General features: G+C 62.9%; 41 protein-coding genes, 1 tRNA gene and 1 pseudogene. 22 read left to right on the forward strand and 21 right to left on the reverse strand.

Features of this window, described 5'->3' with window-relative positions:
• Positions 1-67: 67 nt before the first annotated feature.
• Complete coding sequence (locus VA602_RS07595) at positions 68-787, reverse strand: lysophospholipid acyltransferase family protein (protein ID WP_323452900.1); 720 nt, start codon at positions 785-787, stop codon at positions 68-70.
• A gap of 130 nt (positions 788-917) precedes the next feature.
• Complete coding sequence (locus tag VA602_RS07600) at positions 918-1,607, reverse strand: crotonase/enoyl-CoA hydratase family protein (RefSeq protein ID WP_054891971.1); 690 nt, start codon at positions 1,605-1,607, stop codon at positions 918-920.
• 289 nt (positions 1,608-1,896) lie between these two features.
• Between VA602_RS07600 and VA602_RS07605 the strand changes: the two genes are divergently transcribed.
• Positions 1,897-1,986 (forward strand) — tRNA-Ser (locus VA602_RS07605).
• A gap of 120 nt (positions 1,987-2,106) precedes the next feature.
• Here VA602_RS07605 and VA602_RS07610 read toward each other — a convergent pair.
• On the reverse strand, positions 2,107-4,242 hold the full coding sequence (locus tag VA602_RS07610; protein ID WP_323452901.1) for a TonB-dependent siderophore receptor: 2,136 nt from the start codon (positions 4,240-4,242) through the stop codon (positions 2,107-2,109).
• 236 nt (positions 4,243-4,478) lie between these two features.
• Complete coding sequence (locus tag VA602_RS07615; RefSeq protein WP_054891968.1) at positions 4,479-4,853, reverse strand: hypothetical protein; 375 nt, start codon at positions 4,851-4,853, stop codon at positions 4,479-4,481.
• A gap of 442 nt (positions 4,854-5,295) precedes the next feature.
• Between VA602_RS07615 and VA602_RS07620 the strand changes: the two genes are divergently transcribed.
• From VA602_RS07620 to VA602_RS07640, 5 genes are all read left to right on the forward strand, one after another.
• Entirely contained in the window at positions 5,296-6,753 is a 1,458-nt protein-coding gene (locus VA602_RS07620; RefSeq protein WP_323452902.1) for a serralysin family metalloprotease, read from the forward strand.
• Positions 6,754-6,823: 70 nt separating this feature from the next.
• Complete coding sequence (locus tag VA602_RS07625; RefSeq protein WP_153774626.1) at positions 6,824-7,201, forward strand: AprI/Inh family metalloprotease inhibitor; 378 nt, start codon at positions 6,824-6,826, stop codon at positions 7,199-7,201.
• A gap of 37 nt (positions 7,202-7,238) precedes the next feature.
• A complete protein-coding gene (locus tag VA602_RS07630) occupies positions 7,239-8,960 on the forward strand; it encodes a type I secretion system permease/ATPase (protein ID WP_323452903.1) in 1,722 nt (573 codons plus the stop codon).
• Positions 8,957-10,249, forward strand: a complete 1,293-nt coding sequence (locus VA602_RS07635) for an HlyD family type I secretion periplasmic adaptor subunit (protein WP_323452904.1) — start codon at positions 8,957-8,959, stop codon at positions 10,247-10,249. The genes VA602_RS07630 and VA602_RS07635 overlap by 4 nt, the downstream gene beginning before the upstream one ends.
• A gap of 10 nt (positions 10,250-10,259) precedes the next feature.
• Complete coding sequence (locus tag VA602_RS07640; RefSeq protein ID WP_065862102.1) at positions 10,260-11,606, forward strand: TolC family outer membrane protein; 1,347 nt, start codon at positions 10,260-10,262, stop codon at positions 11,604-11,606.
• A gap of 34 nt (positions 11,607-11,640) precedes the next feature.
• Here VA602_RS07640 and VA602_RS07645 read toward each other — a convergent pair whose 3' ends face one another.
• Positions 11,641-12,390, reverse strand: coding sequence for a 3-oxoacyl-ACP reductase family protein (locus tag VA602_RS07645; protein ID WP_323452905.1), 750 nt, complete (start codon positions 12,388-12,390; stop codon positions 11,641-11,643).
• Between the two features lie 121 nt (positions 12,391-12,511).
• Here VA602_RS07645 and VA602_RS07650 point away from each other — a divergent pair, with 121 nt between their 5' ends.
• Positions 12,512-13,444, forward strand: coding sequence for a LysR family transcriptional regulator (locus tag VA602_RS07650; protein WP_323452906.1), 933 nt, complete (start codon positions 12,512-12,514; stop codon positions 13,442-13,444).
• 9 nt (positions 13,445-13,453) lie between these two features.
• On the opposite strand, the gene VA602_RS07655 is transcribed toward VA602_RS07650, so the two are convergent.
• On the reverse strand, positions 13,454-13,936 hold the full coding sequence (locus VA602_RS07655) for a GreA/GreB family elongation factor (RefSeq protein WP_054891960.1): 483 nt from the start codon (positions 13,934-13,936) through the stop codon (positions 13,454-13,456).
• Between the two features lie 2 nt (positions 13,937-13,938).
• A complete protein-coding gene (locus VA602_RS07660) occupies positions 13,939-14,325 on the reverse strand; it encodes a hypothetical protein (RefSeq protein ID WP_323452907.1) in 387 nt (128 codons plus the stop codon).
• Positions 14,326-14,469: 144 nt separating this feature from the next.
• Here VA602_RS07660 and earP point away from each other — a divergent pair, with 144 nt between their 5' ends.
• Both earP and efp read left to right on the forward strand, forming a co-directional pair.
• Positions 14,470-15,600, forward strand: a complete 1,131-nt coding sequence (gene earP / locus VA602_RS07665; protein WP_323452908.1) for an elongation factor P maturation arginine rhamnosyltransferase EarP — start codon at positions 14,470-14,472, stop codon at positions 15,598-15,600.
• Positions 15,601-15,648: 48 nt separating this feature from the next.
• Positions 15,649-16,218 carry an elongation factor P gene (efp, locus tag VA602_RS07670; RefSeq protein ID WP_054891957.1) on the forward strand — a complete coding sequence of 190 codons (570 nt, stop codon included), beginning with the start codon at positions 15,649-15,651 and terminating at the stop codon, positions 16,216-16,218.
• Between the two features lie 60 nt (positions 16,219-16,278).
• On the opposite strand, the gene VA602_RS07675 is transcribed toward efp, so the two are convergent.
• The 3 genes from VA602_RS07675 to VA602_RS07685 form a co-directional block, all read right to left on the reverse strand.
• On the reverse strand, positions 16,279-16,707 hold the full coding sequence (locus VA602_RS07675) for an organic hydroperoxide resistance protein (RefSeq protein WP_125931695.1): 429 nt from the start codon (positions 16,705-16,707) through the stop codon (positions 16,279-16,281).
• 127 nt (positions 16,708-16,834) lie between these two features.
• Entirely contained in the window at positions 16,835-17,290 is a 456-nt protein-coding gene (locus VA602_RS07680) for a MarR family winged helix-turn-helix transcriptional regulator (protein ID WP_065862097.1), read from the reverse strand.
• A gap of 57 nt (positions 17,291-17,347) precedes the next feature.
• Positions 17,348-18,301, reverse strand: coding sequence for a LysR family transcriptional regulator (locus tag VA602_RS07685; RefSeq protein ID WP_054891955.1), 954 nt, complete (start codon positions 18,299-18,301; stop codon positions 17,348-17,350).
• A gap of 116 nt (positions 18,302-18,417) precedes the next feature.
• On the opposite strand from VA602_RS07685, the gene VA602_RS07690 reads away from it, so the two are divergent.
• Entirely contained in the window at positions 18,418-19,167 is a 750-nt protein-coding gene (locus VA602_RS07690) for a sulfite exporter TauE/SafE family protein (RefSeq protein ID WP_323452916.1), read from the forward strand.
• A 6-nt stretch (positions 19,168-19,173) separates the two neighbouring features.
• Here VA602_RS07690 and VA602_RS07695 read toward each other — a convergent pair whose 3' ends face one another.
• The gene (locus VA602_RS07695; protein WP_323452909.1) at positions 19,174-20,025 is read right to left on the reverse strand and encodes a LysR substrate-binding domain-containing protein; all 852 of its coding nucleotides are present in this window, start codon (positions 20,023-20,025) and stop codon (positions 19,174-19,176) included.
• Positions 20,026-20,121: 96 nt separating this feature from the next.
• Here VA602_RS07695 and VA602_RS07700 point away from each other — a divergent pair, with 96 nt between their 5' ends.
• Positions 20,122-20,337: a DUF1127 domain-containing protein gene (locus VA602_RS07700; RefSeq protein ID WP_054891953.1), complete on the forward strand. Its 216-nt coding sequence runs from the start codon at positions 20,122-20,124 to the stop codon at positions 20,335-20,337.
• A 35-nt stretch (positions 20,338-20,372) separates the two neighbouring features.
• On the opposite strand, the gene VA602_RS07705 is transcribed toward VA602_RS07700, so the two are convergent.
• The 4 genes from VA602_RS07705 to VA602_RS07720 form a co-directional block, all read right to left on the reverse strand.
• Complete coding sequence (locus VA602_RS07705) at positions 20,373-21,050, reverse strand: response regulator transcription factor (RefSeq protein ID WP_054891952.1); 678 nt, start codon at positions 21,048-21,050, stop codon at positions 20,373-20,375.
• Between the two features lie 7 nt (positions 21,051-21,057).
• The gene (locus tag VA602_RS07710; protein WP_323452910.1) at positions 21,058-21,447 is read right to left on the reverse strand and encodes a translation initiation factor 2; all 390 of its coding nucleotides are present in this window, start codon (positions 21,445-21,447) and stop codon (positions 21,058-21,060) included.
• A 132-nt stretch (positions 21,448-21,579) separates the two neighbouring features.
• Entirely contained in the window at positions 21,580-21,879 is a 300-nt protein-coding gene (locus VA602_RS07715; protein ID WP_151925550.1) for a YciI family protein, read from the reverse strand.
• 1 nt (position 21,880) lies between these two features.
• Positions 21,881-22,477, reverse strand: a complete 597-nt coding sequence (locus VA602_RS07720) for a septation protein A (RefSeq protein ID WP_323452911.1) — start codon at positions 22,475-22,477, stop codon at positions 21,881-21,883.
• A 67-nt stretch (positions 22,478-22,544) separates the two neighbouring features.
• On the opposite strand from VA602_RS07720, the gene VA602_RS07725 reads away from it, so the two are divergent.
• The 6 genes from VA602_RS07725 (at position 22,545) to VA602_RS07750 (ending at position 28,957) form a co-directional block, all read left to right on the forward strand.
• Positions 22,545-23,405 (forward strand): PHP domain-containing protein, encoded by an 861-nt coding sequence (locus VA602_RS07725; RefSeq protein ID WP_054891949.1) that lies wholly within the window; start codon positions 22,545-22,547, stop codon positions 23,403-23,405.
• Between the two features lie 13 nt (positions 23,406-23,418).
• Complete coding sequence (locus VA602_RS07730; RefSeq protein ID WP_081255296.1) at positions 23,419-24,048, forward strand: L-threonylcarbamoyladenylate synthase; 630 nt, start codon at positions 23,419-23,421, stop codon at positions 24,046-24,048.
• A gap of 125 nt (positions 24,049-24,173) precedes the next feature.
• Positions 24,174-24,872 carry a segregation and condensation protein A gene (locus VA602_RS07735; RefSeq protein WP_162714451.1) on the forward strand — a complete coding sequence of 233 codons (699 nt, stop codon included), beginning with the start codon at positions 24,174-24,176 and terminating at the stop codon, positions 24,870-24,872.
• Positions 24,873-24,887: 15 nt separating this feature from the next.
• Positions 24,888-25,655, forward strand: a complete 768-nt coding sequence (gene scpB / locus VA602_RS07740) for an SMC-Scp complex subunit ScpB (protein WP_063545720.1) — start codon at positions 24,888-24,890, stop codon at positions 25,653-25,655.
• Between the two features lie 150 nt (positions 25,656-25,805).
• A complete protein-coding gene (rluB, locus tag VA602_RS07745; protein WP_065862088.1) occupies positions 25,806-26,888 on the forward strand; it encodes a 23S rRNA pseudouridine(2605) synthase RluB in 1,083 nt (360 codons plus the stop codon).
• Positions 26,889-27,535: 647 nt separating this feature from the next.
• Positions 27,536-28,957, forward strand: a complete 1,422-nt coding sequence (locus tag VA602_RS07750; protein WP_323452912.1) for an amino acid permease — start codon at positions 27,536-27,538, stop codon at positions 28,955-28,957.
• 114 nt (positions 28,958-29,071) lie between these two features.
• On the opposite strand, the gene VA602_RS07755 is transcribed toward VA602_RS07750, so the two are convergent.
• Positions 29,072-29,956 carry a LysR substrate-binding domain-containing protein gene (locus tag VA602_RS07755; RefSeq protein ID WP_054891943.1) on the reverse strand — a complete coding sequence of 295 codons (885 nt, stop codon included), beginning with the start codon at positions 29,954-29,956 and terminating at the stop codon, positions 29,072-29,074.
• Between the two features lie 173 nt (positions 29,957-30,129).
• Here VA602_RS07755 and ydiJ point away from each other — a divergent pair, with 173 nt between their 5' ends.
• Positions 30,130-33,150: a D-2-hydroxyglutarate dehydrogenase YdiJ gene (gene ydiJ, locus VA602_RS07760; protein ID WP_323452913.1), complete on the forward strand. Its 3,021-nt coding sequence runs from the start codon at positions 30,130-30,132 to the stop codon at positions 33,148-33,150.
• A gap of 48 nt (positions 33,151-33,198) precedes the next feature.
• Here the strand turns inward: ydiJ and VA602_RS07765 are convergent, their stop codons facing one another.
• From VA602_RS07765 to phhA, 4 genes are all read right to left on the reverse strand, one after another.
• On the reverse strand, positions 33,199-34,392 hold the full coding sequence (locus VA602_RS07765) for an MFS transporter (RefSeq protein WP_323452914.1): 1,194 nt from the start codon (positions 34,390-34,392) through the stop codon (positions 33,199-33,201).
• Between the two features lie 92 nt (positions 34,393-34,484).
• Complete coding sequence (locus tag VA602_RS07770; protein WP_256216352.1) at positions 34,485-34,613, reverse strand: hypothetical protein; 129 nt, start codon at positions 34,611-34,613, stop codon at positions 34,485-34,487.
• 292 nt (positions 34,614-34,905) lie between these two features.
• Complete coding sequence (locus VA602_RS07775) at positions 34,906-35,262, reverse strand: 4a-hydroxytetrahydrobiopterin dehydratase (RefSeq protein WP_054891940.1); 357 nt, start codon at positions 35,260-35,262, stop codon at positions 34,906-34,908.
• 39 nt (positions 35,263-35,301) lie between these two features.
• On the reverse strand, positions 35,302-36,087 hold the full coding sequence (gene phhA / locus VA602_RS07780; RefSeq protein ID WP_323452915.1) for a phenylalanine 4-monooxygenase: 786 nt from the start codon (positions 36,085-36,087) through the stop codon (positions 35,302-35,304).
• A gap of 254 nt (positions 36,088-36,341) precedes the next feature.
• On the opposite strand from phhA, the gene VA602_RS07785 reads away from it, so the two are divergent.
• Positions 36,342-37,901: a sigma-54-dependent transcriptional regulator gene (locus tag VA602_RS07785; RefSeq protein ID WP_151925555.1), complete on the forward strand. Its 1,560-nt coding sequence runs from the start codon at positions 36,342-36,344 to the stop codon at positions 37,899-37,901.
• A 118-nt stretch (positions 37,902-38,019) separates the two neighbouring features.
• Here VA602_RS07785 and VA602_RS07790 read toward each other — a convergent pair whose 3' ends face one another.
• The gene (locus VA602_RS07790; protein ID WP_054891937.1) at positions 38,020-38,277 is read right to left on the reverse strand and encodes a DUF2790 domain-containing protein; all 258 of its coding nucleotides are present in this window, start codon (positions 38,275-38,277) and stop codon (positions 38,020-38,022) included.
• Positions 38,278-38,692: 415 nt separating this feature from the next.
• Here VA602_RS07790 and acs point away from each other — a divergent pair, with 415 nt between their 5' ends.
• From acs to VA602_RS07805, 3 genes and pseudogenes are all read left to right on the forward strand, one after another.
• Complete coding sequence (gene acs, locus VA602_RS07795) at positions 38,693-40,654, forward strand: acetate--CoA ligase (RefSeq protein ID WP_054891936.1); 1,962 nt, start codon at positions 38,693-38,695, stop codon at positions 40,652-40,654.
• A gap of 507 nt (positions 40,655-41,161) precedes the next feature.
• A complete protein-coding gene (locus VA602_RS07800) occupies positions 41,162-41,947 on the forward strand; it encodes an ABC transporter substrate-binding protein (protein ID WP_054891935.1) in 786 nt (261 codons plus the stop codon).
• A gap of 92 nt (positions 41,948-42,039) precedes the next feature.
• A pseudogene (locus VA602_RS07805) lies at positions 42,040-42,217 on the forward strand (arginine ABC transporter permease ArtQ); the annotation flags it as partial.

The following is a 42,217-nucleotide window of genomic DNA, read 5'->3' on the forward strand; positions in this document are numbered from 1 at the left end:
TGCCTGCTTCTTCGGTTGGACACCCCGACAGCTTGGGCCGTGCTGCGGCGTAGAGCAAGCTGGCGGCTCAGGCCTGCGGCAACTCCCGCTCCATACGATCGATGCACTGCTGCATCTGCAGTCGGCATTGCTCCATCAGCGCCGGCACGTCCTGCTGCCCCAGGCCATGGGTGGCGATCGGTGGCAAGGAGCGGACGATCACCGTGCGCTGTCGCCAACTGTTGAGGCTCAGGCGTTTGGCGTAGCGGCTGACGCATACCGGCACGATCGGCACGCCGGCCTCGACCGCCATGTGGAACGCGCCTTTCTTGAACGCCAGCAGATGTTCAGTCGGATTGCGTGTGCCTTCGGGGAAGATCCAGATCGAGGTGTCGTCGCGCAGGATCCGCGTGGTCAGTCGCATCGCCTTGCGCGCCTGGTAGGCATTCTTGCGGTCCACCAGTACGTTGCCGCCTAGCCAGAACAATTGGCCGAACAACGGAATCCAGCCCAGGCTCTTCTTGCCGATGGCGACCGTACGCCGTGGAACCACCTGGCCGAGGATGAACAGGTCGTAGTTGGATTGATGATTGGCGACGATCACGCAGCCGGGCGGCTGGTCCCACAAGGGGCCGACTTCAGCCTTGACCCGGATGCGCATGAGCCAGGCTGCCGGCACGCTGTAGAGGCGGGCGAACAGGCGGCTGTTATCGGGGTTGAAGGGGCGGCACAGGCCGATGACCAGGCCGACGGCGCCGACCAGCAGGAAGTGCAGCGCCAGAAGGAGCATGCGAAGCATATAGAGCATGATACGGCTCACACCAGACAGTCGCGGCGCAGTGTACGACCGTGCACTGGTCAGGGCAAACCGGCGAGCAGAGACCGGTCGCGTCCTGGCTTTGCTGGAGCGGCACGCGGCAGCTCCAGCAAGCCTGGTTTCAGCCCATGTGGCCCTTGTCGGCCTCGATTGCCTTGTCGAGCGTTTCCAGCAGCGCCTTGCGCACTTTGCGCTTGGTGTTCTTGTGCGCCAGCATGTTCAGTTTCTTCAGTTCCCGCGCCGCGCTCAGCGCCGTTTCCTGGAGTTGCTCGGCGGGTACTACCTTGTCAAGGAACCCGGCCACCACTGCCCCGTGCGGGTCGAAGACCTCGGCATTGTTCACCGAGCGCTGGAAGGTCGAGCGGGTCAGGCGGTCGCGGGCCAGCTCGATCCCGGCATGGTGCATGGTCATGCCGATCTGGACCTCGTTCAGGCAGATCTTGTACGGGCCTTCGACACCGATACGGTAGTCGGCCGACAGCAGCAGGAACGCGCCCTTGGCCACGGCATTGCCAGGGCAGGCGACGATCACCGGGAACGGGTGCGAGAGCAGGCGGCGGGCCAGGGTGGAGCCGGCAGTGACCAGGTCGATCGCCTCTTTGGGGCCGGCGGTCATCACCTTGAGATCGTAACCGCCGGAAAGAATGCCTGGCTGGCCGGTGATGATCACCACGGCACGTTCTTCCTCGGCGCGGTCCAGTGCTGCGTTGAAGGCGGTGATGACGTCCGGCGAGATCGCGTTGACCTTGCCGTTGTTCAAGGTCAGGGTGGCGATGCCGTCTTCGGCGTGGTAGGTAATCAGCTCGCTCATGACAGAGTCCTTTGGGTGGCGTGGCGATGACGTTACCCAGCAGCGCAGGCCAGGTAAAGCGCCAAGGCTGACTGGCCGGTCAGCCTTGGCCAGCTACCCCGTGTGGCGTCGGGGCAGGTGTCCGGAATGCGGAAAAAGCGCAGGCCAGATTGGCAGCATCGCCCTGGCTGGCCAGGCTTTTCCGGGGCGAGGCTTAAGCGCATGAAAATTCTGAAAAAAATGCTTGCCAAAGGAAAGGTCTTCTACTAAATTAGCGCGCCTCGACAGGCTGAATGGCTTGAAGAGATCCGGTGAAGTGTCCGAGTGGTCGAAGGAGCACGCCTGGAAAGTGTGTATACGAGAAATCGTATCAAGGGTTCAAATCCCTTCTTCACCGCCACATTCCACAAGAAACCCCTGAATCGAAAGGTTCAGGGGTTTTTTGTTTGCGTGAAATCCGGCTTGGCGGGCTCGCCCGCGAACACCGACCAAGCCGGTGGCCGCGGGGGACGCGATATATTCAGAAACTGACCGACGCCGACAGTCTTGCCGTGCGCGGCGCGCCCTGGAACAGATAGTTGTCGCCCAGGTAATCCCCCACATCGCGCCAGTAGCGCTTGTCGAAGAGGTTATCGACCGTCAGGCGCAGCACGGTGTCGTAGTCACCGAAGCGGATGCGGTAGCGGCTGCCGATATCGAATACCGTGTAGCCGCCGACCTCGACGTTGCCTGCCTGGCTCGCGTACTTGCTGGCGCTGTAGCGTGCACCGCCGAGCAGTGCCAGGCCCGGCACCGGGAGGTTGTATTCGGCTTGCAGCGCCGCGCGCAGACGAGGCACGTTGATCGCCTGGTGGCCCTCGTAGGCGTCGGTGCCGCTGTTCTTCACCCGGGCGCGGATTGCGGCGGCGCTGGCGTGCAACTGCAGGTTGGATGTCACCCAGCCGCTGGCGCCGAGCTCCAGGCCGGTGTTCTTCTGCTGGCCTTGCTGCACATAGATTGGGTCCGTACCGTCCTGCGGGCGGGCGTACTGGTAGGCCTGGCGGATCTGGAACAGCGCTGCGCTCAGGCTCATGCCTTTCCAGTCGCGCTTGATGCCCACTTCCAGTTGGCGCGACAGGGTCGGGGCGAGGATCTCGGCAGCGTTGCTGGCGAACCAGGGCGCGGTGCCGCCCGCCGACAGGCCTTTGGACCAGCTGGCGTACAGCGTGGTGTCCGCTTGCGGCTTGTAGATCAGCGCGGCGTTGGGCAGCAACTGGTATTGGCGGGTATGGCGGCCAGCAGCACCGGTTTCGTCCCAGGTCTTTTCGTCCAGGCGCACTTCGCGGGCGCCGAGCACGGTCTGCCATTGCTCGTTGAAGCTGATGCGGTCGCTGACGAACAGGCCGTACTGGCGGCTGTCCAGACGACGTTCGCTCGGGCCGATGGGGCGGTCGGACGGTGACTGAGCGGGCGCTCCGGTGTAGATATTGCCGCCCTGTCCAAGAGGCTCGTTGTAGTAAGTGCGCTGATCGAGGGTCCGACGCTGCGCGCTGCTGCCGACAGTCAGTTCATGGCTAACGCCCAAAGCATCGAAACGCCCTTCGAGGGTGGCCTGCAGTTCGTCGATGCGCCGTGTGTCATCGGGGCTGCGGAAATCATAGATATCGTAGTCGCCATTACTGCCGAAGAACGCGCCCTCGCTGGAGCCCCAGGCGAAGGCGCTGTAGTCGTCGATCACCACCTTGCTGCGCGAAGCGCTGACCGTGCCGGTCCAGGTCTCGTTGAAGCGGTACTCGAAGCGTCCGCCCAGGTTCAACGAGTCGTTCGTCACAGGCTTGGCCCAATGCTGGTAGGCCAGGCGGTCGTCCGGGTCGATGCCGTGGGGCACCTGGGTGCCGCCCAGCAACTGGTAGCCGGGCACCGAGCGCTGTTCGCGGTGCTGATACTCGACATCGAGTTGCAGGGTGGCGTCGGGGTTGATCTGCCAGTCGAATGCCAGCGAGGCGAAGTCGCGCTTGCCGTCGGCATGGTCGACGTAGGAACGGATGTCTTCATGGGCGAGGTTGGCGCGCAGGCCGAACTGTTTCTCGCTGCCGAACCAGCCGCCGAGGTCGGTGGCCAGGTAGCGTTCGCCCTGCTCGTTGGTCGAGACGGTGACACTGCGCACATCCTCGGCGCGCTTGGTCACATAGTTGACCAGCCCGCCGGGTTCGGACACGCCGCTCTGCAGGCCCGATAATCCCTTGAGCAATTCGACCTGTTGCTTGTTCTCCAGCGCCACGTTCTGCTCGCCGGCGATGGTCTGGCCATTGATCCGATAGCTGCTGGCGGCATTCAGTTCGAAGCCGCGCACGTTGAAGTTCTCGTAGTAGCCGATCGGCGCGTAGCTTTCGCCGACCGAGGCATCGCTTTGCAGCACCTCGCTGAGCAGGCGTACCTGGCGATCATCGAGCAGTTGGCGGCTGAACACGCTGACCGAGGCCGGGGTGTCGAGCAGCGGTGCGGCATGCCAGCCGCCGACCTGGGCTTCGCGAGGTTGATAGCCGTCATCGCCGCTGCGTTCGGTGACCTGCAAGGGGGCGAGGGTCACGCGTTCATCGGCCAGACCCTGACCAGCATGCAGCGCAAGGCCCAGGCCAAGCAGGCCAAAGGGCAGGCGGGGGCGAAGCGGGATCATGCAAGGCTCCTTGGAAGGCGGACGCGCCGGTATGCTCCGGCGGCAGTCGGTGGGGCGGTTGGCAAAGGGGGCGCAATGGTAGCAGGGGTGTCAGGGGCTGTGCGGTGTTCTTTTCGCGGGCAAGCGCGCTCCCACGGGTATCACACTGCTCTTGCGTTCAGTGGGGTACCCGTGGGAGCGGGCTTGCCCGCGAAAGGAACACCTCGATCATGCAGACGAACTCGAACCCGATCGTTTTACCTGGCGCCCGAGCGCTGACGCTGGCGCCAGGTGTCGTCGATCTTCGACCAGGTCTTGCCATCGGTAATGGCCAGCAGCTTGCGGCCATCCTTGAAAGTGGCGAGAAAGGTGGCCTCCTCCTCTTTGCCGCCAAGCCACAATCCGGCGAGCATGCCGACCGGCCCGGCCACCAGGGCGCCGGCTACACCCCAGCCTAGGGTGGCGCCCAGGTTGCGGTTCGATTCCAGGCTGGCGAGCCGGAGGTCCTTGATACGGGCCAGAGAGATACGCTCACCGGCCTGGCTGCGTGGGGTCTTGAGTGTGAGCGATCCGTTGCGATACTCGCCTTCACCTTGCAAGAAATCGCCGGATTGCACCGTGAGTCTTGTCATTGTGTCGTCCTGTCAGTGGAGGGGCTGTGACCAGCACCTACTGAGCGCCGCGCCCCTCGGCAAGTCAACGAGCAGGCGACGGAGGGTCGTGCGACCGGTTGTCGCGAGGCCAGATGCCATTAACGAACAACGGTCTTGAATCATCAGCAGGACGTCGCTTTTTCATAATAAAACTTCCCGGCCTTGAATAATAAACCGGTCAGTCATTATCTGGAGTATGGGTACTCCTCAATACACCTGATGCATAACAGTTTGCGCAAATAACAGCGGCGCACCGCTTATTTCTCCGTTCGGAAGATTGGCGTCAAAAAACACTGGACAGAAAGTTTCTGAATGTGTCAGTTTTTTTGCGCCTCACAAGGGCGAGTGACAGGATGCTCTCGCCGAAAGTTTGAGCGTTCCTGTCGAACATCAACTTTTCCGCAAACAAGGAAGTGTCTGCATGTCGAAAGTCAAAGCAAATGCTGTTGTTTCTGCTGCCTCGGTGTTGCAACCGAACGGGCCGAGTTCGGCCTTCGGGCTGATCAACAGCTTCGCCCACCAGTACGATCGCGGTGGTGCGAACATCAATGGCAAACCTTCGTTCACCGTCGATCAGGCAGCCACCCAACTGCTGCGCGACGGGGCGTCCTGGAAGGACCTGAACAAGGACGGCACCATCAGCCTCACCTACACCTTCCTGACCAAAGCGCCGGCGGACTTCGCCAGCCGTGGCCTGGGCAGCTTCAGCCAGTTCAACAACCAGCAGAAAGCCCAGGCCAAGCTGGCCATGGAGTCGTGGGCCGACGTGGCCAAGCTGAGCTTCACCGAGGCAGCTTCGGGCGGCGACGGTCACATGACCTTCGGCAACTTCAGCGCCAGCAACGGTGGCGCGGCGTTCGCCTACCTGCCGTTCGACGGATGGGGTTCGCACAAAGGTGAGTCGTGGTACCTGATCAATAGCGGTTATCAGGTGAACATCAATCCCGACACTGGCAACTACGGTCGCCAGACCCTGACCCACGAGATCGGCCACGTGCTCGGCCTGTCCCACCCCGGTGACTACAACGCCGGCGAGGGCAACCCGAGCTACCGTGACGCTTCGTATGCACAGGACACCCGCGGCTACAGCGTCATGAGCTACTGGAGCGAAAGCAACACCGCGCAGAACTTCGTCAAGGGCGGCGGGCAGTACTACGCCTCGGCCCCGCTGATGGACGACATCGCGGCGATCCAGAAACTCTACGGCGCCAACTACGCCACGCGTTCGGGCGATACCGTGTACGGCTTCAACTCCACGGCTGATCGCGACTTCTACTCGGCCACCTCGGCTTCGTCGAAGGTGGTGTTCAGCGTGTGGGATGGCGGCGGCAACGATACTATGGACTTCTCCGGGTTCACCCAGAACCAGAAGATCAACCTCAACGAGGCTTCGTTCTCCGATGTTGGCGGCATGATCGGTAACGTCTCGATCGCCAAGGGCGTGACCTTGGAGAACGCCATTGGCGGTTCGGGCAACGACCTGTTGATCGGCAACGCGGTGGCCAACGTGCTCAAGGGTGGTGCCGGCAACGACATCATCTACGGCGGTGGCGGGGCTGACACCCTCTGGGGGGGAAGCGGTGCGGACACCTTCGTCTATGGGGCCATCAGCGATTCGACAGCCAAGGCGCCGGACCGGATCATGGATTTTGTCAGCGGTCAGGACAAGATTGATCTGTCAGCCATCTCGGCGTTTTCCCAGGGCAAGCTACCGCTAGAGTTCGTCAGTGCCTTCACCGGACATGCCGGCGAGGCCGTTCTCAGCTACGACCAGGCGACCAACCTGGGCAGCCTGTCCATCGACTTCACCGGCAATAGTCTGGCTGACTTCCTGGTGACCACCGTAGGTCAGGCCGTCGCCACGGACATCGTGGTCTGACGGGCCGGGAGCGGCCCGCGTAGCGCTGCGCGGGTCGCTCCCAGCCACATGGACCACGCGAGGTGGATGGATGCGAGCAATCAAACGAATGATCGCGCTGGGCGCGATTCCCTTGATGTCGATGACCGAGGTAGGTATGGCGAGCAGCCTGCTACTCCCCAACGCCGCGCAACTGGCCGGGCGCTGGGCGCTTTATCCGCAGCAGCAGCAGGCCAATGCCTGTACCCTGCGCCTGTCGGCCAGCGAGGGCGCGCTTGACGGCGACCTGGCCTGCGCCGAGCGCTTGCTCGGGATTCGTCCGGGCAGTTGGCTGGTGACACCCGACACCCTGGCACTGGTGGGCGGCGACGGCAGCACGGTGGTGCATTTCAGCCGACAGGGCGCCGGTCGCTATACCTGGACTTCAGCCGCCGGCAGTGCAGTGGTGCTGGAGCGTGTGGACAATTAATTACCCGGCCAAGTTATAACGGCAATAAGGGCGAAACATGAAACTTCCGAGCAACAGGCCCGGCGCACTTTTGTGGGCGGCACTTGGCGAATTCAAATCGACTTTGATCAGCGTCGGTTGTTTTACTGCGTTGATCAATATTCTCATGCTCGTGCCGTCGATTTATATGCTGCAAGTGTACGACCGTGTACTGACTTCGCAGAATGAAACCACCCTGTGGATGTTGACCCTGATGGTGGTGGGTTTCTTCGCATATATGGGCGTGCTGGAAGCGGTGCGCAGTTTCATTGTGATTCGCGTCGGCCATCGACTGGAACAGCGCTTCAACCTGAACATCTATCGCGCCGCGTTCGAACGTAACTTGCGCCAGGGTGATGGCGCCGCTGGCCAGGCCTTGAACGACATGACCCAGGTGCGCCAGTTCGTCACTGGCCCTGCGTTGTTCGCCTTCTTCGATGCCCCCTGGTTTCCGGTGTACCTGGCGGTGATTTTCCTGTTCAACGTCTGGCTGGGTGTGCTCGCCAGTGCCGGAGCCTTGCTGTTGGTACTGCTGGCCATGCTCAACGAGCGCCTGACCCAGCGCCCGCTGGCCGAAGCGAGCAACCTGCAGCAGCAGTCGAGCAGCCTGGCCGGCAGCCAACTGCTCAACGCCGAAAGCATCCAGGCCATGGGCATGCTCGGCGCGCTGCGCCAGCGCTGGTTCGCCTTGCACGGGCGCTTTCTCGAGTTGCAGAACCGGGCCAGCGACACGTCGGCAGTGATCACTGCCACCAGCAAGTCCCTGCGCCTGTGTTTGCAGTCGCTGGTGCTGGGCCTGGGTGCGCTGCTGGTGATCGAGGGCCAGATGACGCCGGGCATGATGATCGCCGGCTCCATTCTCATGGGCCGGGTGCTGGCGCCGATCGACCAGCTCATTGCGGTGTGGAAGCAGTGGAGCGGTGCGCAGTTGGCCTACAAGCGCCTGGAAACCTTGCTGCAGGAGCATCCTGAACCGCCAGTGCCAATGTCGCTGCCAGCGCCTGACGGGCAGCTGTCCATCGAGCAGGTCAGCGGCGGGCCACCGGGGCGCAGGTTCGCCACGGTGCAGCAGGTCAGTTTCGCCCTGGCGCCCGGTGAGGTGCTGGGGGTGCTGGGGGCTTCGGGCTCCGGCAAGTCGACCCTGGCCAGGTTGCTGGTGGGTGTCTGGCAACCGCTGGCGGGCCATGTGCGCCTGGATGGCGCCGAGCTTTCCCAGTGGGACCGCGATGCGCTCGGTCCGCATATCGGCTATCTGCCGCAAAGTATCGAGCTGCTGCGTGGCAGCATTGCCGAGAATATCGCCCGATTCGGCGAGCTCGATGGCCATAAGGTGGTGGAGGCTGCGCGTCTGGCGGGGGTGCATGAATTGATCCTGCGCTTGCCGCAGGGGTACGACACGCGCCTGGGCGAGGGCGGTGGCGACCTCTCTGGCGGCCAGAAACAACGTATTGCCCTGGCGCGCGCGCTCTATGGCAGCCCCTGTCTGATCGTGCTCGACGAACCCAACTCCAACCTCGACAGCCTTGGCGAGGCGGCGTTGGCCAATGCCATCGTCCAGTTGAAGGCTCTGGAGCGCACGGTGGTGCTGGTGACCCATCGCAGCGCGGCGCTGGCCCAGGCTGACAAGTTGCTGGTGATGAACGACGGGCGCGTGCAGGCGTTTGGCCCTGCGCGGGATATTCTCCAGGCGCTGGGCCAGGGCACCGCACAGCGGCCGCTGCAAGCCGGAGGTGGTGCATGAGCCGCGTGACGAGCGATGCACGCTTTTACGTGCGCCTTGGCTGGCTGCTGACCCTGCTGGGGTTTGGCGGATTCATGGCCTGGGCCAGCCTCGCGCCGCTGGATCAGGGCGTGGCGGTGCAGGGCACCGTGGTGGTGTCGGGCAAGCGCAAGGCAGTGCAGTCGATGGCTGCCGGGGTGGTCAGCCGGATTCTGGTCAGCGAAGGGCAGGTGGTGCGCCAGGGTGAGCCGCTGTTCCGCCTCGATCGTACCCAGGTCCAAGCAGATGTCGAGGCGCTGCAGGCCCAGTACCGCATGACCCAGGCCAGCCTTGCGCGTTGGCGCGGTGAACGGGACAACGCGGGGCAGGTGCAGTTTCCTGCCGAGCTGATGGATGAGTCCGATACGCAACTCGGCCTGGTTGTTGAAGGTCAGCGCCAGCTGTTCGATAGCCGTCGCCAGGCCCTCGCCCGTGAACAGGGCGCGGTGTCGGCCAGCATCGAAGGCTCCCAGGCCCAACTGGCCGGCATGCGCCGGGCACGGGGCGACCTGCAGGCCCAGGCTGATTCCCTGCGCGAGCAGTTGGACAATCTGCGCCCGCTGGCCGGCGAGGGCTACATCCCGCGCAATCGGGTACTCGAATACCAGCGGCAGTTGTCCCAGGTGCAACGTGACCTGGCGCAGAACGCAGGCGACAGCGCGCGCCTGGAGCAAGGCATCGTCGAGGCCCGGCTCAACCTGCAGCAGCGCCGCGAGGAATACCAGAAAGAGGTGCGCACCCAACTGGCCGAGGCCCAGGTCAAGGCCGCGACGCTGGAGCAGCAGCTCAACTCGGCACGCTTCGAGTTGCGTCACAGCGAGATCCTCGCACCCGCCGACGGCATCGCCGTCAACCTGGGCGTACACACCGAGGGTGCAGTGGTGCGGGCAGGCGACACGTTGCTGGAGATCGTGCCGCAAGGCACAGCGCTGGAGGTGGAGGGGCGCTTGCCGGTGAACCTGGTGGACAAGGTCGCGCCGCAGTTGCCGGTCGATATCCTGTTCACGGCCTTCAACCAGAACAGCACGCCACGGGTCACCGGCGAAGTGGCGCTGATATCGGCCGACCAGTTGCTCGACGAGCGAAGCGGCCAGCCGTACTACGTGCTGCGCAGCACCGTCAGCGAAGAGGCGCTGGCGCGTTTGCAGGGCTTGTCGATCCGTCCGGGCATGCCCGCCGAACTGTTCGTGCGCACTGGCGAGCGCTCGCTGCTCAACTACCTGTTCAAGCCCCTGCTCGACCGTGCAGGCAGCGCCTTGACCGAACAATAAGGACGCTGCGATGAAATCATCTGCCACCGGTCTGCTGGCCGCCTGCGTGCTGCTGCCGACACTGGCCCAGGCCGGCATGGGGCCGTTCCAGGTCTACGAACAGGCCTTGCGCCGCGATCCAACCTACCTCGCCGCCTTCAAGGCCCGCGAGGCAGGCCAGGAGTACCGCGCCATCGGACGTGCAGGCCTGCTGCCCAATCTTTCCTACAGCTACAACAAGGGTCGCAACGATTCGAAGGCCAGCTACCTCGGTGACTCGCGTCGCTCGAGCGAAGACCGGCGCTATGACAGCTATGGCTCGACCTTCATCCTCCAACAGCCACTGTTCGACTACGAAGCCTATGCCGCCTACCGCAAGGGGGTGGCCCAGGCGCTGTTCGCCGACGAGAGCTTCCGCGACCAGAGCCAGCAGTTGCTGGTGCGGGTGATGACCAGCTATACCCAGGCCTTGTATGCCCGGGACCAGATCGCTATCAGCGTGGCCAGCAAGCAGGCCTATCGCCAGCAGTTTCAGCAGAACCAGCGCCTGTTCCAGGCTGGCGAGGGGACGCGCACTGACATCCTCGAGGCCCAGGCGCGTTTCGAACTGGCCGATGCCGAAGAAATCCAGGCACGTAACGACGAGGATGCTGCATTGCGCGAGCTCGGTGCGCTGATCGGCGAGCCGGCGGTGCGCATCGATGAGCTGGCGCCGCTGCGCAGTGGCTTCGCCTTCCCGCAGGTTACGCCGACCAGCTATGAGGCCTGGCAATCGCTGGCGCTGGCCAGCAACCCGCAACTCGGCTCGCAGCGCCATGCGCTGGAAGTGGCGCGCTACGAAGTCGAGCGTAATCGCGCCGGGCACCTGCCCAAGGTCAGCGCCTTCGCCACTTCGCGGCGCCAGGAGTCGGACAGTGGTAACACCTACAATCAGCGCTACGACACCAACACCGTCGGTATTGAGATCAGCGTGCCGCTGTTTGCCGGTGGTGGCGTCAGCGCTTCGACGCGCCAGGCCAGCCGGCATCTGGAGCAGGCCGAGTACGAACTGGATGGCAATACGCGCAACACGCTTATCGAACTGCGCAAGCAATACAACGCCTGCGAGTCCGGCGCCAGTCGCTTGCGTGCCTATGAGCGGGCGCTGCAGGCGGCCGAGGCGCTGGTGGTGTCGACGCGCAAGAGCGTGCAGGGAGGCGAGCGGGTGAGTCTGGATGTGCTCAATGCCGAACAGCAACTGGCGACCACCCGGCGTGACCTGGCGCGGGCGCGCTACGACTACCTGCTGGCCTGGATCAAGCTGCATTACCAGGCAGGGACCTTGAGCGAAGCGCAGTTGGCGCGGGTGGACGAAGCCTTCGTGGCGGCTGGCGGATAGGGGCGGCCAGTGGGCCGCTCCCTGTCGCAATGGCTCAGGCGGCGAAACCGCCATCGGCCAGCAGGCTGGCGCCGGTGATGTAGCCAGCCTCAGGCCCTGCCAAGTAGGCGACGAAGCTGGCGATTTCATCGGCATGCCCGTAGCGTCCGATCGCCATCAACGGGATCAGGCTGTCGGCGAACTCGCCGCTGGCCGGGTTCATGTCGGTGTCCACCGGGCCAGGCTGCACATTGTTGACGGTGATGCCCTGAGGGCCGAGGTCACGGGCCATGCCGCGGGTCAGGCCGACCAGCGCGGACTTGCTCATGGCGTAGGGCGCGCCGCCTGCGAACGGCATGCGTTCGGCGTTGGTGCTGCCGATGTTGATGATCCGGCCACCCTGGCCCATGTGTCGGGCCGCGGCCTGGCTCGCCACGAACACGCTGCGCACGTTGATCGCCAGCATGCGGTCGAAGTCGCCGAGGTCGAATTCGGTCACTGGCGCCACGGCCAATACGCCGGCGTTGTTGACCAGGATGTCGAGGCGGCCGAAGGCTTTGACGGTGTCGTGCACCGCTTGCTGTACCGCGCTGGCATCAGCGCTGTCGGCGCGCAGGGCCAGAGCGCGGCCACCCTCGGCGTTGATGGCGTCAGCCAGGGCCTGCGCGGGGGCAGCGGAGCTGACATAGGTAAAGGCGACCTGTGCGCCTTCGCGGGCCAGGCGCCGGACAATCGCGGCACCGATGCCGCGGGAACCGCCCTGGACCAGGGCGACTTTGCCTTCGAGGTTCGATACGGGGGACATGCTGCTCTCCTGAAGCGAGCAAGGCGGTGTGCCTTGGATGGGGCCAGTATCGGCGTATGATTACCTGCTGATAAGATCGCAATCACTACCGTCAGAGTGAACTTCTGGTTGGGAATCGCTTATGGAATCCTTCAGCAGCCTGGAGTGCTTCATCACCAGTGCCGAGGTCGGCAGCTTCGCCGAGGCCGCCCGGCGTCTGTCCATCACACCTGCGGCGGTGGGCAAGAACGTCGCCCAGTTGGAATCTCGCCTGGGTGTGCGCCTGTTCCAGCGTAGTACGCGCAAACTGACCCTGACCGAGGCCGGGCAACGCTTTCTGGGTGAGGTGAGCGAGAGTTTTCGCAGCATCCAGTACGCTGTGGCCAACCTGGCCAGTAGCGAAGGTCAACCGGCCGGGGTGCTGCGGGTCAGCATGGGTATCGTGTTCGGGCGTTTGTACGTGCTGCCGTTGCTGGGAGAGTTCTTGCGCCGATACCCGGCGATCGTCCCGGACTGGCATTTCGACAACCGCCAGGTCGACCTCATCGGCCAAGGGTTCGATGCGGCGATTGGCGGCGGCTTCGACCTGCCGCCGGGTGTCGTTGCGCGCAAGCTGGCGCCTGCACACCGGGTCTTGGTAGCGGCGCCTGAGTACCTGCAGCGGCACGCGCCGATCCAGATGCCGGAACAACTACCCCAGCACGACGGCATCCTGATCCGTTCACCGCAGACCGGGCGAGTGCGCTCCTGGCCGCTGACCAGCCGCAACCAGGAGCAGCGCCCGCTGCACCTGCGCCAGGCGATGACCATGAGCGACTCGGATGCAGCCTGCGCTGCGGCGGAGCAAGGGTTGGGCATTGCCTTGGTGAGCATGCCGTTCGCTGTGCCGTACTTGGCCAGCAAACGCCTGTGCCGGGTGTTGCCGGACTGGTATGTGGACGATGGCAGCGTCAGTGTCTACTACGCCGAGCGCAAGCTGCTACCGGGCAAGACGCGCGCGTTCATCGACTATCTGTTGGCGTGTTTCGAGGCGCAGGGGTTGGCGAAGCAGTTCGATGCGATGGCAGGCGCCTGAATTCTGCCGTCAGTCGACTTCGACAACGAACTGCACCTGCGCCACCCCGGCGAGCACCAGGCTTACTTCGTCATCGAGTTTCTTGCCGATCAACTGCTTGCCCAGCGGCGAGCGCGGGGTGATCACGGTCACCCGTCCAGGGCCTTCGCCGATTTTCAGCCCGGCGCCCTCGGGGCCGAGAAACAGCAACTGCTGGCGACCTTGCTCATCTTCAAGCGTTACCCGGTTGCTCAGCTGGATGCCGCGCGCCGGGTCGTAGTCGCGCAGCAGCAACTGCTGGTAGCTCAGCAGCGCCTGGCGGATTTCGGCGGTACGGCGCGCCTGGCCGGTGGCGAGATAGGAGGCCTCGAGCCCCAGGGTGTCGTACTTGTTCTCGGCGATGTTCTCTTCGGCGGTGGCGGTTTCGTAGGCGGTCTGGGCGGCGCGGCGCAGCACCTCCATGTCGTGCTCTAGGGTGTCGATGATGCGTGCGAGCAGGGTTGGCTTGTCCATGGTCAGCGGCAGAACTCCAGCACGTTGGCCTGGCTCTTGTCGGTCGGTGCATTGCGGTTCTGCTGCAGCCAGAACTGGCATTTGGGGTTGTTCAGGTTGCGCGGGTTGGCCTCGATGGCCTGTTGGGCTTGCTGCGTGTTGAGGATTTCCTTGTAGCGCTCGAACATCGCTTGCTGCGCGTCGGCCGGTTGCGGCGGGGCAACTGGGGCGGGCGCGCTGCGTGCCGGAGCCACTGCCTGGGCCAGTGGCTCGACCTGCTGTGGCCACAGCTGCCAGGCCAGCCACAGGCTTGAAGCGATGGCGACGGCGCCGAGCCACAGGCCGAAGGCCACGCAGACAATCAACTGCAAAGGGTTCAGGGTGATCTTCAGTTCGCGGCGACGGGGCATCGTGGCCTCCTGGCAGGGGTCGATCGAGGGGCCATTGTCGCATGGCTGTGCGATTTGTTTTATTGCCGGTGTGCGGGTAGCGCTTTTGTCGGTGCCGGTTTATCCGCACAATCCATGGTTTTCTGCGCTGCGAGGGGAGTGGTCGTGAAAGCCACCTGGGACATTTTCTGCACGGTCGTCGACAACTACGGCGATATTGGCGTCACCTGGCGCCTGGCGCGTCAGCTCGCCGATGAGCATGCGTTGATCGTGCGCCTTTGGGTGGACGACCTGCACGCGTTCGCACGCCTGTGCCCGGAGGCTGATCCACAGGCCGCCCGGCAATATCAGCAAGGCGTCGAGGTACGCCATTGGCCGGTCGATTGGCCCGCATGCGAAACCGCCGAGGTGGTGATCGGTGCCTTCGGTTGCCAACTACCGGCGGCCTATGTCGAAGCCCTGGCCGAGCGCTCGACACCAGCGTTGTGGCTGAACCTCGAATACCTGAGCGCCGAAGACTGGGTCGAGGGTTGTCATGGGCTGCCGTCGCCACAACCCAATGGCCTGCGCAAAGTGTTTTTCTTCCCGGGCTTCACCGCCAATACCGGCGGCTTGCTGCGTGAAGGCGAACTGCTGGGCAAGCGTGCTGCGTTCGAGCAGGATGCTGCCGCGCGCAAGGCATTCCTTGCCGGCCTCGGCGTGAAACCTGCGCCCGAGGCGCGACTGATGTCGTTGTTCGCCTACGAGAACGCGCAGCTGGGCCATTGGCTGGAAGCCCTGGCGGCAGACGATCAGCCCACCCACCTGCTGGTGCCCGAAGGTCGAATCCTGGCGGACCTGCACGCGTGGCTGGGTGAACGACTGGCCGTGGGCGAGGTGCGCCAGCGCGGGGCGCTGACCTTGCAGGTGCTGCCATTCGTCAGCCAGGACGACTACGACCGTATCCTCTGGTGTTGCGACTTCAATGCCGTGCGCGGCGAGGATTCCTTCGTGCGTGCCCAATGGGCCGGGCGCCCTCTGCTGTGGCACATCTACGTGCAAGAAGAGAACGCTCACTGGGAAAAGCTCGAGGCTTTTCTCAAGATCTATCGACAGGGGCTGTCAGACGATGCCGCAGATGCACTGGTGGCGTTGTGGCGTGCCTGGAACATGGATCGTGACATGGGCGAGGCCTGGCGCGGGGTGCTGAAACACTGGCCGCAACTGCAGACGCACGCCCGGCAATGGTGTCTGGAACAGGCCACTCGGCCGGACCTTGCCACAGCGCTGGTACAGTTTTACCGAAATTGGATATGATATGCGGCCTCGATTTTTATAAATCCATCCAGATTCGGATACTTCGTAATGAAAACTGGTAAAGAGCTGAAACCCGGTACCGTACTGCGGATCGACAACGACCCGTGGCTGGTCCAGAAAGCGGAATTCACCAAGTCGGGCCGTAACAGCGCGATCATGAAGACCAAGCTGAAGAACCTGCTGACCGGCTACAAGACCGAAACCGTCTACTTCGCCGATGACAAGCTGGACGACGTGATCCTGGATCGCAAAGAAGCGACCCTGTCGTTCATCAACGGTGATGAATACACCTTCATGGACACCACCGACTACACCATGTACGAGCTGAACGCCGAAGACATCGACGCCGTTCTGCCGTACATCGAAGAAGGCATGGAAGATGTCTGCGAAGCCGTCTTCTTCGAAGGCCGTCTGGTATCGGTAGAACTGCCGACCACCATCAGCCGCAAAGTCGTCTACACCGAGAACGCTGCTCGTGGCGACACTTCCGGCAAGGTCATGAAACCTGCCAAGCTGGCCAACGGTACTGAAATCCAGGTCGCCGATTTCATCGAAATCGACGAGTGGATCGATATCGATACCCGCGACAACAGCTTCAAGGGCCGTACCAAGAAGTAATCCTTCTGGCGCCCACAAAAAACCCGGCCTTGGCCGGGTTTTTTTGTGTCTGGCGTTTACTCAGACCGTCACGTGCAGGCGCACATCGACGTTGCCGCGGGTGGCGTTGGAGTATGGGCAGACTTTGTGCGCCTTCTCCACCAGGCTTTCGGCATCTGCCTGGGCCAGGCCCGGCAGGTTGATGTGCAGGTCGATGTCCAGGCCGAAACCACCGGGGATCTGGCCGATACCGACCTTGGCGGTGATCGAGGCGTCGGCAGGCAGGGCTTTCTTCTCCTGGCCGGCGACGAACTTCAGTGCGCCGATGAAGCAGGCCGAGTAGCCGGCAGCGAACATCTGCTCGGGGTTGGTACCTTCACCGCCAGCACCGCCCAGTTCTTTAGGGGTGCTCAGCTTGACTTCGAGCTTGCCGTCGCTGGAGCGGGATTTGCCGTCGCGACCACCAGTGGAGGTTGCTTCTGCGATGTACAGGGGAGTGACCTTTTGCATCTTGAGCCTCGCTTGTGTGCTGTGCGCCTTAGCGCTGGGTGGGTATGGGTTTAAATTAGCGCGCAATTATTTAGTGCGCAAGATAAATTTTCGACCATTCGTCTGACAGGCTTTCACAGCATAGTCCTCAGAGGTTTTTTTGCAGGCTGTTGCGCAGGTCGAGCAGTTCGGCCTGCAGCTTCTGCAAGCGCTCCACCGTGCGCCCGGAGGCTTCCAGGATGCAGTGCGGCACCTTGCTGGCCTCGTCGCGCAAATCACGGCCCTTGTCGGTCAGTTGCACCAGCACCACGCGCTCATCCTCGCGGCTGCGGGTGCGCTTGAGCAGGCCTTCGCTTTCCAGGCGCTTGAGCAGTGGGGTGAGCGAACCGGGGTCGGTCAACAGGCGCTGGCTGATTTCACCTACGGTCAGGCCGTCCTGCTCCCACAGCACGAGCATGGCCAAGTATTGCGGGTAGGTGAGGCCGAGGGCCTGCAACAAGGGTTTGTAGACCTTGGTCATCAGCAACGAGGTGGAGTGCAGGGCGAAGCAGACCTGATTGTCCAGCAGCAGCTCGTCGCAGGGGGCTTTGGTGTCGGCGTTCATGCAGGTCCTTGAATGAGTTCAGTTAAGAATCTAGCACGCTGATCGTTAGCGCGCTCATCAACCACGCAGTCCACTGCGTAGCGCCAGGTCCCAGGGAGGGACAGGACTGAAGCGGCTCTTGAGGAATTCGAGCAGCAAGCGGCTGCGAGAGTTCGTTTCATGTTCGAGTCGTAGTGCATAGATACCGGTGGTTTCCGGTTCGGGCAGGCCGTTTTCGCAGAACAGCGGCAGCAGTTCACCGCGTAGCAGGTATTCGCTGACCAGCCAGGTGGGCAGGTGGGCGATGCCGAGGCCGGCGAGGGCGCCGAACAGCAGGGTTTCGGCGTTGTTGGCGGTCATGCGCAGGCGTGCCGGGCGGTACAGGCGCACCTGGCCGTCGACGGCGAAGCGCCAGGCGAACGGTGGTGCCAGGCCATCCCAGTCCAGGCCGTCGTGCTGCGGCAGTTCGCTGGGGCAGGTGGGCACGCCTCTGGCGGCCAGGTACGCGGGGCTGGCGCAGGCGATGCGCACCATGTAGGCCAACGGAGTGGCGACCAGACGTGTGTCGGCCAGAGTGCCTGCGCGCAACACCAGGTCGACCTCGCCCAGGTGGCTGCCGTGCATGTCGACGAAACTGTCGATCAGGCGCAGTTGCACATCGAGCCCGGGGTAAGCCACCAGGAAGTCGGCGATCGCTGGCGCCAGGTGGCGGCGGCCGAAGGCTGCCGGGGCATCCATGCGGATCAGGCCTTCCGGTGCATTGCTCAGGGATACCGCTTCGGCCCGTGCCAGGCGCAGTTCCTCGATGATGCGCCGGGCGCGCTCGGCGAAGGCATTGCCTGCCGGGGTCGGGCGTACGGCATGGGTGCTGCGCACGAACAGGCGGCTGCCCACGGCGTTTTCCAGGTTGTCGATGCGTCGGGCGACTGCCGAAGGCGTCAAGGGGTGACGACGCGCGGCCGCCGAGAAGCTGCCGGTTTCGAGTACATCGAGAAACAGGCTCAGTTGTTCGGTGAGGATATCTGGACTCATGACCCTTCCCATGCTTGTGCGTAAAACGCAAAGCCATTGTGCGCTGCTGTGCGTTTCCCTGCCAGCCTCCACTGGGTAGCATGCCTGGATTGAGAATGCAGTCGAATGAGGCACTGATGATCGAGTGGTTGATGTACATCGTTTTGGGCGCGGCGCTGGGCACCATGGGCGGCCTGTTCGGGATCGGCGGTGGGTTGATTGCGATTCCTGCATTGGGAGTGCTGTTCGGTCTCGACCAGCAGCTGGCCCAGGGGACGGCGTTGGTGATGGTGGTGCCCAACGTGCTGCTGGCGCTGTGGCGCTATCATCAGCGCAACCGCATCGAGCTGCGCCATGCCGTGCCGCTTTCGCTGTGCAGCTTCATCTTTGCCTGGCTGGGCTCGATCTGGGCGGTAGGGCTCGATGCACACTCCATGCGCCTGGGCTTCGTCGCGTTCCTGGTGGCGCTGGCGGTGTGGAACGTGGCACGCATGTTCATGAAAGCCAGCGCGCCGAGCAGCCAGCTGCGTTATCCCTGGCCGTGGCTGGGTGTGCTGGGCTGTTTCGCCGGTAGCATGGGCGGGCTGTTCGGCGTTGGCGGCGCGGTAGTGGCCACGCCGATCCTGACCAGCGTATTCGGCACCACCCAGGTGGTGGCTCAGGGCCTGTCGCTGGCGCTTGCGGCGCCGAGCACCATGGTGACGCTGCTCACCTATGGCGTTCATGGCAGCGTTGACTGGCATGTCGGTATTCCGCTGGCAGTAGGCGGTTTGCTCAGTATCAGCTGGGGCGTGAAGCTGGCCCATGCGCTGCCTGAGAAAGTGCTGCGTACGCTGTTCTGCGTGTTTCTGATCGTCTGTGCGGTGATGCTGGGCCTGGAGCTCTGACAACCTTTACCTGAAGCCGTCGATCACGTAGTCGGCCATGCAGTCGGTGATCGGCGAATGGCTTTGCGCATTGCGCAGCAGCATCACATTGGCCATCGGCAACTGCGGCAGGCCCTGGTCTTCGCCGAGAATGCACAGCGAGTCGCCGATCAGGCTCTGCAACTGGGCCGTAACCGCCAAACCCGCGCCGACGATGGCAAAGATCGCAGCCAGGCTCGGACTTGTGTAGGCGATGCGGTAATCGACCCCCTGATGTTCGAGGGCGTTGCAGGCCCAGGAGCGGCAGAAACAGTCGGTGTTGAACATCGCCAGGGGGATCGGGCGCTGTTCGTGAGGGCAGAAACCCTTGGCGGCGGCCCATACCAGGCGTTCCTGGCGCAGCAGTTGGCCCACCTCGGCACCTGGCTCGCGGGTGATGATCGTCAGGTCAAGGTCCTGGCGCAGCATCAATTGCTTCGATGGCTCGCAATGCACCTCCACCTGGATCAGTGGATAGCTGCTGGCGAAGCTGGTGAGTATCGCCGGCAGAAAGCGCATGGCGTAGTCGTCCGGTGTACCGATGCGCACTACGCCGACCATGTGTGGCATGCGCAAGGTGTTGAACACCTCGCCGTGCAGCTTGAGGATGCGCCGGGCATAACCGAGCAGCACCTGGCCCTCGGCGGTCAGGCGCACCTGGCGTCCGTCGCGCTCGAACAACTGGCGCTGGAGGACGTCTTCCTCCAGGCGTTTCATCTGCATGCTCACGGCCGACTGGGTACGGTTGACGACCTCCCCGGCACGGGTAAAGCCGCCTTGTTCGGCGATGGCAACGAAGGTGCGCAAGACCTCGGCGTCGAGGCTCTGGTAGGTGGACATTGCATCAATCCTCCAGATGCAAGGCATAAGAAACATTCGTTGGATTGATCCTAAGCCTGGCGCGAGACTGAAGCCACTCACACGGAGGGCTTCACGATGAAAGGTCATGTCGGTTTTACCCACACTTCCTTCTCTTTGGGCCAACTGCTTGCACAGGCGCTTGAGCGACTGCTGCGCTGGCAGCAGCTGTACCGCCAGCGCCGTCAATTGGCCAGCCTCAGCGACGATGCGCTGCACGATCTGGGGTTGAGTCGGGCAGATACCCTGCAGGAGGTGGAGCGTCCGTTCTGGGACGATCCGTTGCGCAAGTAATGGTGTCACTGCGGGGCATGGGCGCCCCGCGGCCTTTACAGGCTGTAGTAGTAGCCGCGGCTGCGCAGGGCAACGATGCGTGGACGGCCATCGGCGTGGGGGCCGATCTTCTTGCGCAGGTTGCTGACGTGCATGTCCAGGCTGCGGTCATAGAGCGTCAGTTTGCGGCCCAGGCCGATCTGCGCTAGCTCCTGCTTGTCCAAAGGCTCGCCGGGTTGGCGCAGCAGGGCTTCCAGGATGCGGCTCTCGGAGAGTGTCAGGCTCATCTCGCGCTGATCGATGCTGACCACCCCGCGCACGGGGCTGAAGGCCAGGTCGCCGATCTCGATCTGGGTGCTGGGCGCCGCCGGGTGACTGCGGCGCAGCACGGCACGCAAGCGAGCGGTCAGCTCGCGCGGGTCGCAGGGTTTGGCCAGGTAATCGTCGGCACCCAGTTCCAGGCCCAGGATACGGTCCAGGGGTTCGCCTCGGGCCGAGAGCATCAATACCGGCAGCTCGGCGTGGTCGCTGCGCAGTTGCTTGAGCAACTCCAGGCCGCTGCCATCGGGCAGCATCACATCCAGCACCACCGCCGCCGGGGCGTGGGCGGCCAGGGCCTGGCGCGCGCTCTCGCCGTCGTGGCAGGCGCGGACCGCAAAGCCCTCCTGAGTCAGCCAGCTACCGAGCAGCTCGCACAACTCCTGGTCATCATCAATCAGTAACAGCTCGCTCATGACTCACTCAATTCAACCATTGTCGGCGTCTTCTGTGTCCGCCGCTGGCTAAGATACCGCAGACTGCCGACAACAGTGCAACGACCGCTCCGATCAGGAACCATTGCTGCTGGTCGGTAAGCAGGCGTAGGGGGCTGGTGGTCTGCAGTTTTTCCACCGTAGCCTGCAGGCGCTGATTGTCCTGGCGCAGGCGTTCGAGTTGGGTGGTTTCCCGGGCGCTGTCGGCATTTTGCAGCTGTTTGCTCAGTGCAGCGCGCTGTTTCTCGCTTTCCTCCAGACGTTGCTGCAGCTCGGTGATGCGCGCACCGGCTTCCAGCGACAGAGGCTGTTCGGCGAGGGCGAGGGGGGAGAGCAGCAACAGGCAGAAAAGCAGCAGGGACATCGGACCTTGGCGCATCGGGACTCCTGATTCTTGTTCGATTCAGAAGGTTGTCGGCAGTGGGTCGCAATAGATGAATCCGGGGATTGCCTGGGCCGGTTCGCGTGCACGTCGTCGTGAAGGCTTGCCCGCGAACAGGCCCGATCAGGCTCAGGGCAGCACTTGCTTGAACGGTTTGACCACCACCTTCTCGTACACGCCTGCCGCGATGTACGGGTCGGCGTCGGCCCAGGCCTGTGCGGCGGCAAGGGAGTCGAATTCGGCGACGATCAGGCTACCGCTGAAGCCGGCAGCGCCGGGATCGTTGCTGTCGATGGCCGGATGCGGGCCGGCCAGGACTACGCGGCCTTCGGCCTTGAGCTGGTGCAGGCGCTCGATGTGCGCGGGGCGTGCAGCCAGGCGTTTTTCCAGGGAGTTTTCGACGTCGCTGGCGATGATGGCGTAGAGCATGTCAATCCTTGGGTTTAGGGGTGGAAGGGTCGGCGTCGTGCAGGTGGCGCGACAGGTACACGCCCTGAGCCACCAGGAAGATCACGGTCATGCCCAGGCTACCGAAGACCTTGAAGTCGACCCAGAACTCCTGGAACGTGAAGGCGACGAACAGGTTGGCTGCGCCGCAGACCAGGAAGAACAGGATCCAGGCCAGGTTCAGGCGGGTCCAGATCGTTTCCGGGAGTGTCAGGGCATGGCCCATGATCCGTTTGACCAATACCCGATCGCCGATGAAGTGGCTGCCGGCGAAGGCCAGCGCGAACAGCCAGTTGACTACCGGCGCTTTCCACTTGAGGAAGGTTTCGCTGTGGAAGGCCAGGGTGAGGCCGCCGAACACAAGGCAGGCCACCAGCGTCAGCAACTGACCCTTTTCGAGCTTGCGATGGCGCAGGAACAGCGCGCCGTAGACCACCACGGAGCTGATGATGAGCATCGCCGTGGCACTGTAGATGCCGCCGAACTCGAAGCTTTGTCCGGCGAATTCGACCGGGCGCGGGTCCAGCTTGTAGACGATGAAGAACAGCAGCAGCGGGATGAAATCGATGAATTGTTTCACAATGGCAGCCAGAAGCGGGATGTGACGGCATAATAACAAACATCGATTCCGGCGAAAGCGCTCCTCCATGAATGTTGATCTGCACTGTCACAGCACGGCCTCCGACGGCGCCCTGTCGCCCACGGCACTGGTCGCCCGCGCCCACGAGCACGGGGTGCGCACGCTGGCGCTGACCGATCACGATACCCTCGAAGGGCTCCCCGAGGCGCGCCAGGCGTGTCTTGACCTGGGCATGCAATGGGTCAGCGGGGTGGAGCTTTCCTGCACCTGGGGCGGTGCGACCATCCATGTGCTGGGTTACAACTTTCCCCTCGATGCGCCGCCACTGTTGGAGGCCATCGAGCAATTGCACCGTGGTCGCTGGCTGCGCGCCGAAGACATCGCCAGGCGCCTGGCGGGCAAGGGCATGCCCGATGCGCTCGAGGGCGCGCGCGCCGTGCAGCAGGAGCTGGGCGACAGCGGCAACGCGCCGGCGCGCCCGCATTTTGCCGAATTCCTGGTGCGTGCGGGGCATGTCAAGGACCGCGGCGAGGCGTTCCGCAAATGGCTGGGCGCCGGCAAGCTGGGGGACGTCAAGTTGCATTGGCCGACACTCGAGGAAACTGTCGCGACCCTTCGCCAGTCCAACGCTTGGGTGAGCCTGGCCCATCCCATGCATTACGAACTGACGCGTAGCAAGCGCAGACGCCTGATCGCCGACTATATTCAAGCGGGAGGGCAGGCGCTTGAAGTGGTCAATGGCATGATGCCGCCCGAGCAAGTGGGCACGATGTCCATCCTTACCCGTGAGTTCGGCCTGCTGGCAAGCGCTGGCAGTGACTTCCACGGCCCCGGCACCTGGGGCGAGATCGGTGCCTACCGGCCATTGCCCGAGGACCTGCCACCTCTGTGGCGCCGATTCAGCCATGAACAGCCTATGGCGGTATGAACAGGACGATTACGTGAGTCAATTCTTCCAGATTCATGCGGAGAACCCGCAAGCGCGCCTGATCAAGCAGGCCGTGGAGATTATCCGTAAGGGCGGGGTGGTGGTGTATCCGACCGACTCGGCATACGCCCTGGGTTGTCAGATCGGCGACAAGGCGGCGATCGAGCGGGTCCGGCGCCTGCGCGGCCTGAATAAAACGCACAATTTCACCTTGATGTGCTGCGACATGTCGCAGCTGGGGTTGTATGCCAAGGTCGATACCGGCACCTTCCGCCTGCTCAAGGCCCATATCCCCGGCCCGTACACCTTCATTCTCAACGGTACCCGCGAGGTGCCGCGCCTGTTGCTGCATGAAAAACGCCGTACCATCGGCCTGCGCGTGCCGGACCATGGCATCACCCTGGCGCTGCTCGCGGAACTGGGCGAGCCGTTGATGAGCGTCAGCCTGATCCTGCCCGGCGACGATGAGCCGATGACCGATCCCTACGAAATCCGCGAACGCCTGGAGCACCACGTCGATCTGGTCATCGACGGCGGCTTCGGCGATCTGAAGGCGTCCACCATCATCGACCTGTCCGGTGACGAGCCACAGCTGATCCGCGAAGGCTGCGGCGATCCCACACCCTTCCTGGTCAACGCGTGAACCAGGTGCAGGCCCCCGAAGCGACGCCGGTCGAAGGCGAGGTACCGCAGCAACTGCAACTGGCGCTGGTCTATGGCGAAGCCCTGACCGAAATGCCGGTCGACCTGTACATCCCGCCGGACGCCCTGGAGGTCTTCCTCGAAGCCTTCGAGGGCCCGCTGGACCTGCTGCTGTACCTGATCCGCAAGCAGAACATCGATATTCTCGACATCCCCGTGGCCGAGATCACTCGGCAGTACATGGGCTACGTCGAACTGATGAAGTCGGTGCGCCTGGAGCTGGCTGCCGAATACCTGGTGATGGCTGCCATGCTGGCCGAGATCAAGTCGCGCATGCTGCTGCCGCGCTCCAGTGAAATCGAGGAAGAAGAGGGCGATCCGCGCGCCGAGCTGATCCGCCGCCTGCAGGAGTACGAACGTTTCAAGGCGGCCGCCGAGGGTATCGACGAGCTGCCGCGGATCGGGCGCGAGGTGCTGGTGCCACAACTGGAGGCGCCGCAGGCCAAGGTGCGCAAATTGCTGCCCGACGTCGCGCTGGAAGAAATCCTGCTGTCGATGGCCGAAGTCATGCGCCGCAACGACTTGTTCGAAAGCCACCAGATCACCCGTGAGACCTTGTCGACCCGCGAGCGCATGAGCGAGGTGCTCGAGCGTCTGAAGGGCGGAGGCTTCGTACCCTTCATCGAGCTGTTCAGCGTCGAGGAGGGCAAGCTTGGTGTGGTGGTCACCTTCATGGCGATTCTCGAGCTGGTGAAGGAATCGCTGATCGAACTGGTGCAGAATGAGCCTTTCACCCCGATCCATGTCCGTGCCCGGGCCGAGTGACAGTAAAGAGCGCCGATGAACCTGAACGAACCCCGCGACCTTGCGTCGCTGATCGAGGCCTTTTTGCTGGCCTCAGGCAAGCCACAGTCCCTGGAGCGTCTCTTCGAATTGTTCGAGGAGGCAGAGCGACCGGCGCCGGCCGTGTTCAAGAAGGCCCTGGAGGTGCTCGGCAAGTCGTGCAATGGTCGCGCCTTCGAACTCAAGGAAGTGGCCAGCGGCTACCGTCTGCAGATTCGTGAGGACTTCGCACCCTGGGTCGGTCGCCTGTGGGAGGAGCGCCCGCAGCGCTATTCCCGGGCGCTGCTCGAGACCATGGCCTTGATTGCCTACCGTCAGCCGATCACCCGTGGCGAGATCGAAGATGTGCGTGGGGTGGCAGTCAACAGCAACATCATCAAGACCCTGATGGAACGCGAGTGGATCCGCATCGTCGGCTACCGCGAAGTGCCTGGCCGCCCGGCCATGTTCGCCACCACCAAGGCGTTTCTCGATCATTTCAATCTCAAGAGCCTCGATGAGTTGCCGCCCCTGGCCGAGTTGCGCGAGATGGAGCCAGAACCTGTGCTCGACGACCTGGACGATGCGCCGGTGCCCGCGCACCTGCAGGCGTTGGCCGATGCCAGCCTGGGCGAGGATGGGCCTGAAGACGAGGGTGAGCCGAAGGAGGAGACCAGCTTCCGCAGCTTGCTGGTGGAGCTGGATGCCATGGAAGAAGGGCTCAAGATCGACTTCGATGACTTACGCGAGGAAGAGGATGTGGTCGAGGATGAGGACAAGTCCTGATCTGCGCTGACCCTTTCACAGGCTAACCGCCGGGCAGAAAAACATTCGCATCCCGATGCGCCAGCTCCCTGAACCGCGTACAATACGCGCCCTCTTGGCGCATCCGCCGCCAAACCGCTTTCACTACACCGCACACCGGGAGGTGCCCAGATGAGTGACAAAGACCTGCAAGAAACCCAGATCACCCCGCCGTCCGGCGAAAAGCTGCAGAAAGTGCTGGCACGCATCGGTGTGGGTTCACGCCGTGACGTCGAAGCCTGGATCAGCCAAGGCCGCATCAAGGTCAATGGCGTCGAGGCTACCCTCGGCCAGCGCGTCGACCTGCACGATGCCATCGCTGTCGACGGCAAGCTGATCAAGCGCGAGGAAGCCGCCGAGGCGACCCGCCGCGTCATCATGTACAACAAGCCCGATGGCGAGATCTGCACCCGTGACGACCCTGAAGGCCGTCCGACCGTGTTCGACCGCCTGCCGCGCCCGAAAGAAGGCCGCTGGATCAACATCGGTCGTCTCGACATCAACACCACTGGCTTGCTGCTGTTCACCACCGACGGTGAATTGGCCAACCGCCTGATGCACCCTTCCTACGAGATGGACCGCGAGTACGCGGTGCGTGTCCGTGGCGAGGTCGACGACGAGATGATCGAACGCCTCAAGGCGGGCGTGATGCTCGAGGACGGCCCGGCCAAGTTCACCGATATCCAGAAGGCGCCGGGCGGTGAAGGCTTCAACCACTGGTACCACTGCGTGGTGATGGAAGGCCGCAACCGTGAGGTGCGTCGCCTGTGGGAGTCCCAGGGCATGGTGGTCAGCCGCCTGAAGCGTGTGCGCTTCGGCCCGGTGTTCCTCAACTCCGACCTGCCGATGGGCCGCTGGCGTGAAATGAGCCAGGGCGAGATCGACATCCTGGCCGCCGAAGTCGGGCTGCAACCGGTGGCGCTGCCGACCCTCAACCTCAAGGCCAAGGACAAGCTCGAGCGCTTGCAGCGCAAGTCCACGCGCCCCATGGGTCGTGGCGAGCGCGTACGTGACTTGCGCCCAGCCAAGGATGCCGGCGAGCGTCAGCCGCGCGCGGCCAGCGAGCGTCCGGCGCGTCCGGCTCGTGAGGAAGCACCGCGCAAGGGTGGCCGTGGCAGCACCGTTGCCGAACGCCCTAGCGAAATGCGCAAGCGTCCTGCACGTGCCGAAGGCGACAAGCCGGTTGGCCGTGGTCGCGGCAAGCCGCGTGGGTGATCGCATCCTGCGGTGAAAAGCCAGCCTTCGGGCTGGCTTTTTTGTGCCTGGTCGAAAACTGAGCGTCCTCAAGCCCCTGAGTACGAAGCATTTTTCGTCACGCTGGAAAGTTTTTGAACCACCTTGTAACGAAATTTATACGAAGTCTGCCGGAATTGCCGTTCGGTTTCCTGCTTTGCAAGTTGGTGTAAACAGATCTTGCCGCATGCCGCGCTGTAGGGCCTTGCGCCGGCCATTCGTGCTCTTGCCCAAAGCCCCGCCTCGCGCTGATATGACGGGCATTGCCACGTGCATCAGCCCACCACTGCAGTCGGGCCTACACAACAACAAATGGAGGCGCCATGTACGCCGATCACTACGCCATTGATGGCCCTTGCCACAGGACCGCTGCGTTTTTTCCCGAGGAAACGACGCAACGCGTTGACGCCTGCGCGCTCGCAGGGGTATACAATGCGCCGCGTTTTACCTGTGACCCCCTCGCGTACCACGCATTCTCGCCGACTCCCGGCTGATCCGCCTCAGGCTCCGTGCCAGGCGCGACGCCAGGGTCCGGGAACCCAAGGTAACCACCTTGCCTCATTCCGCTGTGCCACCAGCGCGGCGGGTCCGATTCCGTCACAGATAAAAACAAGCAGGTGACTTCGTTCATGAGTGGACACAATTCGCAGTCGTCAGGCGAACTCAAGCGTGGCTTGAAGAACCGCCATATCCAGCTGATCGCCCTGGGCGGCGCCATTGGTACCGGCCTGTTCCTCGGTTCGGCCGGGGTGATGAAATCCGCCGGCCCCTCGATGATCCTTGGCTACGCCATCTGTGGCTTCATCGCCTTCATGATCATGCGCCAGCTCGGCGAGATGATCGTCGAAGAGCCTGTGGCCGGCTCCTTCAGCCATTTCGCTCACAAGTACTGGGGCGGCTTCGCGGGCTTCCTGTCGGGCTGGAACTGCTGGGTGCTGTACATCCTGGTGGGTATGTCGGAGCTCTCCGCAGTCGGCAAGTACGTCCACTATTGGTGGCCGGAGATCCCGACCTGGGTCACTGCAGCGGGCTTCTTCCTGCTGATCAACGCGATCAACCTGATGAACGTCAAGGTGTTCGGCGAGGCCGAGTTCTGGTTCGCGATCATCAAGGTGGCCGCCATCGTCGGCATGATCGCCTTGGGCGCATATCTGCTCACCAGCGGCAGCGGCGGACCGGACGCCTCGGTGACCAACCTGTGGAGCCATGGTGGCTTCTTCCCCAATGGCGTGAGCGGGTTGGTGATGGCGCTGGCGATCATCATGTTCTCCTTCGGTGGCCTGGAAATGCTCGGTTTCACTGCCGCCGAAGCTGACAAGCCCAAGACCGTGATTCCGAAGGCGATCAACCAGGTCATCTACCGCATCCTGATCTTCTATATCGGTGCCCTGGTGGTGCTGCTGTCGCTGACCCCGTGGGACAGCCTGGTGGCCAGCATCGATGCTTCCGGCGGCAGCTACGGCAGCAGCCCGTTCGTCCAGGTGTTCTCGCTGCTGGGCAGTGACGTGGCGGCGCATCTGCTGAACTTCGTGGTACTGACCGCGGCACTGTCGGTGTACAACAGCGGCACCTACTGCAATGCGCGCATGCTCTACGGCATGGCCGAGCAGGGCGATGCGCCGGCGGGCCTGGCGAAGATCGACCGTCGTGGCGTGCCGGTTCGGGCGATCCTGGCGTCGGCAGCGTTCACCCTGATTGCCGTGCTGCTCAACTACTTCATGCCGCAGCATGCCCTGGAGTTGCTGATGTCGCTGGTGGTCGCGGCGCTGGTGATCAACTGGGCGATGATCAGCTACTCGCACCTGAAGTTCCGCCAGCACCTTGACCGTACCGGCCAGAAACCGCTGTTCAAGGCGCTGTGGTACCCGTACGGCAACTACCTGTGCCTGGCCTTCGTGGTGCTGATCCTGGGCATCATGCTGCAGATTCCGGGGATCCAGGTTTCGGTCTATGCGATTCCGGTGTGGCTGGTGGTGATGTATGTGTTCTATGTGATCAAGAGCAAGCGCATGGCGCAGGCGGGTACTGCGGCGGGTAGCGTGGCCAAGTAAGCCGGTAGCTTGATTCGGGAAACCCGGTGCCAGGGGCTGGTGCCGGGTTTTTTGTTGTCTGATCGGGCCCTGTGGGAGCGGGCTTGCCCGCGAAAGCGCCCAACCAGGCAACCGCTAAATCTGCTCCAACAACCACCCGCGAAACGCCCTGAGCGAGGGCAGCGCCTCGTTGCGCGGCGGATAGATCAGGTAGTAGCTGCGCTGGCTTGCAAACGCCTCGCCCGGGCTGAACAGCTCGCCCTTGGCCAGTTCTTCGGCCACCAGAATCCTTGGCACCAGGCCGATGCCGATCCCGGCGCGTACCGCCTGGATCAGGTGCGATGTCAGCTCGAAGCTCGGCCCCAGGCGCATGGCGCGATGCGCCAGTTCATGATGGGAAAACCATTCGCCCCAGGCATGCGGATTGTTGGCGACATTGAGCAGCAGCTCTTCGCTGATCCGCGCTGGCGTCCATGTCTGCGCCGCACCCGCCGCCTGCGGCGGCAGGATCACCACCAGTTCCTCGGCATGCAACCGGTGGCAGATCAGGCCGGGCAGGTCGTGGCTGGCCACACCGATGGCGGCATCGATCTCGCTGGTGTCGAAATTGATCGCTTCGATGCGTGAATGGATGTGCACCAGCATCCCGGGATGCGCGCTGTAGAACGCGTTCAGGCGCGGCAGCAGCCATTTCGAACCGAAGGTGGGCAGTGTCGCCAGGCGCAGGGTGCCGACCCCGGACTGGTAGGCGAGTGCCTGCAGCGTGGCACTGCGAATACGTCCAAGGGCTTCGCTCAACTCGCGCTGGTACAGGCGCCCGACATCGGTCAATTGCACCTGGCGCCCTTCGCGGCGGAACAAGGTCAGGCCCAGTTGCTGCTCCAGCGCCTGGACCTGGCGGCTGACTGCGCTCTGGGTCAGCGACAGCTCGACGGCCGCGCGGGTGTAGCTTTCATGCCGGGCAGCGGCCTCGAAGGCCAGCAGCAAGGACATCGATGGGGTCAGGTGGCGGTAATTCATTCATGAAACTCATCGATAGCGGCAGGATTATCCGTTTGCCCTCGGCTGGAAAGTACAGGAACATTGGCCTATCCGTCATCCGGCCCGCAGTTATTCATGCCGGATGAGCAACAGAGCGTCGCCTGCCGGTGATGCCAGACCGTGAACCTGCCCATACAAGAGGCCATCCTTCGATGATCGCCCAGTTGCCCGTCCGTGCGCCTGTCGCCGGCTACCCCGAATTCCTCGAAGCCCTGAGTGCCAGCGGCTTCCGCGGCCAGATCAGCGCCGACTACGGCACCCGTACGGTGCTGGCCACCGACAACTCGATCTATCAGCGCCTGCCCCAGGCGGCCGTCTTCCCGCTCGATGCCGACGACGTGGCGCGCGTCGCCACGCTGATGGCCGAGCCGCGTTTTCGGCAGATCAAGCTGACCCCGCGCGGCGGCGGTACGGGGACCAACGGCCAGTCGCTGACCGACGGCATCGTCGTCGACCTGTCGCGGCACATGAACACCATCCTTGAAATCAACACCCAGGAGCGTTGGGTACGGGTGCAGGCTGGTGTGGTGAAGGATCAGCTCAACGCTGCGCTCAAGCCGCACGGGCTGTTCTTCGCCCCTGAGCTGTCGACCTCCAACCGCGCCACGGTCGGCGGCATGATCAACACCGATGCCAGTGGCCAGGGCAGTTGCACCTACGGCAAGACCCGTGACCACGTTCTTGAGCTGCACAGCGTGCTGCTCGGGGGCGAGCGACTGCACAGCCTGCCGATCGACGACGCTGCGCTGGAGCAGGCCTGCGCCGCACCTGGCCGGGTCGGTGAGGTCTATCGCATGGCGCGTGAGATCCAGCAGACCCAAGGCGAGCTGATCGAGACCACCTTCCCCAAGCTCAACCGTTGCCTGACCGGTTACGACCTGGCGCATCTGCGCGACGAGCAGGGCCTGTTCAACCTCAATAGCGTGCTGTGCGGCGCCGAAGGCTCGCTGGGCTATGTGGTCGAGGCCAAGCTCAACGTGCTGCCGATCCCGAAATACGCGGTGCTGGTCAACGTGCGCTACACCAGTTTCATGGACGCCCTGCGCGACGCCAATGCGCTGATGGCGCACAAGCCGCTGTCGATCGAGACCGTCGATTCCAAGGTACTGATGCTGGCGATGAAAGATATCGTCTGGCACAGCGTCGCCGAATACTTCCCTGCCGACGCCGAGCGCCCGACCTTGGGTATCAACCTGGTCGAGTTCTGCGGCGACGAGCCGGACGAGGTCAATGCCCGCGTCGAGGCCTTCGTCGAACACCTGCGCAGCGATACCAGCGTCGAGCGGTTGGGCCACACCCTCGCCGAGGGCGCCGAGGCAGTGACGCGCGTCTACACCATGCGCAAGCGTTCGGTGGGGCTGCTCGGCAACGTCGAGGGCGAGGTGCGGCCGCAGCCGTTCGTGGAAGATACCGCGGTACCGCCGGAGCAGTTGGCCGACTACATCGCCGAATTCCGTGCGCTGCTCGATGGCCATGGCCTGGCCTATGGCATGTTCGGTCACGTCGATGCCGGGGTGCTGCACGTGCGTCCTGCGCTGGACATGAAAGACCCGGCCCAGGCCGCGTTGGTCAAGCCGATCTCCGATGCGGTGGCGGCGCTGACCAAGCGCTATGGCGGCTTGCTCTGGGGCGAGCATGGCAAGGGGCTGCGCTCGGAATACGTGCCGGAATACTTCGGTGAACTGTACCCGGCCCTGCAGCGGCTCAAGGGCGCATTCGACCCTTACAACCAGCTCAACCCGGGCAAGATCTGCACACCACCCGACAGCGCCGAGGGCCTGACGCCGGTCGATGGTGTCACCCTGCGTGGCGACCTGGACCGTAACATCGACGAGCGCGTGTGGCAGAGCTTTGGCAGCGCCGTGCACTGCAACGGCAACGGCGCCTGCTACAACTATGACCCCAACGACGCCATGTGCCCGTCGTGGAAGGCCACCCGCGAGCGTCGCCATTCACCCAAGGGGCGCGCCTCGCTGATCCGTGAATGGCTGCGCCTGCAGGGCGAGGCCAATATCGATGTGCTGGCCTCGGCCCAGCGCAAGGCGTCGTGGATCAAGGGCCTGCCCAAGCGCCTGGCCAACCTGCGGGCCCAGCGTCAGGGGCAAGAGGACTTTTCCCACGAGGTGTACGACGCCATGGCCGGCTGCCTGGCGTGCAAGTCGTGCGCGGGGCAGTGCCCGATCAAGGTCAACGTACCGGACTTCCGTTCACGTTTCCTCGAGCTCTACCACGGTCGCTACCAGCGCCCGCTGCGTGACTATCTGATCGGCTCGCTGGAGTTCACCATTCCGTACCTGGCCCATGCGCCGGGCTTGTATAACGCGGTGATGGGGTCGAAGTGGGTCAGCCGCCTGCTGGCCGACAAAGTCGGCATGGTCGACAGCCCATTGATCAGCCGCTTCAACTTCCAGTCCACCCTGACCCGCTGCCGTGTGGGTGTGGCCAGTGTGCCGGCGCTGCGCGAGCTGACCCCGGCCCAGCGCGAGCGCAGCATCGTGCTGGTGCAGGACGCTTTCACGCGGTACTTCGAGACACCGCTGCTGGCTTCGTTCATCGAACTGGCCCACCGGCTGGGCTACAAGGTGTTCCTGGCGCCCTACAGCGCCAACGGCAAGCCGCTGCATGTGCAGGGCTTCCTCGGCGCCTTCGCCAAGGCAGCCATTCGCAATGGCCGGCAGCTCAAGGCCCTGGCTGATTGCGGTGTGCAGTTGGTGGGTCTGGATCCGGCGATGACCCTGGTCTATCGCCAGGAATACCAGAAGGTCGACGGCCTGGAGGGTTGTCCGGCAGTGCTGTTGCCGCAGGAGTGGCTGATGGATGCGTTGCCCGAACAGGCTGCAGGGAAGGGCGGCAGCTTCCGCCTGATGGCGCATTGCACGGAGAAGACCAACGTTCCGGCCAGCACCCGGCAGTGGGAGCAGGTGTTTGCGCGGATGGGGCTCAAGCTTGCCACCGAGGCCACCGGTTGCTGCGGGATGTCGGGCACCTACGGGCACGAGGCGCGTAATCAGCAGGCTTCGAAGACCATCTTCGAGCAGTCGTGGGCGACCAAGCTGGACAAGGAAGGCGAGGCGTTGGCGACGGGTTATTCGTGCCGTAGCCAGGTCAAGCGCATGGCCGAGAAACAGCTTCGCCATCCGCTGGAGGTGGTGTTGCAGTACCTGGTGCACTGATCTCACGGCCTCTTCGCGGGGATGCCCGCGAAGAGGCCAGCGCAGCCTTCAGTCGTGCAGCTCTCGCCCCAGCCGTGCCTGGCGGTACAGATACAGGCTCAGCACCAGCCCGCAAACCGCCGCACCTGCGGCGAACAGAAAGATCGACCTGAAGCCGAAGCCTGAGGCCACCGCACCGACCAGCGGCCCGGTGATCCCCAGCGACAGATCGATGAACAGCGAATACGCCCCGACCGCAGCCCCGCGGTTGGCTGCCGAAACCTGGTTCACGGCTTCCACTCCCAGTGCCGGGAAGACCAGCGAAAAGCCGAATCCGCTCAGCGCGGCGCCGACCAGGGCCAGCTCGGCGTTGGGTGCCAGCCATAGCATCAGCAGCCCCAGGGTTTCCACCGACAGGCAGGCGATGGCCACGCGAAAGCCGCCGATGCGGTTGATCAGATTGCCGAACAGCAGGCGTGCACAGATGAAGCTGGCGCCGAACAGGCTCAGGGTCAGTGCAGCGTTCGGCCAGTTGCGGCTGGCGTAGTAGAGGGTGATGAAGGTCGCGATGGTGCCGAAACCGATCGACCCCAGCGCCAGCCCCGAACCATGCGGAAATACCTTGCCCAGCACCTGCAGGAAGGGCAGGCGCTTGCCCGCCACCACCGGTGCTGCCTGCTTGGGCCAGGCCAGTGCCAGGCCGAGAATGCCCAGCAGGATGACGCTCACGCCCATGCTCCACAGCCCCAGGCCCTTGACCATCAGCACCCCTAGCGGCGCGCCGACGGCCAGCGCGCCATAACTGGCGATGCCGTTCCAGGAGATGACCTTGGCGGTGTGTTCGGCGCCGACGCGGCCGATGCCCCAGCCGATCGAGCCCGAGCCCACGAGGCTCTCCGCGCTGCCCAGCACCAGGCGCCCGATGAGCAGACAAGTGAGGCTTAGCCAGGGCAAGTGGGTGAGGAAGCTGCAGGCCAGCATGAACACCCCGCTCAGGCCGCAGCCGAACAGGCCCCACATCACCGCCTTCTTGCTGCCGAGGTTGTCGATGATACGGCTGGCGGTCGGGCGGCTGAGCAGGGTTGCCAGGTACTGGACGCTGATCACCAGGCCTGCGAGTACGGCACTGAAACCCAGGTCGTTGTGCACATAGCCGGGCAGCACGGCGAGGGGGATGCCGATGTTCAGGTAGCCGATGAAGGTGAAGAGAACGATGGAGACGACTTGCAGGGTAACCGCAAGAGGACGCGGTGAGTCGGGCATGGGGGCCTTCAAGGTTCTGGACTGTGTGAAAACGTGATGACGGGGATGACCCGCAGGTCAGCCGTTTTCACACGGTCGGTGGGGATGCGCGGTTATTCCTGATCGGCGCTGGATTGATCGTCACTGTCCTGCGAAGCAGGTGCCGGCTCGGCGGCGTGGGCGGTGACGGTTTGCTCTTCGGGGTTCAGGCTTGGGAAGGGAAGATTCGGGATTTCATGCATCTCGTCGTTCCTCGCAAGTGTGAGTGAAAGGGCAGCGCTTGGCGCATTGGAAGCTTTTGAAAAGCTGGGGCAGGATACAGCAGTCTGGATGACAGTTTGAGATTTTTCCCTCTCGCTTGTCGGTTTTGCGGGCGAATAGCGGACGGTGTGCGCCTCGGTTGTGCTGTGAATGCATTCGCGGCGGTCCAGCGCCCCGATAAACTCGCACCTGCAGGCAGGTCACTATTCCTGTAGGCGCGGGCTTGTTGGAGCGTGGAGCCGCCGCGAAGAGAACGACGCGATCCAGCTGGCGTTACTTACGCCCTTCAGCCGTCTCAGCGACCTTGTCGGTGCGTGCACACATGATGAAGTCGTTGCGGTGCAGCCCTTTGATCGAGTGGCTCCACCAGGTCACGGTGACCTTGCCCCACTCGGTGAGCAGGCCGGGGTGATGCCCTTCGGCTTCGGCGATTTCGCCGACGGCGTTGGTGAAGGCCAGGGCGTGCTTGAAGTTCTTGAACAGGAACACGCGCTCCAGTTCCATGTGGCCGTCGCGCACTTCCACGCTCCAGTCCGGGATCTCGCGAATCAGTTCGGCCAGCTCTTGGTCGCTGACCTTCGGCGCGTCAGCACGGCAGGCTTCGCAGTGGGCTTGGTTCAAGGCATTCATGGAGGTTTTCCGCTTTCGAGTTGTTGTCGGCAAGACGGCTCAGGCCGCCTTGGGTGGGAATTTCGGCGCGTGCAGGCCCAACTGCATGGCGTGCTGGACCATGCCCATGATGTCCTCGTGGGCCAGATCGAACAGGCGCTTCATGTTCGGCAGGACGAAGTACACCGGCTGCAGGATATCGATACGGTAGGGCGTACGCATGGCTTCGATCGGATCGAAGGCTTGGTGTTCAGGTTCGCTGGACAGACTGTAGACCGTCTCCTTGGGCGAGGAGAGGATACCGCCGCCATAGATCTTGCGGCCCTGGGCGGTTTCCATCAGGCCGAACTCGATGGTCATCCAGTACAGGCGCGCCAGGTACACCCGTTGTTCCTTGGTCGCCGCCAGGCCGAGCTTGCCATAGGTATGGGTGAATTCGGCGAACCAAGGGTTGGTCAGCAGCGGGCAGTGGCCGAAGATCTCGTGGAAGATGTCCGGTTCCTGCAGGTAGTCCAGTTCTTCCGGGGTGCGGATGAAGGTGGCGACCGGGAAGCGCTTGCTGGCCAGCAGTTCGAAGAAGGTCTGGAAGGGGATCAGCGCCGGCACGCGAGCGACCTGCCAGCCTGTGGTGGCGCCCAGCACCCTGTTGACTTCGCCCAGTTGCGGAATGCGGTCATGGGGCAGCTTGAGCTGGTCGATGCCGTCCAGGTACTCCTGGCATGCGCGGCCCTCGATCACTTTCAACTGGCGGGTGATCAGGGTGTTCCACACCGCATGCTCTTGCTGCGGGTAGTCGATAAAACCCTGCGCATCGGGCTCGCGGGCCACGTATTGCGTCTGTTTCATGGAGCTCTCCTGGTGAGGGCTTTCTTGTTATTTGGGACTTGCCCTAGGAATAGCCTTACGCAGGCGGTTTTGCACGGGTCGATCTGCGGGGTGACAAGGAAGGAATGGGGTGTTTCTGTAACGATAATTTTACAAATAGAGGGTTGCCCCGAAAAATCAAGGGTATCAGGCTGGCAGTTAAGGTATTTTTGTCAGCTTATCTTTACGAATTTTCTGCGCGCCGATGAATAAAGTCGGTTGCCTCGGGGCCTTTCATGCGTATCAAAGTCCACTGCCAGAACCGCATCGGCATCCTGCGCGACATCCTCAACCTGTTGGTGGAGTACGGTATCAACGTGTTGCGTGGCGAGGTCGGCGGCGATCACGGCAACGCCATCTATTTGCATTGCCCGAACCTGATCAACCTGCAGTTCCAGGCCTTGCGTCCAAAATTCGAAGCCATCGCCGGGGTGTTTGGGGTCAAGCGCGTCGGCTTGATGCCCAGCGAGCGGCGGCACATGGAGCTCAATGCGTTGCTTGGGGCGCTGGAGTTTCCGGTGCTGTCGGTCGACATGGGAGGCAGCATCGTTGCAGCCAACCGTGCCGCGGCGCAGTTGCTCGGGGTACGGGTCGACGAGGTGCCGGGGTTGCCGCTGGCGCGCTATGTCGAGGATTTCGACCTTCCGGAACTGGTGCGGGCCAACCAGTCGCGGATCAACGGGTTGCGCATCAAGGTCAAGGGTGATGTGTTCCTGGCCGATATCGCGCCCTTGCAGTCCGAACATGACGACAGCGAAGCCCTGGCCGGCGCGGTGCTGACCCTGCATCGCGCCGATCGCATCGGCGAGCGTATCTACAACGTTCGCAAGCAGGAGCTGCGTGGTTTCGACAGCATCTTCCAGAGTTCACGGGTGATGGCCTCGGTCGTGCGCGAGGCGCGGCGCATGGCGCCGCTGGATGCGCCGTTGCTGATCGAGGGCGAAACCGGCACCGGCAAGGAATTGCTGGCCCGTGCCTGTCACCTGGCCAGCCCGCGTGGCCAGGCACCGCTGATGGCGCTCAACTGCGCGGGGTTGCCGGAGTCAATGGCCGAGACCGAGCTGTTCGGCTACGGCCCGGGTGCGTTCGAGGGCGCGCGGGCCGAGGGCAAGCTCGGGCTGTTGGAGTTGACCGCGGGCGGCACGCTGTTTCTGGATGGGGTAGGGGAGATGAGCCCGCGCCTGCAGGTCAAGCTGCTGCGCTTTCTGCAGGACGGCTGCTTTCGCCGGGTCGGCAGCGACGAGGAGGTCTATCTCGATGTGCGGGTGATCTGCGCCACCCAGGTCGACCTGTCGGAGCTGTGCGCGCGGGGCGAGTTCCGCCAGGACCTCTATCACCGGCTCAACGTGCTGTCGTTGCACATTCCGCCACTGCGTGAGTGCATGGATGGGCTGGAGGGGCTGGCGCAGCACTTCCTCGACCAGGCCAGTCGGCAGATCGGTTGTGCATTGCCTCGCCTGGCGCCGGCGGCGATGGACAAGTTGAGTCAATATCACTGGCCGGGCAATGTCCGGCAACTGGAAAACGTATTGTTCCAGGCCGTGTCGTTATGTGAGGGCGGTGTGGTCAAGGGCGAACATATTCGTTTGCCGGATTATGGTGCGCGACAACCCTTGGGTGAATTTTCGCTGGAAGGGGAACTTGCGCAGATCGTCGGGCGCTTTGAAAAAGCGGTGTTGGAAAGTTTGATGGCGGAGTTTCCAAGTAGTCGGGCACTGGGGAAGAGGCTGGGTGTTTCCCATACCACGATTGCCAACAAGTTGCGTGAGTACGCCTTGGGCAAGTCGGTGGATTGAAGAAGTTTCAAGTAATGAAAATTTAATTGGCGGTGTTGTTTTCGCGGGCAAGCCCGCTCCCACAAAAGCCCGCTCCCACGGAGATGTCGAGAGCGGAAGAAGGGAGCGGGCCGTGGCGTTAGCCGTTGGAGCAACCGTTGCCCATCACGCGGTATTCGAGAATGTGCTTCTGGCCCTTGGAGTCTTCGTAGGTCATGCGCGCCGGCACCACTTCGCAGACATTCGGGACTTCGCTCATGGACAGCACCTTGGCGATGTCCAGGTGTTGCGAATAACTGTACTGTTCAACCGGAATCTGCTCGGCGTTCGTTGCAACATCGTCGGCCATTGCCGCGCTGCAAACACTGCCAAGTACCAATACCAGTAAAGCTTTCATTTTCAATTTACCTGTCTAAGGTCGTGAGGGGGCACGCGGCACTTGTGGCGCCGCGAGTACATCCAGAGTTTTACTGTTGAATTAGAGCGGGATTAACGTGCCTTCGTGGGGGCTGTTACAAGAAGTTAATCGCCTTGCCGTTGCTGGCGAGATGAATTCTAGGAGTGTGCTTCGAATTGAAAAAGATCTGGTTTTGATAAAGTTTTTCGGGCTTTTGACAGAATCGGTAACAATCACCGGTACGAACGTACCGAATTCTTCAGTGATGGCCTGGGGCTCCGCGGGCTAGAGCGCCTTGATGAAATTTCGCCGCGGCGCATGCTGTTCGTTACTACCAACGTCGAATGGTCATGGTCGCTCTGGTACAGTTAAAACCGTCTCATACAAAAACAACTATTACACCGAGGTAACACAGATGAGTGCGGCTCCACTGTATCCCGTTCGTCCCGAGGTTGCGGCAAACACCCTGACCGACGAGGCCACCTACAAGGCCATGTACCAGCAATCGGTGATCAACCCGGACGGTTTCTGGCGCGAGCAGGCCCAGCGCCTGGACTGGATCAAGCCCTTCACCAAGGTCAAGCAGACCTCGTTCGACGACCACCATGTCGATATCAAGTGGTTCGCCGACGGCACTCTGAATGTTTCCTACAACTGCCTGGATCGTCACCTCGAAGAGCGCGGCGACCAACTGGCGATCATCTGGGAAGGCGATGACCCTTCCGAACACCGCAACATCACCTATCGCGAGCTGCACGAGCAGGTCTGCAAGTTCGCCAACGCCCTGCGTGGCCAGGACGTGCACCGTGGCGATGTGGTCACCATCTACATGCCGATGATCCCGGAAGCCGTGGTGGCGATGCTGGCCTGTGCCCGCATCGGTGCCATCCACTCCGTGGTATTCGGCGGCTTCTCTCCTGAAGCGCTGGCCGGGCGCATCATCGACTGCAAGTCCAAGGTCGTCATCACTGCCGACGAAGGCCTGCGTGGCGGCCGCCGCACGCCGCTCAAGGCCAACGTCGACCTGGCGCTGACCAACCCTGAAACCAACAGTGTGCAGAAGATCATCGTGTGCAAGCGCACCGGTGGTGACATCGCCTGGCACCAGCATCGCGACATCTGGTACGAAGACCTGATGAAGGTCGCCTCCAGCCATTGCGCCCCCAAAGAGATGGGCGCTGAAGAAGCGCTGTTCATCCTCTATACCTCCGGTTCTACCGGCAAGCCCAAGGGTGTGCTGCATACCACGGGTGGCTATCTGGTCTATGCCGCGCTCACCCACGAGCGCGTGTTCGACTACCGTCAGGGAGAGGTCTACTGGTGCACCGCCGACGTGGGCTGGGTCACCGGTCACAGCTATATCGTCTACGGCCCGCTGGCCAATGGCGCGACCACCCTGCTGTTCGAGGGTGTGCCGAACTACCCGGACATCACCCGCGTGTCCAAAATCGTCGACAAGCACAAGGTCAACATCCTCTACACCGCGCCAACCGCCATCCGCGCGATGATGGCCGAAGGTCAGGCGGCGGTCGCCGGTGCCGATGGCTCGAGCCTGCGCCTGCTCGGTTCGGTGGGTGAGCCGATCAACCCCGAGGCCTGGAACTGGTATTACAAGACCGTCGGCAAGGAGCGCTGCCCGATCGTCGACACCTGGTGGCAGACCGAGACCGGCGGCATCCTGATCAGCCCGCTGCCGGGCGCCACCGGCCTCAAGCCGGGCTCGGCAACCCGTCCTTTCTTTGGCGTGGTACCGGCACTGGTGGACAACCTGGGTAACCTGATCGAGGGCGCGGCCGAGGGCAACCTGGTGATCCTCGACTCGTGGCCGGGCCAGTCGCGCTCGCTGTATGGCGATCACGACCGCTTCGTCGACACCTACTTCAAGACCTTCCGTGGCATGTATTTCACCGGAGACGGTGCGCGCCGCGACGAAGATGGCTACTACTGGATCACCGGTCGGGTGGACGATGTGCTCAACGTGTCGGGGCACCGCATGGGGACGGCCGAGATCGAAAGCGCGATGGTCGCCCACTCCAAGGTCGCCGAGGCCGCGGTGGTAGGTGTGCCGCACGACATCAAGGGGCAGGGCATCTATGTTTACGTCACCCTCAATGCCGGCGAGGAGTCCAGTGAGCAATTGCGCCAGGAGCTGAAGAACTGGGTGCGCAAAGAGATCGGCCCGATCGCCTCGCCGGATGTCATCCAGTGGGCGCCAGGCCTGCCCAAGACTCGCTCGGGCAAGATCATGCGGCGTATCCTGCGCAAGATCGCCACGGGTGAGTACGATGCGCTGGGCGATATCTCCACGCTCGCCGACCCGGGTGTGGTGCAGCACCTGATCGACACGCACAAGGCCATGAACCTGGCGACCGCGTGATGATGCGTTGGGGGTAGGCTGTCTTGCCCCGCGCCTTGCAACCCGACCCCGCCGGTAATCGGCGGGGTTTTTGCATTCTGTTACCCGACATTCATCGGTAACCCGCTGCTGTCACCGTGATTGCACTCAAACGGGGCCAAGGGAAACATTTCTGTGCCTTCAGGGTGCGATCCTGTAGCCGTTTTTTGCAGCCTTGCACCCTGCACTTGCCGGATTACAAGGCTTTGCCAATAATAGGCCCGCTTATTGCTTCGTCTAAAGGTTGTTTTCCTTTTGCGCTTGCATGTTTCGCAAGAGCTGTCAATATCGCCGCCCGCAGCTTCAGGCGCTTCTGTACGTAGTTGTCGCTTTGAAGAAATATCGACTACCGGGCTGTCGTTAAAATGCCACTCACTCGCTCGTGGTCTGCGACCTTGGTCGAACCCTGCGCGGCTCGCGTTGTACTCATTCGCATATCCGGCAATCGTGTCCCTGCCTGGTATTGCCCCGTACCGATGGAGTTACCTGATGAAGAAGCTTGCACTGCTTGGCGCCCTGGCGCTGTCTGTGTTTTCCCTGGTCTCGCAGGCCGACGAGAAGCCGTTGAAGATCGGTATCGAAGCCGCCTACCCACCCTTCGCCTTCAAGCAGCCTGATGGCAGCATCGCCGGTTTCGACTACGACATCGGCAACGCCCTGTGCGAAGAGATGAAAGCCAAGTGCACCTGGGTCGAGCAGGAATTCGATGGCCTGATCCCGGCGCTGAAGGTGCGCAAGATCGACGCCATCCTGTCGTCGATGTCGATCACCGATGATCGCAAGAAGTCCGTCGACTTCACCAAGCGCTACTACCTGACTCCAGCCCGTCTGGTGATGAAGGAAGGCTCCACCGTCAGCGACAGCCTCGACGAGCTCAAGGGCAAGAAGATCGGTGTACAGCGCGGCTCTATCCACGACCGCTTCGCCAAGGAAGTGCTGGCACCTAAGGGCGCCACCGTCGTGCCTTACGGCACCCAGAACGAAATCTACCTGGATGTCGCCGCCGGTCGCCTCGATGGCACCGTGGCCGATGCCACTCTGCTCGAAGATGGCTTCCTGAAAACCGACGCCGGCAAGGGCTTCGCCTTCGTCGGTCCGTCGTTCACCGACGTGAAGTACTTCGGTGACGGCGTCGGCATTGCCGTGCGCAAGGGCGACAAGGCCAACGCCGATCGCATCAACGCTGCCATCGACGCCATCCGCGCCAACGGCAAGTACAAAGAGATCGAGAAGAAATACTTCAACTTCGACATCTACGGCCCAGAGTCGAACTAAATCGTCGAGTTTCACCTGTGCAATGGTGCAAACAGCAGAATCTCTGAGGTTTGCACCATTTTTTCATTCCCAAGTCCTGAGGAATCCCAATCATGTTGAAAGGCTACGGGGCAGTCATCCTCGAGGGGGCGTGGCTGACGTTGCAGCTCGCCCTGTCGTCGATGGCCCTGGCCATCGTTCTGGGCCTGATCGGCGTGGCCTTGCGGCTGTCGCCGGTGCGCTGGCTGGCCTGGCTGGGCGACCTGTACTCCACGGTGATCCGTGGTATTC

Origin of the sequence: Pseudomonas machongensis (assembly GCF_034961125.1) — a bacterium.
Classification (GTDB): domain Bacteria; phylum Pseudomonadota; class Gammaproteobacteria; order Pseudomonadales; family Pseudomonadaceae; genus Aquipseudomonas; species Aquipseudomonas machongensis.

Excerpts from the sequence above, each read along its gene's own strand:
- VA602_RS07595 (WP_323452900.1), bottom strand. The coding sequence starts at position 787 with ATGCTCTATATGCTTCGCATGCTCCTTCTGGCGCTGCACTTCCTGCTG.
- VA602_RS07600 (WP_054891971.1), bottom strand. The coding sequence starts at position 1,607 with ATGAGCGAGCTGATTACCTACCACGCCGAAGACGGCATCGCCACCCTG.
- VA602_RS07610 (WP_323452901.1), bottom strand. The coding sequence starts at position 4,242 with ATGATCCCGCTTCGCCCCCGCCTGCCCTTTGGCCTGCTTGGCCTGGGC.
- VA602_RS07615 (WP_054891968.1), bottom strand. The coding sequence starts at position 4,853 with ATGACAAGACTCACGGTGCAATCCGGCGATTTCTTGCAAGGTGAAGGC.
- VA602_RS07620 (WP_323452902.1), top strand. The coding sequence starts at position 5,296 with ATGTCGAAAGTCAAAGCAAATGCTGTTGTTTCTGCTGCCTCGGTGTTG.
- VA602_RS07625 (WP_153774626.1), top strand. The coding sequence starts at position 6,824 with ATGCGAGCAATCAAACGAATGATCGCGCTGGGCGCGATTCCCTTGATG.
- VA602_RS07630 (WP_323452903.1), top strand. The coding sequence starts at position 7,239 with ATGAAACTTCCGAGCAACAGGCCCGGCGCACTTTTGTGGGCGGCACTT.
- VA602_RS07635 (WP_323452904.1), top strand. The coding sequence starts at position 8,957 with ATGAGCCGCGTGACGAGCGATGCACGCTTTTACGTGCGCCTTGGCTGG.
- VA602_RS07640 (WP_065862102.1), top strand. The coding sequence starts at position 10,260 with ATGAAATCATCTGCCACCGGTCTGCTGGCCGCCTGCGTGCTGCTGCCG.
- VA602_RS07645 (WP_323452905.1), bottom strand. The coding sequence starts at position 12,390 with ATGTCCCCCGTATCGAACCTCGAAGGCAAAGTCGCCCTGGTCCAGGGC.
- VA602_RS07650 (WP_323452906.1), top strand. The coding sequence starts at position 12,512 with ATGGAATCCTTCAGCAGCCTGGAGTGCTTCATCACCAGTGCCGAGGTC.
- VA602_RS07655 (WP_054891960.1), bottom strand. The coding sequence starts at position 13,936 with ATGGACAAGCCAACCCTGCTCGCACGCATCATCGACACCCTAGAGCAC.
- VA602_RS07660 (WP_323452907.1), bottom strand. The coding sequence starts at position 14,325 with ATGCCCCGTCGCCGCGAACTGAAGATCACCCTGAACCCTTTGCAGTTG.
- efp (WP_054891957.1), top strand. The coding sequence starts at position 15,649 with ATGAAAACTGGTAAAGAGCTGAAACCCGGTACCGTACTGCGGATCGAC.
- VA602_RS07675 (WP_125931695.1), bottom strand. The coding sequence starts at position 16,707 with ATGCAAAAGGTCACTCCCCTGTACATCGCAGAAGCAACCTCCACTGGT.
- VA602_RS07680 (WP_065862097.1), bottom strand. The coding sequence starts at position 17,290 with ATGAACGCCGACACCAAAGCCCCCTGCGACGAGCTGCTGCTGGACAAT.
- VA602_RS07685 (WP_054891955.1), bottom strand. The coding sequence starts at position 18,301 with ATGAGTCCAGATATCCTCACCGAACAACTGAGCCTGTTTCTCGATGTA.
- VA602_RS07690 (WP_323452916.1), top strand. The coding sequence starts at position 18,418 with ATGATCGAGTGGTTGATGTACATCGTTTTGGGCGCGGCGCTGGGCACC.
- VA602_RS07695 (WP_323452909.1), bottom strand. The coding sequence starts at position 20,025 with ATGTCCACCTACCAGAGCCTCGACGCCGAGGTCTTGCGCACCTTCGTT.
- VA602_RS07700 (WP_054891953.1), top strand. The coding sequence starts at position 20,122 with ATGAAAGGTCATGTCGGTTTTACCCACACTTCCTTCTCTTTGGGCCAA.
- VA602_RS07705 (WP_054891952.1), bottom strand. The coding sequence starts at position 21,050 with ATGAGCGAGCTGTTACTGATTGATGATGACCAGGAGTTGTGCGAGCTG.
- VA602_RS07710 (WP_323452910.1), bottom strand. The coding sequence starts at position 21,447 with ATGCGCCAAGGTCCGATGTCCCTGCTGCTTTTCTGCCTGTTGCTGCTC.
- VA602_RS07715 (WP_151925550.1), bottom strand. The coding sequence starts at position 21,879 with ATGCTCTACGCCATCATCGCCAGCGACGTCGAAAACTCCCTGGAAAAA.
- VA602_RS07725 (WP_054891949.1), top strand. The coding sequence starts at position 22,545 with ATGAATGTTGATCTGCACTGTCACAGCACGGCCTCCGACGGCGCCCTG.
- scpB (WP_063545720.1), top strand. The coding sequence starts at position 24,888 with ATGAACCTGAACGAACCCCGCGACCTTGCGTCGCTGATCGAGGCCTTT.
- rluB (WP_065862088.1), top strand. The coding sequence starts at position 25,806 with ATGAGTGACAAAGACCTGCAAGAAACCCAGATCACCCCGCCGTCCGGC.
- VA602_RS07750 (WP_323452912.1), top strand. The coding sequence starts at position 27,536 with ATGAGTGGACACAATTCGCAGTCGTCAGGCGAACTCAAGCGTGGCTTG.
- VA602_RS07755 (WP_054891943.1), bottom strand. The coding sequence starts at position 29,956 with ATGAATTACCGCCACCTGACCCCATCGATGTCCTTGCTGCTGGCCTTC.
- ydiJ (WP_323452913.1), top strand. The coding sequence starts at position 30,130 with ATGATCGCCCAGTTGCCCGTCCGTGCGCCTGTCGCCGGCTACCCCGAA.
- VA602_RS07765 (WP_323452914.1), bottom strand. The coding sequence starts at position 34,392 with ATGCCCGACTCACCGCGTCCTCTTGCGGTTACCCTGCAAGTCGTCTCC.
- VA602_RS07770 (WP_256216352.1), bottom strand. The coding sequence starts at position 34,613 with ATGCATGAAATCCCGAATCTTCCCTTCCCAAGCCTGAACCCCGAAGAG.
- VA602_RS07775 (WP_054891940.1), bottom strand. The coding sequence starts at position 35,262 with ATGAATGCCTTGAACCAAGCCCACTGCGAAGCCTGCCGTGCTGACGCG.
- phhA (WP_323452915.1), bottom strand. The coding sequence starts at position 36,087 with ATGAAACAGACGCAATACGTGGCCCGCGAGCCCGATGCGCAGGGTTTT.
- VA602_RS07785 (WP_151925555.1), top strand. The coding sequence starts at position 36,342 with ATGCGTATCAAAGTCCACTGCCAGAACCGCATCGGCATCCTGCGCGAC.
- VA602_RS07790 (WP_054891937.1), bottom strand. The coding sequence starts at position 38,277 with ATGAAAGCTTTACTGGTATTGGTACTTGGCAGTGTTTGCAGCGCGGCA.
- acs (WP_054891936.1), top strand. The coding sequence starts at position 38,693 with ATGAGTGCGGCTCCACTGTATCCCGTTCGTCCCGAGGTTGCGGCAAAC.
- VA602_RS07800 (WP_054891935.1), top strand. The coding sequence starts at position 41,162 with ATGAAGAAGCTTGCACTGCTTGGCGCCCTGGCGCTGTCTGTGTTTTCC.